Here is a 57,671-nt window from a genome sequence, read left to right on the forward strand (position 1 = left end):
CTCGGACCTCGGGCGGTCTCCGGGGCTCGGACACCGGAGGGCGGCGGGCGGTCTCCGAGGGCCCGGACGCCGGAGGGCCTCCGGGGGCTCAGACCTCCTTGGCCGGCCAGTCCAGCAGCCGGGCCCCGATCACCGCGGTCTGCAGGGTGTAGCGGTGCATCGGGTCGGACGGGTCGGAGCCGGTGAGCTGATGGATCCGCTCCAGCCGGTAGGTCAGCGCCCGCACGCTCAGCGCCAGCCGCCGGGCCGTCTCGGCCGCGACGCAGCCCGCGTCGAAGTACACGGAGAGCGTCTTCAGGAGCGGCTCCGCGCCGCCCCGCGCCTGCTGGAGCGGGCCGAGTTCGCTGCGCACCAGATCGGCCATCGCCTGCCGGTCGCGGGTCAGCACGGGATAGACCAGCAGATCCGCCGCGTAGAGCACGGGGTCGTCCAGACCCATCCGGTCCGCCAGGTCGAGCGCGTCGAGCGCCTCGTCGTACGACTGGACCACACCGCCGGGTCCCCGGTGAGGACGGCCGACGGCCACCCGGCCGCCGTCCGTCGCCGCGTGCGACTGCTTGGCGAAGTACCGCAGGACATCGGGCTGGCTGCCGGGGGCGATGCAGATCAGCCGGCCGTCCTTCGTCGTGAGGAGGATCTTGCGTCCGCCGAACCGGGCCAGCAGCGCCGACTCCACCTGCCGCGGCACGATGTCGGTCTCCGTGTACGCCTCCGGGCCCGCCGCCACCGCGACCGCGTGGGCGCGGGAGAGCCGCAGCCCGAACCGGGTGGCGCGCTCGGCGAGCCGCCCCAGATCGCTGCGTCCGTACAGAAGGTCGTCGATGAACTCCCGGCGGGCCGCCTCCTCCCGCCGGACGGTGAGGCGCTGGGCCCGCTCGAAACCCTCGGCGAACGCGTCGACCGTCTGCTCCACCGCGGCCAGCACGCTCTCCGCGGACGCGGCGGTGGCGGCAGCGGTCGCTCCGGGGACGGCGGCCGGCCAGGTGGTACGCGTCGCGGCCAGATGCATGCGGACCAGCGCACGGAGCTGGTGTCCGGCCTCGGCGGCCTCCCGGCCGAGGGTGCGGCGCGCGTCGAGCTCCTCCCGGGTGAGCCGACGGCCCGAGACGGCCACCTCGCCCAGTATCCGGGCGTAGCCCTGCAGAAAACTGTCGGGAATCTCCGGCTCCGCCACGCCCCCGCCTCCCCTCCTGATGCGTCATTGATATTTGCATAACGCCTCTGCGCGCATGCCGGTGCCCGGCATCGAGCGCGGAGAAAGACTGCCGGACTCCGGCAATGCGCCCGGCCGGCCGTGGATGACACGATCCTGTCAGCACCGACCGGGGGACCACGGGGGAAACACGGGGGTGCGGGGGGACGGGGGAAGGCCCGGCTGTCGCGGTGCCGTTGGGACGGCGCCGCGGCTCCGGGGCCACCGTCGGACCCCACGACACGCACCGGCACAACCGCCGGTACAGCGGGCAGGGGGTGGACCGATGCAGGAGTTTCTGACCGCAGCGCTGTCCTTCCCGGCCATGCTCTTCTCCGCGGCCCTGGTCGTCGTCATCGCCTTCTGGCTGCTCGTCCTGGCCGGCGCGGCCGACCACCACAGCTTCGACGCGGACCTCGACACCGATCTCGCCGGGATCGGCGGCGTGCCCGTCACCGTCTCGGTCTCCCTGGTGGTGGCCGTCGGCTGGTTCACCACCCTGACCGGTTCGGTCCTGCTGCACCGCAGCGACGCCACCGGAACCACCCGGGCCGCGCTCGCCTCCGGCATCCTCGCCGGCGCGCTGCTGGTCGCCTGGGCCGTGGTGCGGCTGCTGGTGCGCCACTTCCGCCGCTTCTTCGCCGACGAGCCTCCTCCATCGCGCCAGGACTTCCTGGGCCGGGTCTGCACGATCCGTACCGGCTCGGTCGGTACCGACTTCGGCCAGGCCGAGGTCGCCGCGGCCGACGGATCCACCGCGATCGTCCAGGTACGCCAACTGGCGACGGCCGAAACGGCGCTCACCGCGTTCACGGCGGGGAGTGCGGGGCTGCTGTACGCGTACGACGAGGCCGGCGAGTTCTTCTGGGTCTCCCCGTACGACCGTGCGCTCGACCCGGGACCGCCGCCGGCTCCGGAGCGTCCGCACCGGCGCACTCCGCCCGGCCGCCGCACCGCCTGATCCGGGCGCCCGCCCGAACCCGCACCGCCCACCCGTCGTGCCGTCCCGTGCTGCCCCACGCCGCCCGGCCGGTGCACCGCGCGCGCCCACGTCGTCTCTTCCTCTTCCTCCTCTCCCTTTCCGTACCACCAGCCGCCAAGGACTGTCATGGAAGCCATCTCCTTGGGCCTCGGCCTGCTCATCGCCGTGGTCCTGCTCGTCGCGATCGCCCTGATGCTGATCGTCACCCGGCTCTTCCGCAAGGTGGAGCAGGGCAAGGCCCTGATCATCTCCAAGACCAAGAAGGTCGACGTGACCTTCACCGGCGCGGTCGTCCTGCCGGTGCTGCACAAGGCCGAGTACATGGACATCTCGGTGAAGACGATCGAGATCCGGCGCACCGGGCGCGAGGGGCTGATCTGCCAGGACAACATCCGCGCCGACATCCACATCAACTTCTTCGTCCGGGTCAACAAGACCGTCGAGGACGTCATCAAGGTCGCCCAGGCCATCGGGACCGAGCGGGCCAGCGACAAGGTGGAGATCCAGGAGTTCTTCGCATCGAAGTTCTCCGAGGCCCTCAAGACCGTCGGCAAGCAGCTGGACTTCGTCGACCTCTACACGAAGCGCGAGGAGTTCCGGGACCGCATCATCCGGGTCATCGGCACCGACCTGAACGGGTACCACCTCGACGACGCGGCGATCGACTTCCTTGAGCAGACCCCGATGGCCCAGCTCGACAGCGCCAACATCCTCGACGCACAGGGCATTCGGAAGATCACCGAGCTGACCGCCATCGAGCACGTGCGGACCAACGAGTTCCAGCGCACCGAGCAGAAGGAGATCACCCGGCAGGACGTGGACGCCCGGGAGACCATCCTGGAGCTGGAGCGCCGGCAGGCCGAGGCCGAGATCAAGCAGCGCCGCGAGGTGGAGACGCTGCGCGCCCGCGAGGAGTCCGCGACCGCCCGGGTCCAGGAGGAGGAACGGCTGGGCGCCCAGACCGCGTTCATCCGGACCGAGGAGCAGCTCGGCATCCAGCGGGAGAACCAGGCCCGGGAGATCGCCGTCGCGCAGAAGAACCGCGAGCGGGTCATCGCCGTGGAGAACGAGCGCATCGAGAAGGACCGGCTGATCGAGGTCATCGGGCGCGAGCGGCAGACCGAACTCAACCGCATCGCCGCGACGAAGGAGGTCGAGGCGGAGCGCCGCGAGGTCGCCGACGTGATCCGCGAACGCATCGCGGTGGACCGTACGGTCGCCGAGCAGGAAGAGTCCATCAAGACCCTGCGGTCCGTCGAGGAGTCCGAGCGCACCCGCAAGTCCGTCATCATCGCCGCGGAGGCGGAGGCCCAGGAGCAGCTGGTCAAGGACATCAAGGCGGCGGAGGCCGCCGAGGCCGCGGCCACCCACCGGGCCGCCGAGCAGCTGACGCTCGCCGAGGCGCGGCTGAAGACCGCGGACCTCGACGCACGGGCGAAGCTGCGGCTGGCCGAGGGGGTCCAGGCGGAGGCGGCGGCGCCCGGACTGGCGGACGTGCGGGTGAGGGACGCGGCGGCCGAGGTCATCGAGAAGACCGGCCTGGCCGAGGCCGAGGCGACGTCCGCCCGGCTCAGGGCCGAGGCGGAGGGCTCCCGGCTCAAGGCGCTCGCGGCGGCCGAGGGCACCCAGGCCCAGGCGACGGCCGACGCGGCGATGATCGGCGAGAAGCTGAAGGCCGAGGCGGCGGGTCTCACGGACAAGGCGGCCGCGATGGCGGCGCTGGACGACGCGTCGCGCGGGCACGAGGAGTACCGGCTGCGGCTGGCCGCGGAGAAGGAGATCCGGCTCGCGGGTCTTGAGGTCCAGCGCCAGGTCGCCGAGGCGCAGGCGACGGTGCTGGCCACGGGTCTGGAGAACGCCGACATCGACATCGTCGGCGGGGAGTCGGTCTTCTTCGACCGGCTGGTGTCGTCCATCTCGATGGGCAAGAGCCTCGACGGGTTCGTCGAGAACTCCGACACCGCGAAGGCGCTGGGCGGGGCGTGGCTGAACGGCACGTCGTCGTTCACGGACGACCTGACGCGGGTGCTGGGCTCGGTGTCGTCGGGTGACGTGCAGAACCTGACGGTGTCGGCGCTGCTGATGCGGATGATGGCTGCGCCGGGGGCGGGCGGCGCGGATCAGGTACGCCAACTCCTGGACCACGCACGGTCCCTGGGCCTGGCGGACGTACCGATCGGCGGCGCGGTGCCGAACCCGGCTGCGGCCCCGGCCCCGTCCCCGGCCCTGTCCCGGAACGGTACGCCGGTGGGGTAGCGGGGTCCGTCCGTCCTCAAACGCCGGACGGGCTTGGTGTGCAGCCCGTCCGGCGCTTGAGGACAGACAGCCGGAACCACCACCCGCACACCCCGGAACCCGGCACCGCATCAAGCCCGTCCGGCGCTTGCGGACAAGAGCCGGCCGCAGGCCACACATCCGCCCCGTAAGGAGCCGCACCGCATGGACACCGCCACCCCGCCACCCCCGGACGGCCCCGAGGACGGGGTCTACGACGTGCTGCGGCGGCGGCTCCGCACCCAGGCCGCCGAGCTCGCCCGCCGTGCCGAGGCGCTCAACGAGCGCAGGACCGAGGAGTTCGGCTCCACCGGACTGCGCCTGCTCGGCAGCGAGCGGGTCCGTACCGAGCAGCCCTCCATCCCCCGCGACCTCGTCGCGATCGGCGGAGACCTCCTGTTCGGCTTCGAGCGCGGCCCCGGCCGGAGCGACGCGCCCGCAGTCACCGACGTCCTCGCGCTGTACGGCCCCGGCCTCGCCCCGGGCAGCGACCGGCTGCTCAACGACGAAGCACTCGTACGCGAGTTCACCGGCCTGCACCGCTACTACCGCGACGCCCGGCTGCTCCGCCTGCGCCGTACCGACGGCCGGCTCCTCGCCGTGTTCCGTACCGGCGACACCGCCGAGGACATCCGCGTCCTGCGTTGGGCGCTCGACGCCGACGGTTCACCCGGCGCCTTCCTCGACGCCCGCGGCGAGCGCGACCACGTGTTCCCGCCGTCGCACGACTTCACCTGGACCGTCGCGGGGCGCGAGGCACACGTCCCCGGCCGGCACCCGCACATCGCCATCGGCACCGGGGACCGGGACCGCGCCCCGCTCTTCGTCTCCACGCTCGGTGGTCATCTCACGCTCAAGACCGCCGACGACACGGAGACCCCCGACGGGATCTACCGGGAGCCGGTCACCGAACCCCTCCAGTCGCTCGCCGACGCCGAGGTCGCCTACGCACAGAGCGGTCCGCTCGTGCTGCTGCGCATCCGTCCGTACAAGGAGGAGTCCTGGCGCCATCTCGTCTTCAACCGGCTCCTCGGCACCGTCCAGCGGCTGGACGGGATCGGCCCCGCCTGCCACCGGCTCCCCGAGGACCAGGGGATCATCTTTCCCGGCGGCTACTACCTGACCGCCGGCACCGCCAAGACCTTCGACATCGCCCGGCCGCTCACCGACCCGGTCTTCGAGGGCGCCGTCCGGTCCCCCAACGGCGAGGACGTCCTGTACGCGTTCCGTTCGCGGGAGGACGGGCGCAGCCTGCTGCTCCCGTACAACGTGATCCGGCAGGAGGTCGCCACCCCGCTCCAGGGCCGCGGCCACGCACTGCTCGACGACGGCACGCTGGTGCTTCTGCGGGACCCCGTGGAGGGCCCCGACAGCGGTCCCGCCCGGGTTCACCCGGTGCAGCGCTGGCAGACGCCGTACGTCTCCGACACCTACGCCGCCTCCCGCCCCGTCGGGACGGGACCGCTCGCCCGGGTCGGCAACGCCGATCTCGTGCGCGGTATCTCCGACTGCCTCGCCCTCGCGCACAGCGCCGACGGGACCACGCCGACCGACGCCGTGTACGCGCAGCTGGTCGCCGACTGCTCCCGGACCGCCGACCGGTACCACTGGCTGGAGGAGAGCGAACTCGGCTCGCTCGCTGAGCCGTTGGCGTCGCTGCGCGACACCGCACAGCAGGTGCTCGCCGAGTTCGGCGCCGTACAGGAGCAGACCCGGCGGGCCGCCGACGCGCTCGCCGAGACTGCGGACCGGATCACGGCACTCGTGCGACGGGTCCGCGGCGAGGTCCCGCGGTCGGCCGTGGAGTGGGTCGACCGGCTGACCGAACTACGGGCGGCACAGGGCCATGTGGCGACGCTCGAAGAGATGCGGTACGCGGACACCGGGAAGATCGCCGAACTCGCCGCCGCCACCGCCGACGGCCTCACCGCGGCGGGCCGGCGCGCGGTCGCGTTCCTCTCCGGGGACGACGCGTTCGCCGGATACCACGAGGACGTCGCCCGGCTCACCGAGGAGGCCGCCTCCCTCGCCACCGTCGCTGACGCCACCGCGCTCGGCGAGCGGCTGGCGGGCCTGACGGACGGGCTGGGCACGGTGACGGACGTCGTCGCCGGGCTCGACATCGGTGACGGTGTGGTCCGCACCTCCATCCTGGAACGCATCGCGGAGGTGCTCGGCGGGGTGAACCGGGCCCGCGCCACCCTCGACGCCCGCCGGCGCGCGCTGCTCGACCAGGAGGGCCGGGCCGAGTTCGCCGCCGAGTTCGCCCTGCTCGGGCAGGCCGTCACGGCCGCGCTGGCCGCCGCGGACACCCCGGGCGCCTGCGACGACCAGCTCGCCCGGCTGCTGCTCCAGCTGGAGAACCTGGAAGGCCGGTTCGCCGAGTTCGACGACTTCCTGGCCGAGCTGGGCGAGCGGCGGACGGAGGTGTACGACGCGTTCTCGGCCCGTCGGCAGACCCTTCAGGACGCCCTCGCCCGCCGGACCGAACGCCTCGCGGCCTCGGCCGCCCGCGTGCTGGAGACCGTCGCGCGCCGCGGTTCCGCGCTGTCCGACACGGACGCCGTGCACACGTACTTCGCCTCCGACCCGATGGTCGCCAAGATCCGCCGCACCGCCGATGAGCTGCGCGGGCTCGGCGACACGGTCAGGGCCGAGGAGCTGGAGGGACAGCTGCTGGCCGCCCGCCAGGAGGCGGGCCGGGCCCTGCGCGACCGCAGCGAGCTGTACGCGGACGGCGGGGCGACGATCCGGCTGGGCCGGCACCGCTTCGCGGTGAACACCCAGCCGTTCGAGCTGACGCTGGTGCCGCAGGGGGACGGGCTCGCGTTCGCCGTCACCGGAACCGACTACCGGGCCCCGGTCACCGATCCCGACTTCATCGCCACCCGCCCCTACTGGGACCAGCTGCTGCCCTCCGAGTCCCCGTCCGTCTACCGGGGCGAGCACCTGGCCGCCCGGCTCCTGTCCGAACACGGCGCGGACCGGCTGGGCTCCCTGGACCACGGTGAACTGGGCGCTCTCGTAAGGGAGTCGGCCGCTGCCTCGTACGACGAGGGGTATCAGCGCGGTGTCCACGACGAGGACGCCACCGCGATCCTGGCCGCCCTGCTGCGGCTGCACGCGGCCGCGGGGCTGCGGCGCATCCCGCCCGCCGTGCGGGCCGCCGCCCAGCTGTTCTGGGCGTACGGGACGGACGACGCACGCCGGACGTCCTGGACGCGCCGGGCCCGCTCACTGGCGCGCGCCCGCGAGACCTTCGGCCTCACCCCGGCCATAGCCGCCCTCCAGGAGGAGTGGGCCGCCGTGATCCCCGGGGACGGCTCCCACACCGTCGCCGCCTATCTCTTCGAGGAGCTGACGAGCGGACCTGCGGGGTTCGTCACCGCCGTATCCGTCCGCACCTTCCTCGACAAATTCCGCCGTACGACCGGCACTTCGGCGTACGACGAGGATCTGTCCGCTCTCGTGGACGATCTGCCGGCCCGCCGCCAGCTCGTCGAGGGCTGGCTCACCTCGTACGCCCGGGCGAGCGGGACGGACCTGGACGCGGGCGATCTCGCGGAGGCCGTCGCCGTCGAGCTGTGCCCGGAACCGCTCCTGACCCGGTACGAGGGCGACGCGCCCCTCACCACGACCGTGGACGGCCTCCTCGGCGTCCACCCACGCATCGAACGGGGCCGGCTGACCCTACGGATCGATGAACTCCTGGCACGGACCGAGAAGTTCCGCACCCTCACCGTCCCCGGCTTCCGCTCCTACCAGCGACAGCGCACCGCGCTGGTCACCGCCGAGCGCGCCCGGCTGCGGATGGACGACCACCGGCCGCGGGTCATGTCCGCCTTCGTCCGCAACCGGCTGCTCGACGAGGTGTACCTCCCGCTGATCGGCGACAGCCTCGCCAAACAGCTCGGCACCGCCGACCCCGGCCGGCGCACCGACTCGCAGGGCCTGCTGCTGCTCGTCTCGCCGCCCGGCTACGGCAAGACGACGCTCATGGAGTACGTGGCCGACCGGCTCGGGCTGGTCCTCGTCAAGGTCAGCGGCCCCAACCTCGGCCACGACGTGACCTCACTGGACCCCGCGCAGGCCCGCAGCGCGACCGCGCGTCAGGAGATCGAGAAGATCAACTTCGCTCTGGAGGCGGGCAACAACACCCTGCTCCACATCGACGACATCCAGCACACCTCTCCCGAGCTGCTCCAGAAGTTCATCCCGCTCTGCGACGCCACCCGCAGCATCGAGGGTGTGCGGGACGGCGAGCCGCGCCGCCACGACCTGCGGGGCAAGCGGTTCGCGGTGTGCATGACGGGCAACCCGTACACCGAGTCCGGGGAACGGTTCCGGGTCCCCGACATGCTCGCCAACCGGGCCGACGTCTGGAATCTGGGTGAGGTGCTGAGCGGACGCGAGGACGTCTTCGCGCTGAGCTTCGTCGAGAACGCGCTGACCGCGAACCCCGTGCTGGCCCCGCTCGCCGGACGGTCCCGCGAGGACCTCGCACTGCTCCTGCGACTGGCCTCCGGCACCGACACCACGGCCCCCGCGGACCGGCTCCAACACCCCTGCACACCGGCCGAGGTGGACCGGATCACCGCCGTGCTCCGCCATCTGCTGCACGCCCGCGACACCGTCCTCGCGGTCAACGCCGCGTACATCGCCTCGGCCGCCCGGACGGACGCGACGCGCACCGAGCCGCCGTTCCGTCTCCAGGGCTCATACCGCAACATGAACCGCATCGCCGAGCGCATCGTGCCCGTGATGAACGACGCCGAGCTGTCCGCCGTCATCGACGACCACTACGCGGGCGAGGCCCAGACGCTCACCACGGGTGCCGAGGCCGCCCTGCTGAAACTCGCTTCTCTGCGCGGCACGCTGAGCGCCTCGCAGGCCGAGCGCTGGGCTGCCGTCACCGCTTCGTACGTACGCACCCAGGCGCTTGGCGGACCCGACGGCGACCCGCTGACCCGCGCGGTGGCCGCACTCGGCCTGCTCGCGGACCGGATCGCGGCCGTCGAGACGGCGATCAGCCGGGCGGCCGATCCGCGCCATATGCTCGCCCGGCCCCCGGCCGGGACACACGAGGACCAGTGACACCTGCCGGACTCCTGAAGGGAACAGGGCATGCTGGGTCATGTGTCTCCACTTCCGCAGCAGCCCCAACGTTCCCCGTTCTCCGGACACATGGTCGTCTGCGGCGACGACGCGCTCGCCCAGCGGCTCGCCGTGGAACTGCGGTACGTCTACGGGGAGCGCGTCACCCTGGTCCTTCCGCCGGAGCCCGGCGCGGCCGGACGCGAACTGCCGCTGAGCGGCCGCGGCCGGGCGGCCGCCCTCTTCGGCCGGATGTCGTCGGCGATGAGCCGCAACGGCGGGACCGGGGTGGGCAACGGCGGAACCGGCGGCGGGGACAGCGACACCAACGCCGGCGTGGAGGCGGTACGCATCCTCCAGGCGGCCGAACCCTCCTACGAGGCCTTCGAGGACGCCGGCGTCGGCACGGCCGCCGCCCTGGCCCTCGTCTACGACGACGACGAACGCAACATCCGTGCCGCGCTGACCGCCCGCAGGCTCAACCCCCGCCTCCGGCTGGTGATCCGGCTCTACAACCGCAAGCTCGGCCAGCATCTGGAGACCCTGCTGGACCAGGCGGCCGCCGTCGCCTCGCCCGGGCTGGACCACGCCGCGCTGGACGCCTCCACCACGGTCCTGTCCGACGCCGACACCGCGGCCCCCGCCCTCGCCGCGACCGCGCTCGCCGGGTCCAGCAAGGTGATCCAGGCGGAGGGCCTGCTCCTGCGGGCCGCCGAGCGCACCCCGCCCCGCGACGGCCAGGCCGTCCGGCCGGCCCTGTGCACGCTGGCCCTGCTCTCCTCCACCACTCATGACCCGGCCGGCACCGAGGGCTCCGACAGCAGCGGCGACGAAGGCCCCCGGCTCCTGCCCGACGAGGCTCAGGTGGCCGCCGCGACCGGGCGCGGGACCATCGTCCTGGAGGCCGTCAGCCAGTCGGGCCCCGCCGGCAGGGAACGAGGGATGGGCGGCCGGGGCGCACCCCTGAGCCAGGTCTTCTCACGACGGCTGCGCTGGTCCGCCCTGGGCGTCGGCCTGGCCGTCCTGGGCCTGGCGGTGGCGTCGTCCTTCACCACCGGGGACGATCCGCTGCACGCCACCTATCTGACCCTGCTCGACCTGTTCGCGATGGGCGACCCGGCGATCGGCGACCCGACCGCCCGCCAGATCATCCAGCTCCTCTCGGGCGTCGCCGGACTGATGCTGCTGCCCCTGCTCGTCGCCGGGGTGCTGGAGGCCTTCGGTTCGCTCCGCACGGCCTCGTCCCTGCGCCGGCCGCCACGCGGTCTGTCCGGGCACGTGGTGCTGCTCGGGCTCGGCAAGATCGGTACGCGTGTCCTCGTCCAGCTCCGCGAGCTCGGCATCCCCGTGGTGTGCGTGGAGGACGACCCGGACGCCCGCGGCATCCCGGTGGCGCGGCGGCTCCACGTGCCGGTGGTCATCGGGGACGTCACGCAGGAGGGCGTCCTGGAGGCCGCGAAGATCCGGCGCTCCCGCGCGCTGCTCGCCCTGACGAGCATCGACACCACGAATCTGGAGGCCGCGCTGTACGCCCGCTCGGTCAAGCCGGATCTGCGGGTGACGCTGCGGCTCTTCGACGACGAGTTCGCCACCGCCGTCTACCGCACCCTGCGCACCGCCCACCCGCAGGCGCTGACCCGCTCCCGGTCGGTCTCGCATCTGGCGGCGCCCTCGTTCGCCGTCGCCATGATGGGGCGGCAGATCCTCGGGGCGGTGCCGGTCGAACGGAAGGTGATGCTGTTCGCCGCGGTCGAGGTCGCCGGGCACCCGCAGTTGGAGGGCCGGACGGTGGAGCAGGCGTTCCGGGCCGGGGCCTGGCGGGTCCTCGCCCTGGACACGGCCCCGCCGGCCGACCGGCGGCCGGACCTGGCCGCGCCGGGAACGGGCGGCGGCACCGAGTCCCGTCCGGGCGGGCTGGTCTGGAACCTGCACCCGGGCTACGTCCTCCAGTCCACCGACCGGGTGGTCATCGCGGCGACCCGGCGGGGCCTGGCGGAACTCCTGCGCAGACGCGGTTCGTTGACCCGGTACTGACGTCGGGCGGGGCGCACCCTCGATATCCGGATGCCCGGTCCGCCCCGGCCTCCTACCCTGCCCCCCATGGACATCGGACCGGAGCCGCACCTCCTCAACGTCGTCGACATCGAGGCGACCTGCTGGGACGGGCAGCCGCCGCCGGGGGCGGTGAGCGAGATCATCGAGATCGGGCTGACGGTCGTCGACCTGCGCGCCCGCGAGCGCCTCGCCCGCCACCGCATCCTGGTCCGCCCGGCCCGCTCCTCGGTCAGCGCGTTCTGCACCGAGCTGACGGGCCTCACCCAGGCCGAGGTGGACACCGGGCTCGCCTTCGCCGACGCCTGCCGGCTGCTGGCGGCCGAGCACCGGGCCGGTGCCCGCCCCTGGGCGAGCTGGGGCGACTACGACCGCAACCAGTTCATCCGCCAGTGCCGGGCGACCGGCACCCCGTACCCCTTCGGCCGCCGCCACACGAACGCCAAGATCCCCTTCACCACCGCCCACGGTCTGCGCAGGCGCCCCGGCATGGCGCAGGCCCTCCGGATCGCGGGACTCCCGCTGGAGGGCCGGCACCACAGCGGCGCGGACGACGCGTGGAACATCGCGGCGCTGATCCTGGACGTGGTGGCCCGCGACGGCCGGCCGCCGGAGGACCACCGCTAGCGCAGGCCCCCCATCGCTTCCCGCACCTCTGCGAGCGTCGCGTCGGCGATGGCGTTGGCGCGCTCGTTGCCGGCCCGCAGCACGGACCGGACGTAGCCCATGTCCCGCGCGTACTCCGCCCGTCGGGCCCGCATCGGCGCCATCCGGCTGTTGACCGCGTCGGTCACGGTCCGCTTGAGAGCCGCCGCACCCCCGCCCCCGATCGCCTCGGCCACGTCGTGCGGGTCCCGGTCGAGACAGAGCGCGGCGAGCCGCACCAGTCCGGACACCCCGGGCCGCCCCTCGGGGTCGTACGTGATGTGCCGCTCGGCGTCCGTCGTCGCGCCCTTGATCAGGCGGGCGGTCGTGTCCTCGTCGGCGCTCAGCGCCACGGAGTTGGCGCGGCTCTTGCTCATCTTGGTGCCGTCGGTGCCGAGCAGCAGAGGCGCGGCGGAGAGCAGCGCCTCGGGTTCCGGGAACAGTGGTCCGTAGCGCTCGTTGAACCGCCGGGCGACGGTCCGGGTCAGTTCGAGATGGGGCACCTGGTCCTGCCCGACCGGCACCAGATTGCCCTTGCAGAACAGGATGTCGGCCGCCTGGTGGACCGGGTAGGTGAACATCAGACCGCTGACCGCGGCCTGCCGGGAGTGCGCGATCTCGTCCTTGACGGTGGGGTTGCGGCCCAGTTCGGCGACGGAGACCAGGCTCAGGAACGGCAGCATCAGCTGGTTGAGCGCGGGTACCGCGCTGTGGTTGAAGATCACCGAACGTTCCGGGTCGATGCCGACGGCCAGATAGTCCAGCAGCAGTCCCTCCATGACCGGGGTGAGCCGCTCGGCCACGTCGCGGTCGGTGAGCACCTGGTAGTCGGCGACGAGGACGAACACCTCCACCCCGAGGTCCTGGAGCCGCACCCGGTTGTGGAGGGTGCCGAAGTAGTGCCCGAGGTGGAGCGCCCCGGTGGGCCGGTCGCCGGTCAGGACGCGGAAGGCGGCGGGGTCCGCCCGGATCCGGTCGTCGAGCGTGACGGTGGGGGCGGGGTGCGTCGTGGTCATGGCTGGTCTCTCCTCGCGATGGTGGGTGCGTGGAGGACGGCCCCCGCCGGGCTCGGAGCCCGTACCGGAAGAGGCAGAGAAAAAGGGCCGTCCGTGACGAACGGCCCTGGTCCCGCGCTGAAGAGGTGGCCGCTCCTAGGAGGAGCGCCACCCGTTCCGGCACGGTACGGAGGTCATGGGCCGAGTTTAGCGGGGCGCCGGGGCGTGGGCGCGAGGACTTTCCGCCACCGCCAGGAGTTCGGCCATCCGCGCCGGAAGAGCACGAACAAGCACCCGTCCAGGTCCTCGACGGCGCGGGACCCGGCCCTCGGCGACTACGCCTGCGGGACGGGGCATGCCGTCCCGGCCAGCACCTCGTTGAACGCCGTGCTCCACCCTTCCTCCGGCCCCCGGTTGTCCTCCGCCCTCGACAGGAGCAGGACAGCGCACTGAGGAGGTGAGGGATCGCCGAACCTGGAAGTGGTCCGTACCCGGCCAGTCGTCGAGGCCCTTTCCGTCATACGGCCGGGGTCGTCCAGCAGTTCCAGGGCCACGATGTCCCGTGGTGCCGGGCAACCGCCTCGCGACGGGCACCGTCCACTCGCGCGCTCCGAGCCTTCCCAGCGCCAGAGCCGCGCGCCCTCCCAAGGCCTTGCTGTCGAGCAGGCCGCCGAGGAAGGGGCGACGCCGAGGTCACCGGACAGGCCCATCGCGTCCACGAGAGGTTCCGCTTCACCGAGAGCCCTGGCAAGCCGGTGCAACTCGGCGGCCGGGAGCCGAAGTTCGCGCTGCACCGCCGTGTACAGCAGATCCCGCCACTGTCGCCCTCGCTTGCACCCAGCAGCCGAATGAGCGCCGGGTCGCCCCGTTCACCGGTACGCAGGAGAAGCCACGACAGGTAACGCCGCTCCCCTGCGAAGCCCGGCCGTAGCGAGCCTCGACCGCGGCCGGCAGGTCGGGCGGCACGTCTTCGGCCAGCAAGAACAGCGCGCTCCCGGCCCCGGACTCCCGGTCCGCCGCACGGTCGAGGCCGGTTCCGCCACCGCTTCCCGCTCCGGTTCCGATGTCCGCCTCCGTCCGCCCGGGGCTCGGGTGGCCTCCGTACCGGTTCAGCGTACGCACCGGCCGACACCCCATTCATAGAAAATGGGATGAAATGCATAGATAACCCGATTGGGTTCTACTGAGTTGTCATGAGCGAACTTCCGTTCCATGACACGACCGATTTCGAGAACGCCGACCGCGGGTTCGTCGCCGCGCTCGAACCCGCTGTGGTGAAGGGCGGCGACGGCCGCGTCGTCTGGGACAACGACGCGTACGCGTTCCTGGACGGCGACTGCCCGGACACCGCGCACCCCAGCCTCTGGCGGCAGGCGCAGCTCTGTTCCCGGCAGGGGCTGTACGAGGTGGCCGAGGGCATCTACCAGGTGCGCGGGCTCGACCTCTCGAACATGACGCTGGTCGAGGGCGACGCGGGTGTGATCGTCATCGATCCGCTGCTGTCCGCCGAGACCGCCGCCGCGGCACTCGCCCTGTACCGGCGCGAACGCGGGGACCGGCGCGTCACCGGGATGATCTACACGCACTCGCACGCCGACCACTTCGGCGGCTCGCGCGGGGTGCTGGCCGAGGGCGAGGAGGACGGCCTTCCGATCCTGGCCCCCACCGGGTTCCTGGAGCACGCGGTCAGCGAGAACGTGTACGCCGGGAACGCCATGACCCGGCGCGCCGTGTACATGTACGGCGACCGGATCGACAAGGCGCCGGACGGGCAGCTCGGCGCCGGGCTCGGCATGACCACCTCCACCGGGACGATCACGCTCATCCCGCCGACCGTGGACATCACCCGTACGGGCCAGGAGGAGACGGTCGACGGCGTACGGATCGTCTTCCAGATCACGCCCGGCACCGAGGCCCCGGCCGAGATGAACTTCCTCTTCCCGGACCGCCGCGCGCTGTGCCTGGCCGAGAACGCCACCCACAACATGCACAACATCCTGACGCTGCGCGGCGCGGTCGTACGCGACTCGCGGATCTGGTCGCACTACCTGGACGAGGCGATCGAGCTCTTCGGCGACTCGATGGACGTCGCCTTCGCCTCACACCACTGGCCGACCTGGGGCGCCGGGAACGTGGTGGAGTTCCTGGCCGTCCAGCGCGATCTGTACGCGTACATGCACGACCAGACACTGCGGCTGCTCAACGCCGGCCTGACGGGTCCCGAGATCGCGGAGGAGATCGAGCTGCCGCCCGCACTGGAGAACTCCTGGCACGCGCGCGGCTACTACGGATCGCTCAGCCACAACGTGAAGGCGATCTACCAGCGCTACCTCGGCTGGTTCGACGGCAACCCGGCCCACCTCTGGGAGCACCCGCCGGTCGCGGCGGCGGTTCGGTACGTGGAGTGCATGGGCGGCGCGGACGAGGTGGTCGGCAAGGCCGCGAAGTACGTGGAGCAGGGCGATCTGCGGTTCGCCGCGACACTCCTGAACCACGTGGTCTTCGCCGACGGCTCCGACCGGCAGGCCCGCTCCGATCTGGCCGCCGTCTACCGCAGGCTCGGGCACGGCTCGGAGAACGGCACCTGGCGGAACTTCTACCTGATGGGCGCCATGGAGCTGGAGGAGGGCCCGGACACCAACCTCCTGGACCCCGCCAACCCCGAGGTGGCGATGGCCCTCACCGTCGAACAACTGGTCGACTCGATCGCGGTACGGGTCGACGGGCCGCGCTCCTGGGACAAGGACCTGGTCATCGACCTGGACCTGACCGACCAGCACACCCGCCACCGCCTCACCCTGCACAACGGGGCCCTGACCCAGCGCGCCACCACGGACACCTCCCCGGCCAGGACCCCGGCCGGCCTCACCCTCACACTGACCAAGCCACAGCTGCTCGGCGTGTTCGCCGGGCGCGGGCTCGAAGGTGTGCGGACGGAGGGGGACCCGGCGGTGCTGGACGAACTGTTCTCCGTGCTCGCCGAGGCCGACACGTCCTTCCCCATCGTGACTCCGTAGGCAAGACCCGTCCCGTACGGGACGCAGCCGCGGCCGGCCGGCACCCTTCGGGGTGCCGGCCGGCCGTGGAACAGGGTCCCTGTCCGGCCGCGGCACGGCCCGCGCCCGGCTGCGGAAACGGGGAGGCGGCCGACCGCGGAATAGGGAAGCGGGGTGCTCCGTTGTAGGGTGTGTTCAGTTAGTTCAACGTTCAACCACCTGAAGCGATCACCTGGAGGCGGGCGCCATGCAGTTCGGGATCTTCACCGTCGGGGACATCACCACCGACCCGACGACCGGCACGACGCCGACCGAGAACGAGCGGATCAAGGCCACCGTCGCCATCGCACGGAAGGCCGAGGAGGTCGGCCTCGACGTCTTCGCGACCGGCGAGCACCACAACCCGCCGTTCGTCCCGTCCTCCCCGACGACCACCCTCGGCTACATCGCGGCCCGCACCGAGCGCATCATCCTGTCCACCTCGACGACCCTGATCACCACCAACGACCCGGTGAAGATCGCCGAGGACTACGCCACGCTCCAGCACCTCGCCGACGGCCGCGTCGACCTGATGATGGGACGCGGCAACACCGGGCCGGTCTACCCCTGGTTCGGCAAGGACATCCGCCAGGGCATCCCGCTCGCCATCGAGAACTACGCCCTGCTGCACAAGCTGTGGCGCGAGGACGTCGTGGACTGGGAGGGGAAGTTCCGTACGCCGCTGCAGTCCTTCACCGCGACGCCGCGCCCGCTGGACGGCGTGCCGCCGTTCGTCTGGCACGGGTCCATCCGCTCCCCGGAGATCGCCGAGCAGGCCGCGTACTACGGCGACGGCTTCTTCCACAACAACATCTTCTGGCCCATCGAGCACACGAAGAAGATGGTGAACCTCTACCGGCAGCGCTACGCCCACTACGGCCACGGCACCGCCGAGCAGGCCATCGTGGGCCTGGGCGGCCAGGTGTTCATGCGCAAGAACTCGCAGGACGCGGTACGGGAGTTCCGCCCGTACTTCGACAACGCGCCGGTCTACGGACACGGGCCGTCGATGGAGGACTTCACCCAGCAGACGCCGCTGACCGTCGGCTCCCCGCAGGAGGTCATCGAGCGGACGCTGTCCTTCCGGGACGCCGTCGGCGACTACCAGCGCCAGCTGTTCCTGATGGACCACGCGGGACTGCCGCTCAAGACCGTCCTGGAGCAGCTCGACATCCTCGGCGAGGAGGTCGTGCCCGTGCTGCGCAAGGAGTTCGCCAACCTGCGGCCCGCCGGGGTGCCCGAGTCGGCGCCCCTGCACCCGGCCGTCGCCGCCGCCACCGACGCGAAGGAGAGCTGACACCGTGTTCGCCACCGAACCGCTGAGGATCGTCGCCGTCTCGGCCGGACTGAGCAGCCCCTCGTCGACCAGGCTGCTGGCCGACCGGCTGGTCGCGGCCACCCGGGAGCGGCTGGACGCCGAGCAGGACCGCCCGGTCGAGGTCCGGGTGATCGAACTGCGCGACCTGGCCGTCGACATCGCGGGCAACCTGGTGTCCGGGTTCCCGTCGGCCAGGCTGGAGGAAGCCATCGGCGCGGTGACGGGGGCCGACGGCCTGATCGCCGTCACCCCGGTCTTCACCGCCTCGTACAGCGGCCTGTTCAAGTCGTTCTTCGACCTCGTCGAGAACACCGCGCTGACCGGCAAGCCGGTCGTCGTCGCGGCGACCGGCGGCACCGCCCGGCACTCGCTGGTCCTGGAGCACGCCATGCGTCCGCTCTTCGCCTACCTGCGGGCCGTCACGCTGCCGACGTCGGTGTACGCGGCGTCGGAGGACTGGGGTTCGTCGGGCGACGAGTACACCGAGGGCCTGCCGGCCCGGATCCGGCGTGCGGGCGGCGAGCTCGCGCAGGCGATCACGGGCGGCCGGGCGGTCTCCGGGGCCTCCAGGTCCCTCGGCCTGGACGACGAGGTGGTCCCCTTCGAGCGGCAGCTGGCCGACCTCCGCTTCGACTGACCGCTTCGACTGACCACCCCGGAGACTTTCCTTTCGTCCGGTTTGACTACAGTTGCGGGAGAAGGTGCGTCGTGCGGGGATTCCGTACGACGCGTCCGCTTGACCAAACGGAACCGAGCTGGAGGCAGACATGGGCAGGATCGTGGTGGGCGTTGACGGCTCCGAAGCGTCGGTCAAGGCACTGCACTGGGCCGTACGCCAGGCGGAGCTGACCGGCGACACGGTGGAGGCCGTCAACAGCTGGGAGTACCCCGCGACCAGCTGGGCGTCCATGATGCCGGGCCTGCCGGAGGACTTCGACCCGCAGGCGCTGGCCACCGTGTCCCTCACCGAGACGCTGGAGGAGGCCCTCGGAGCCTCGGGTGCCGCGGCGGTCAGCAAGGTCGTGGTGATCGGCAACCCGGCGCAGGCCCTGCTCGACCGGGCCCAGGGCGCGAATCTGCTGGTCGTGGGCGCGCGCGGGTACAGCGGCTTCAAGGCCACCCTGCTCGGCTCGGTGAGCCTGCACGTCACCCAGCACGCCGCGTGCCCGGTGACCGTGGTCCGCGACTGACCACGACCACGGCGCAGACACGCCGGACGGGCCCGCGCCGCCGAGGCGCGGGCCCGTCCGGCGTGTGGGGAGCCCGTCCAGCGTGTGCCCAGCGGGACGCGCGTCCCGGCCGGGGCGCAGGGCTCCGTTGCGGAGAGCCTCGGCGCTCCATGCCGGGCGAGCGTCAGTTCTTCCGCGTGTAGAAGACGTAGAACGCGGCCAGCAGCATCGCGGCCCCGGTCAGCAGGCCCAGCACCGACGCGGCCAGCACGCTCTTGTCGGACAGGCTGTAGAGGAAGCCGATCGAACCGCCGAACAGCGCCCCGTAAGAGGCTGCCGCGAGCTCGGCAGGCAGGCGCTTCTGCACCCGGCCCAGACCGAAGCAGAGCGCCGCGAGCACGGCGCCGGAGACCAGTCCGAGCGCGAGCTGGGTGCCGGTCAGCACACCGCCGCCGCGGACGATGGATGTCGCGTACCAGCCGAGGATCACGCCGAGCGTGACGGGCACGGCCCAGCTGAGCGTGGAATGGCGCCGGGCACGCGCATGTGTTCCGCGTGCCTGCACCGAAGCGTGTGCGGCCATGGCAGCGAGCTCCTTCCGTCGCCCCCGCTTTCTCTTCAAGGGCACACCCGGCCGTCGTCCCCGGCAACTCGGATGGCCTACGGCCCGGGGCGCGGCGCCCGCATCCGCGGTTCCCTGGTGAGGTGCGGACCTACTTCTCTGCGGCTCTCTCGGTGGCATTCCTGGTGCTGCTCGCCGTCCTGGTGCCGTTGAGCGCGCTCTCCGCCTGGGTGGATCTGGAGATCGACGACACCGACCGCTATGTGGCCGCGGTCGCGCCGCTCGCCTCCGATCCCGATGTGCAGAACACCGTCGCCGACCTGATCACCGACGAGGCGATGAAGCAGATCGACGTCGGCCCGCTCCAGGACACCGTCCGCGACTTCCTCCACCAGGCCGTGCAGTCCTTCACCACCACCGAGGCGTTCCAGGCCGCCTGGAACGCCGCCAACCGCACCGCCCACGAGGCCGTCACCGCGGCACTGGACGGCGACAGCGGCGAGAGCGTCACCATCGATCTGGCGCCCGTGACGGAGAAGGTGAAGCAGAACCTGGTGGACAACGGGGTGCCGTTCGCCGACCAGATCCCCGTCCAGCACACCGACATCCGGATCATCTCCGCCGACCGCGCCGACCAGATGCGCCAGAGCTTCCGGTGGCTGCGGGCCGCCAGTGTGTGGCCGGCGGTCGGCACGCTCGTGTTCGCCCTGCTCGCCATCGTCCTGGCCTGGGTGCGCGGCGGGCCCGGCCGTCGCGGCTCGGTCCTGGCCGCGCTCGCCGCGACCGCCGTCGCCGGGGCCGGGTTCGCCCTCGGCGCGCTGGTGCTGCGCGGGGCGATCGCGCTGGCCCGCAACCGGGTGCTGGCCGAGGTGCCCGGCAGCGAGACCGACGGGGCGGCGGCGGTGTACGACGCGCTGACGGGTTCGTTGCGCACCACGGTGTGGATCGTCTTCGGTACCGGCCTCGCCGTGGCCGTGTGCGCGGTGGCGGCACGGATCTGGGCCCAGCGGGTGCTGCCGGTACCGTCCGGGGCATGAGGGGACCGCTGTCCCGGCGTCCGGGGCACGAGAGGGCCGCCGTCCCGAGAAACGTCCCGCTCGGCGCGGCCGCGCTCCTTCTCACCGGCGTGAGCCTCGTGATCGGTTTCCGGGCCGCCGACGCCGACGGCCCGACGCCCGTCCCGCAGGCCCTGGCCTTCCTGCCCTGGCTCCTGGTGCCCGGAGCCGCCGGTCTCGGCCTGGCCGCACTGGCCCGGTGGCGCGGCGGCCTGGTGTGGGCGGCGGTGGCGCTCGCGATGACCGTGTGGTTCGTGCGCCCGTACGGCCCCGGCAGCACGGGCGCCCACGGTCCGGTGGCGGCCCGGCTGGACGTCCTCACCTCCAACGTGGAGTTCGGTGGCGCGACGGACGCGCTGATCACGACGGTCCGCCGCGAACGGCCCGATGTGGTCTTCGTCCAGGAGTGCGACTTCGCGTGCGCGGACGCCCTCGCGGCCCGTGTCCCGGCCGCCTCGTACCCGTACCGCGACGTCGTACGGCTCGACGGTTCGCTCGGCTCGGCGATCCTCAGCAGGCTCCCGCTGCGGCCGGCGGGCCGGGTCGGGGGCACGATGGCGATGCCGGGCGCGGTCGCCGTCGTCGCGGGCCGGGAGGTGCGGCTCCAGCTCGCGCACCCCATGCCACCGGTCCCCGGCGGGGTGTCCGTCTGGCGCCGCGAACTCGGCCGGATCCGCGACCTCGCCGCCGCCGTCCGGGAACGGCCCGCCGTCGTGGCGGGCGACTTCAACGCCTCCCAGGACCATGCCGCCTTCCGGGCCGTCCTGGACGCGGGCGCCCTGCACGACAGCGCCCGCCTCGCCGGCTCCTCCCGCACGTACTCCTGGCCCGCCGACCGCGCCACGCCGCTGCGCACCCAGATCGACCATGTGCTGGTCAGCGAGGAGTTCTCGGTCCGCTCGGCCCGCTTCCTGCGCCTCGCCGCCACCGACCACCGGGCGCTCCTCGTCGCCCTGGAACTGCACGACGGGGGCTGAGATCCGGACGGGTCGGCGGCCGGAATCCCGGGCCCGCACACGCCGAGGTGCGGGCTCAGGCGGGCCGGGGAAGAGTGGAGGGGGTGACTGCCGGGGGCTACTGGGAGGTCTTCCGTATGCGCGCCATCGCCGTCAGCACGTTCCGGTCCGATCCCAGCCTGGTCGAGGTCCCCAAGCCGGAGCCGGGACCCGGCGAGGTAAGGATCAGGATCGAGTACGCCTCGGTCAACCCGCACGACTGGCAGCTCACGGACGGCACCCTGGACGGCCTCGCGCCCCAGACCTTCCCGCTGGTCGTCGGCGCGGACTACGCGGGCCGGGTGGACATGATCGGCAGCGGCGACAACCGCTTCCGGGTCGGCGACCACGTCTTCGGCCGGTCCGGCGGTCCGGCGGCCGGTGCGGGGACGTACTGCGACTACGTCTGCGTGCCGCAGGACTCCGCCATCGCCCTCGTCCCGCGCGGCCTCGACTCCCGCATCGCGGCCGCGCTGCCGTCCGCCGGGATGGCCGCCGCCCAGATCCTGGAGGCGGTGGAGCTGCGCGGCCACGAGAGCCTGCTGGTCGTCGGTGCGGCGGGCGGTGTCGGCAGCTGTCTGACCCAGCTCGCCAAGGCCCGGGACGTGCGCGTGATCGCGGCGGTGCGCGGCAACGAGCGGTCCAGGATGGGTTCCTTGGGCGCCGCCGCCACGATCGACGTCACGGAGGGTCCGGCTGCCGACGCGATACGGGCGGCCTGCCCGGACGGCATCGACGCGCTGGCGGACCTGGCCTCCGCGAGCCCCGAGGCGTTCGCCGCCCACGCGGAGGCGCTCCGGCCGGGCGCCATCGCGCTCTCCACCCGCGCCGTCGCGGCCGCGGCGCGGCTCCCCGGCAGGGTGCGGGGCATCGACTTCCGCCTCGATCCGAGCCCGGTCCTGCTCGACGTGCTGGCCGCGGGCGCCGCGGACGGCATCCTGCGCGTCCCCGTCGACATCGAGCTCCCCCTGGAGAAGGCCCCCCAGGCCCTGGACCGCAACCGCACCGGCGGCGCGCGCGGCAAGACCGTCATCGTGCTGCGGGACCACGGACACCGGTGAGAGGGCTCCGGTGAGAAGACACCGTTGAGAGGACCCTTGAGAGGGCTCCGGGAGGGACGAAGCCCGCCCGCTCGCGGACACCGCCGAGAGGGTCCCGTGAGCGGGCTCCGCCCGGTCCCGTGAGCGGGCTCCGCCGGAGACGGCCCCCGCCCGCTCACCGACCGCCGTCGAAAGGGGTCCGTCCGAGACGTCCGCTCGGCCGCGCCGCCCCGGAACCCGGCCTCGCCGCCGACGGGCGGGCACGACTGCGTACCGTGGAGACCGGGCTCGACCGGTGCCGACACCTGCCGCGGCAGCGCCGTGCGTTGAGCGGGTCCGGCGAGGACCCCTCACCGGAACGGGCCCGCCCGGCCGACGAGGCCGAGCGGTATCGAAGCTGACCGCCGAACGGTGAAGGGGGCGCGTTGAAAGGCACCGGAGCCGACGCGGGCGCGAAGGACGACGGCGCGGGCGGGGACGACGGCACCGAAGCCGGCGGCCCCGGTGGCCTCGGCAGCCGGCTCGGGGGCGTCGCGCCACCGGTGACGGCCGCCGGCTCCACCGTCCGCCCCACCCCGGCCCAGCGGCGGGCCATGCCGCCCGTCTGGCTCCGCTACGGCCTGCGTCCGCAGCCCACCCCCATCCCGTGGGCCGCCGTCGCCCGCGCCTCCGTGGCGCTCGCCGCGCCGCTCGCCGTCGGATTCGCCGTCGACCGGCCGGTGTACGGGGCGCTGGCCTCCATGGGCGCCCTGTCCGGCGTGATCGGCGACACCGCCGACGCGTACCGGATGCGCATCCTCAACATCGCCGTGCCGCAGCTGTTCGGCGCCCTCGGCATCATGATCGGCACGCTCGTGTACGGGACCGGCTGGGCCGCCGTCGCGGTGCTCACCCTCATCGGCCTGGCCTCCGGGATGATGTCGACGATCGGCGCCGTCGCCTCCGTGTCGGGTCTGCTGCTCCTGCTCAACTCCGTGGTGGGCGCCGGACTTCCGATGCCGGACCCGTGGTGGGTGGCGCCGCTCCTGCTGACGCTGGGCGGGCTGTTCGTCCTCGCCCTGACCCTGCTGGCCTGGCCGTTGCGGCGGAAGCTGCCGGAACGGGTCGCTGTCACGGGCACCTATCGCGCGGTCGCCGACCTGCTCGCCGCCGCGGGCACCGACGCCTACGAGGAGAAGCGACAGGCCGTCACGGAATCCCTCAACACCTCCTACGACCTGATCCTCGCGCGCCGCGCCCGCTACCACGGCCGCAGCGGCGCGATGGTGCGGATGCTGTCCCAGCTGAACGTCGTCATCCCACTGGTCGAGGCGGCTCCCGCCGTCCACGTGCGGCGGCTCCGGCTGCCCGAGGCGATCCCTGAAGCGGTGCGGGCCCTGGCCGCGGACGTGGCCCAGGGCCGCACCACCGGCGCCGAACCCGACCTGCCCGCCCCGGACTCGCCCGCCACCCGGGCGGTCGACAGCGCACTGCGCCACGCCTTCGCGGTCGTCCACAAGGCCGAACCCGATCCGTACAACGTCGACGACCGGCTGGGCCGGCCCGCCGCGCTCGGGGTACGCGTCCGCCGCGCCACCCGCAACGTCCTGCTGTCCGGACCCTCGTGGCGGTACGGACTGCGCCTCGCGCTCTGCATCGGGCTGGCCCAGGCGCTGACCTCGCTGGTCGACGTGCCGCGCTCCTACTGGGTGGCGCTGACCGTCACCTTCGTCCTCAAGCCCGACTTCGGCTCGGTGTTCTCCCGCGCCGTGCTGCGTTCCGTGGGCACGGCCGCGGGACTCGTCATCGCGGCGCCGGTGCTGGCGGAGGTGCCGATCGGCTGGTGGGACGTACCGGTGATGGCGCTGCTCGCCGCTCTGATCCCCGCGCTCACGGCGAAGGGGTACGCCTTCCAGACCGCGGCCGTCACCCCGGTCATCCTGCTGCTGTCCGATCTGCTGAACCACCAGGGCGTGCACCTGGTCTGGCCGCGTTTCCTGGACAGCCTGATCGGCTGCGCCATCGTGCTGGTGGCCGGATATCTGCTGTGGCCGGAGAGCTGGCACACCCGGATCGGCCACCGGCTGGCCGACGCGGTCACGGACATCGCGGACTACGTCGCGTACGCGTTCGAGCCGGGCGGTGACGGCGACCGGGCCGAGCGGGTCCGGGTCCGCCGCCGCATCTACCGCGATCTGTCCTCCGTACGCTCCGAGTTCCAGCGCGCCCTGACCGAGCCGCCCCCCACCGGCACCCGCGCCGCCGCCTGGTGGCCGCTCGTCGTCGCCGTGGAACGCATCGTGGACGCCACGACGGCAGCCCGCGTACGCGTCAACCACGGGGCCCCGGAACCGGAACCGGAGGAAGTGGCCGTGGTGCGGCGTCAGCTCGTCGAACTGGCGGACGGGATACGGGCGAGCGAGGTCCTCGTGGAGGTGCGCGCCGAACTCCCGGGCGACGACGACGGCGTACTCGCCCCGCTGCGCCAGGAGGTCGCGGCGGCCCGGGCCATCGCCTCACCCCGGCCGTAGGCCCACACGCCGCGCCCGCCACTCGGAGGGCCCGGGAACCGTCAACCGGAAGGCTCGACCACCGTCACTCCGAGGGCTCGGGACCCGCGCCCCGCAGCCGGTCCATCTCGCGCCGGTCCCGCTTCGTCGGCCTGCCCGCGCCCCGGTCCCGTACGGGAACCTGGATCGCCGCCTCGCGCGGCGGCGGGGGAGGGCTGTTGTCGACGAAGCACTCCGCGGCCACGGGTGCCCCGACCCGCTTCTTCACGATCTTCGACACGACGACGACCCGGTCCCGGCCGTCGTGCCGCAGCCTCACCTCGTCGCCGACGCGCAACGCCTGGGCGGGCTTGGCCCGCTCACCGGCGACCTTCACATGACCCGCGCGGCAGGCGGCCGCTGCCTGCGCACGGGTCTTCGTGAGCCGGACCGACCAGATCCAGACATCAACCCGAACGCTGCCTGCCGCCTGTGGCGCCTCACCGGAAACCATGGGTCCGACTCTAATGCGGTGGACACGCGCGGGACCGGCACAAGTCGTCACCCCCCAGGGACAGGTGACAGGTACAGGTGAAGGACCGGCACCGGTCCTTCACCACAGCCGCCCCGGCCCGGGCCGGACAGCCCGAGGACTCGGTCCGGGATCGGTTGCGGCTCAGTTGTCCCACAGGCGGGCCGTGCCACCGAAGGGCCGGATCCGGCCGCTAACCTTACGTATCCGCCCTGGCCAGGGATCAATTCCCGCAGTACGGACATTCATCGCACCCAACTCATGCGAAAGGCCTCGCCCATGGGCATTCGGAGCTTGCTGCGCAAGGTGTTCGGCCGTGACCGCACGGAGCAGGACGAGCCGACGACGGCCACGGTCCCGCCTCAGGGCGAGCGCACCCTGGCCCCGGAGCCGGTGGCGGTGGACGAGCCGGCGGCCGAACCCGCTCCGGCCGTCAAGGCGTCGGTGCCGGCCCCCGCGTCCCGGTCCACCGCGGACGACGGCGGAGCGGCGGCCGACCTCGTCGCCGCTGCCTTCGACAAGGCCGCCGCGCCCGCCCCCAAGACCGTTCCCACGGTTCCGTCGCAGGGGTCCGGGTCCCGGACGAAGGCCGCCGAGCCCGCCGAGGCCGCGAAGCCCGCGGAGGTCGCGGCGCCGGCCGAGACCGCTGAGCCCTCCGAGGCCGCTGAAGTCGTGGAGCCGCTTGCGCCGGAGGCCGCGGCGGAAGCCGAGGTCGTGGCCGAGGCCGAGGCAGCAACGGCCGGGGCGGAAGCAGAAGCCGAGGTCGTGGAGACCCCGGCGGAAGCCCCCGTCGCGGTGATCGAGGCGCCTGCCGAGGAGACCCCGGCCGAGGCCCCCGCCGCCGAACCCGAAGCCGTCACGGCACCCGGAACCGTCACCCCCGCCGCCGCGCCGGAGACCGTCGCGGCGGCAGCCGAGATCGAGACGGTCGCAGCCGCCGCCGAGCCCGAGCCGATCACCATCGACATGGACCCGGAACCCGAACCGGAGCCGCTCCCGGAGCCCGAGCCGGTCGCGGCCGAGGCCACCCCCGAGCCCGAGCCGGTCGTGGCCGCGCCGCTCCCGGAGCCCGAACCGGTTACCGCCGCGCCGCTCGCCGCACCCGAACCGGTCGCCGCGGAGGCCCCCGCCGGCAAGCCCGCGCTCACCCTCGCCAAGGTCAAGGCCCGCGCGCCCGAGCTCGTCGCCCCGTACAAGGCGGCGCAGGCCGGGCTGAAGGCGCACGGACTCACCGGACTGCGCGCCACCGTCTACCTGGTGCTCGACCGTTCCGGCTCCATGCGGCCGTTCTACAAGGACGGCAGCGCCCAGCACCTGGGCGACCGCACGCTCGCCCTCGCCGCGCACCTCGACGAGAGCGCCACCGTCCAGGTCGTCTTCTTCTCGACCGACATCGACGGCACCGGCACGGTGGAGCTGGAAGGTCACGAGGGCCGGATCGACGAGCTGAACGCGGGCCTCGGCCGCCTCGGCCGGACGAACTACCACCGCGCCGTCGAAGAGGTCGTCGCCCACTACGAGAAGTCCGGAGCCACCGGCCCGGCGCTGGTGATCTTCCAGACGGACGGTCCGCCGGACGTCAAGCAGGCCGCCCGCCAGGCGCTCAACGAGGCGGCTCGGCTGCCTCTGTTCTTCCAGTTCGTCGCGTTCGGTGACGAGGAGTCGAAGGGCTTCGACTTCCTGCGGAAGCTGGACGCCCCGAACGCCGGCTTCTTCCACGCCGGCCCCGCGCCCCGCGAGGTCGCGGACGCCGCGTTCTACCGCGAGGTGCTGGCCGCACTGCCCGCCTGGGTCGCCGCCACCACCTGATCCAGCGGCAGGCGTACGGTCACGGCGAGCCCGCCCTCCGGGCCCGGCACCGCCGTGACCGTACCGCCGTGCGCCACCGCTATGGAGCGCACGATCGAGAGCCCGAGCCCCGAGCCCCGCCCCATCCGGTCCTTGCCCTCACCCCGCCGGAACGGCTCGAACAGGCCGGGAATGTCCGCCGCGTCCACCACCGGACCGGTGTTGCGCACCTCCAGCAGCGCCCCGCCGCCGGCACGGGCCAAGGACACCGCCACGCTCCCGCCGGGGACGTTGTACGTCACCGCGTTGGCCAGCAGATTGGCCACCAGCTGAGCCAGCAGCAGCCGGTTCCCGCGCACCGCGCAGCGCTCGGTGTCGAGCGCCACCCCCGGATGCCGGCCCGACTCCTCGGCCACCACCCGGTCCAGGTCCACGGTCTCCCGCTCGCTCTGCGCCAGCCCCCGCTCGCTGCGCGCCAGCACCAGCAGCCCCTCGATGAGGCGCTCGCTGCGCCGGTTGTTGTCCAGCAGCGTCTGCCGGGTCCGTACGAGATCGTCGGGCGTCGGATCGTCCAGACCCACCTGGATCGCCGCCCGCTGCGTGGCCAGCGGGGTGCGCAGTTCGTGCGAGGCGTTGGCGATGAAACGGCGCTGGCTGTCGAAGGCCTTCTCCAGCCGGGCGAGCAGCGCGTCCAAGGTGTCGCCCAGCTCCTTGAGCTCGTCGTCGGGTCCGCTGGAGGCGATCCGCTCGTGCAGCGTGTGCTCGGAGAGCCGGCGCGCCTTGGCGGTCATGGCGTGCACGGGCCGCAGGACCCGCCCGGCCGTCCACCATCCGACACCCACCGCGCACGCCGTCATCACCAGCAGGGCGGCCGCGGACCAGACGAGCAGCTGGTGCCCGGCCGCGTCGCTGACGTGGTCGGTGAGGTCGTAGACGGTCGGCGGCCCGAGGCTGCGCCGGGTGACGAGGGGGCCGTTGACCGCGTAGCCGGGCTGGACGACCGCGGCGGTGCGGGCGATGGCGCGGGCCTGCGAGTCGGTACCGGCGCGGGAGGCGAGGTTGACCGTGGCGAGCAGGGCCGTACCGAGTACCAGGAAGACACCCCCGTACACGAGCGCGATCCGGGTCCTGATCGTGGCGTGCGGCACGCCGGCCCAGCGCTTCACAGGGCGTACCCCACGCCCTGCACGGTGCGGATGACGGCGGGCTCCCCGAGCTTTCCGCGCAGCTTGCTCATGCAGACGCGGACCGCACCGGTGAAGGGGTCGGCGTTGGCGTCCCAGGCACGCTCCAGCAGCTCCTCCGCGCTGACCGTCCCGCCGTCGGCCTCCAGCAGCAGCTGGAGCACGGTGAACTCCTTCGGCGAGAGGTCCAGCTCCCGGCCGTCCCGGCTCGCGGTGCGGCGGACGGTGTCGAGCCGGATGCCGTACCGCACCAGCTGCGGCGGTACGGGGCGGGCGCTGCGCCGCCGCAGGGCGCGGACCCGCGACACGAGCTCGGGGAACTCGAACGGCTTGCCCAGGTAGTCGTCGGCGCCCAGGTCGAGCCCGGAGACGCGGTCCTCCATGGACCCGGCGGCCGTCAGCATCAGGATCCGGGTCCGGGAGCCGGAGGCGACCAGTCCGCGGGCCACGTCGTCGCCGTGCACCCGGGGCAGATCGCGGTCCAGCACGACGACGTCGTAGTCGTGCAGGCCCAGATAGGCCTGGGCGGCATCACCGCTGTACACCGTGTCGACGGCGAATCCGGCCCGCCGCAGCCCGGTCGCGACCAGCTCCGCCAGGATCTCCTCGTCCTCGGCGACCAGTACCCGCATCGTGATGTCCCCTGCCTCGTGCATGCGTGTCCACTCCCTCCCAGGATGCGTCTTTGCTACCGGAAGAGATGTTTCGCAAAGCTCTCCGCATCCCCCGCCGGGTTTATGGGTGTGAGTGGATCTCCCCCGGACCGTTAGGATTTCGACCATGGCGGCCACTGGATCAGAGAAGCAGGGGGGCGACGACGTGAAGAGTTTCTACGTGTCGACCCCCATTTACTACGTCAACGACGCTCCTCACCTGGGCCACGCCTACACGACCGTCGCAGGCGACGTGCTCACCCGCTGGCACCGTCAGCGCGGCGAGAAGGTGTGGTACCTCACCGGCACGGACGAGCACGGTCAGAAGATCATGCGCACGGCCGAGGCGAACAACGTCACGCCCCAGGCGTGGTGCGACAAGCTCGTCGAGGAGGCGTGGAAGCCCCTCTGGGAGCACCTGAACATCGCGAACGACGACTTCATCCGTACGACGGAGAAGCGGCACACCGACCGTGTGCAGGAGTTCGTGCAGGACCTGTACGACAAGGACCAGATCTACAAGGGCGGGTACGAAGGCCCGTACTGCGTCGGCTGCGAGGAGTACAAGCTCCCCGGCGACCTGATCGAGGCCGAGGACGGCACGAAGCTGTGCCCGATCCACAAGAAGCCGGTGGAGCTCCTCAAGGAGGAGAACTACTTCTTCAAGCTCAGCGAGTACGGCCCGAAGCTGATGGAGTTCTACGCGGCCAACCCCGGCTTCATCCAGCCGGAGTCCGCGCGCAACGAGATCGTGAACTTCGTCAAGCAGGGCCTGCAGGACCTGTCGATCTCCCGCTCGACGTTCGACTGGGGCGTCCCGGTCCCGTGGGACGACAAGCACGTCATCTACGTGTGGGTCGACGCGCTGCTCAACTACGCGACGGCGGTCGGCTACGGCGCCAACCAGGAGAAGTTCGACGGTACGTTCCCGGCGAACGTGCACCTGATCGGCAAGGACATCCTGCGCTTCCACTCGGTCATCTGGCCGGCGATGCTGATGGCGCAGGGTCTGCCGCTGCCCGGCAAGGTCGTCGCCAACGGCTGGCTGATGGTCGGCGGCGAGAAGATGTCGAAGTCGAATCTGACGGGCATCAAGCCGCAGGACCTGACCTCGCACTTCGGCGTGGACGCCTACCGCTGGTACTTCCTGCGGGCCATCGCGTACGGCAGTGACGGCTCGTTCTCCTGGGAGGACTTCACCGCCCGCTACACCTCCGAGCTCGCCAACGACTACGGCAACCTGGCCTCGCGCCTCGCGGCCATGGTCGGCAAGTACTACGGCGGCGTGCTCCCCGAGGCCACGGCCGCGGGCGAGGCCGAGCAGGCGGTCCAGGAGGGCCTGGTCAAGGCCGTCACCACGGCCGACCGGAAGATCGGCGAGGAGCTGGACTTCCAGGGCGGCATCCTGGCGGTCTTCGACTTCGTGAAGCAGGTCAACGGCTACATCACGGAGCAGGAGCCGTGGAAGGTCGCCAAGGACGAGTCGCCGGAGGGCAAGGCCCGCCTCGCGACCATCCTGTACACGGCCTCCGAGGCACTGCGCGGTGTCGCGGTCCTGCTGAACCCGGTCATGCCGGACACCTCGCAGAAGCTGTGGGAGTCGCTGGGCGCCGAGGAGTCCCTGGGCGCGCTGTCCGACCAGCACGTGCAGGACGCGGGCACGTGGGGTCTGCTGCGTCCGGGTGCCACGGTGACGAAGGGCGCGGTGCTGTTCCCGCGTCTGGAGGAGAAGCCGTAGGCCCCTTGCGGGGCCTGGTCCTTGGTTGTCGCCTGTCCCGTCCGGGGCTTGGGTCTTTGTCCTCAAGCGCCGGACGGGCTTGGCTGTGGGCGCCGAGCCCCGTGGGGGTGCGCCTGCGCCTGTGGGTGGGGGCGGGGCCCCTCCGGGGCGTCTCCTCAGAAACCGGCGTGGCACCCGGACACGTTGCGGGGGCCGGGTAGTACGCCAATTTCCTGCGGGGACGCCCCTGCACGGCCCCACCCGAGCCCGTCGTGCGCCCGCACCCACGCGACACCACCGGTGAAAGAACCGAGGGTTCCGGCGCACGACGGGCTCGGGTTCGGAGGCGTGCAGGGGCGTCCCCGCAGAACGACGAACACATACCGGGGTCCTCTGCGTGAGACCGGAAACGTTCGTCGTTTGAGGAGACGCCCCGGAGGGACCCCGGACCCACAAGCGCAGGCGCACCCCACGGGCTCGGCGCCCACACCAAGCCCGTCCGGCGCTTGAGGACGAAGACCCGCGCCCCGGACCGGGGGCAACCGACAGGCGAAGGGGCCTCAGCGGCTCAGCGACGCCGCGTCCCCCATCACGATGACCGGCTCCTTCGCCGGGTCGAGGACGCCCAGCAGCTCCTTCATCCGGTCCTCGGTGACCGAGACGCAGCCCTGGGTGGGGCCGCCGTGGTCGACGTGGATCCAGATGCCGCCGCCTCGTTCCTCACCCAGGGGGCGGGTGTGGTCCAGGGGCGAGGTGCCGGGGACGCGGTTGTAGTCGATGGCGATCACATAGTCGAAGGAGCCCTCCAGCGGCTCCCCGTGGAAGCCCTCGCCCTCCGCCTTGAAGTCCGGGCTCAGGTCGTACGGGAAGGCGGTCTCCGGGGGATCGAGGCGGCCTCCCGCCGCGGTCAGGGTGAAGACGCCCACGGGCGAGCGCAGGTCGCCCTCCCAGTGCTCGGCCGTCCAGCCGTTCAGGGCGTTGTGCGCGGGCCAGGGAGCCAGGGCCGCACGCCAGCCGACGGCCGGGTCGTCCCGGGTGTAGAGCACGGCCGTGGAACGGTTGGAGTCCGGCGACTGGCCGGTGACGACGAACGCCTGGTGGGCCCCGGCCGGGATCTGCGCGCGGGTCTGCGGCCCCAGCCCCGGGATCTCCCGCGGCGGGGCCGGCGGTGGTGACGGTGTGGGCGCCACGCCGGCCGCCCGGGTCCGCCCGGGTGCACCGGCCGCACCGGGCGGACCCGGTACGCCGGTGGCGCCCTCCGCCTTCGTCGTGGCACCGCTCCCGTCCGTACCGGCCAGGGTGCCCGCCCCGCACCCGGCCAGCAGCAGCAGGAGCGCGGCACAGACGACGAAGGGCAGGCGCAGCGGAACACGGGGCTCGGGCACGGAGGGCTCCTCAGCGGTCGGTGGGGCGACCGCGGAGGCCCTGCGGACGCGGTCCTCGCCATCCGCCGTACCGGGGTCGGCCCAGGCAGTCTTTGCCGCAGCGGAAGCCCGCCAATCCGGTACCGGGGCCATCCGGGTCTCACCGTTCGGGTGATTCCTGTACTTGTATGCGCGCAGCCATGTGTCGCCGGGCAGCGCGAAGAGCCCGGGACCGGGGTGGATATCCGGTGCCGGGCCCTTCGTCTCCGCGGGGGAACGGAGGCCTGAGGAGGCTGCGGTGATACGTGCGGATCAGCGCGAGGAGGAGGGGTGCGGGGTGATCAGCGCGGGGTGCACCGGAGAGGGGTGCACAGGAGAGGGGTGCGTCGGGGCGTGATCACATCCCGGTTCCGTCGTGCGTCTCGTCCGGGTCCACGCCCATCGTGATCGAGCCGACGACGCCGCGCGCCATGTGGTTCTTCCGGTACGAGAGCTTCAGCAGCCCGCCCGTGACACCGCTCTGGTCGTAGATGGTGTCCTCGGTCAGGGTCGTACGGGTGGTGGTGCTGGCGGAGTACGGTGCGACCTTCGCCGAGTCGAGGACCGCGGACTCCGCGAAGAAGAACTGGCCGGTGTGGCAGGTGTGCCCGCCCTCGTACCCGGCGTCCGTCATCTTCCCGCCGACGTGCACCTTGGTGTGGATGTGCACGGCGCGGCCCTGGTACCAGCCCGGGAAGATCGTCTTGAACTCCACGTAGCCGTGCTTGTCGGTGAGCCGGGTGCCGCGCAGGTAGCGCTCGTCGTCGGTCGGTTCGCTGTGTCCGCCGCCACCGCCCGGGCCTCCGGACGGGGGCGTGCCGGTCGGGGGCGTACCGGTGGGGGCGTCCGTCGGGGTGCCGGTCGGGGCGTCCGTGGGGGCACCGCTCGGCGGGGTGCCCCCACCGCCGGGGCCGCCCTGGCTCATGCTCTCGTAGCCGGAGTAGACGCCCAGGGCGTCGCAGTGCCAGATGTCTACGGCCGCCTGCTTGACGGGCTTGCAGGTGTCGGTGTCGATCACCTTGAGCCGGAGGGTCATCGGGATGCCCTCCTTGTCCTCGGTGATGTCCTTACGGATCTTGTCGGCATCGATGTAGTACGGGCCCTCGGTGGTCTCCGAGGTGAGCCGGTAACACACCTCTCCCTGACCGGAGCCGCCCTTCTTCCCCGTGCCGCCGCTCTCCCCCGGCGAGGCGTTCGCTACGGCCCCGGCCCCGATCCCGGCCGCGGCGACGATGGCTCCGCCGCCGATCATCATGCGGCGCCGGGTCAAGTCCTTCTTGTGTGCGGGTCCTTGAGTCTCTGTCATGCGGAGGAGGCTAGGCAGCCCAGCTGGCAGGGACATGGGCACGGGCTGTGCGTTCCTGTGCGTCCACCATGCACACGAAAGCAGTCCCCGGCCGGGCGGCCGGGGACTGTTTCACGTGGAACCGAAGCGGAACCGCTGACGCCTACTTCGCGCCGGTGTCCCTCGCCACGGAGTCCTTGGCCTCCGCCTTCTCCTTGGCCTGCGCGACCGGCTTGCGGAGCTGGATGTTCAGCTCGCGCAGGCGGGTCTCGTCCAGCTCGCTCGGGGCGCCCATCATCAGGTCCTGGGCGTTGCCGTTGAGCGGGAAGGCGATGGTCTCGCGGATGTTGGGCTCGTCGGCCAGCAGCATCACGATGCGGTCGACTCCCGGGGCGATGCCACCGTGCGGCGGGGCGCCGAGGCGGAACGCGCGCAGCATGCCCGCGAACTCCCGCTCGACGGTCTCCGCCTCGTAGCCGGCGATCTCGAAGGCCTTCAGCATGACCTCGGGCTCGTGGTTACGGATGGCGCCGGAGGACAGCTCGATGCCGTTGCAGACGATGTCGTACTGCCACGCCAGGATGTCGAGCGGGTCCTTCTCCTCCAGGTCCTTCATGCCGCCCTGGGGCATGGAGAACGGGTTGTGCGAGAAGTCGATCTTGCCGGTGTCCTCGTCCTTCTCGTACATCGGGAAGTCGACGATCCAGCAGAAGCGGAAGACGCCCTCCTCGAAGTGACCGGCGCGCTTGGCGGCCTCGACGCGGACGACGGACATGATCTTGGAGACCTCGTCGAACTCGCCCGCGCCGAAGAAGACGGCGTGGCCGGGAACGAGGGACAGCCGCTCGGTGAGGGTCTTGATGTCCGTCTCGGTGAGGAACTTGGCGATCGGTCCCGCCAGCGTGCCGTCCTCGCCGACGCGGACCCAGGCGAGGCCCTTGGCGCCGTGCTCGACCGCGTACGCGCCGAGGCCGTCGAAGAACTTCCGGGACTGGCCCGCGGTGTCCGGCACCGGAAGAGCGCGGACGTGCTTGCCGGCGAAGGCCTTGAACTCCGAGTCCGCGAAGATGTCGGAGATGTCGACGAGCTCCAGCTTGGCCCGCAGGTCCGGCTTGTCGTTGCCGTACTTCAGCATCGACTCGCGGAACGGGATGCGCGGGAACGGCGAGGTCACGTGGCGGCCGTTGCCGTACTCCTCGAAGAGCTCGGTCATGAGCTTCTCGATCGGCTGGAAGACGTCCTCCTGCTCGACGAACGACATCTCGACGTCGAGCTGGTAGAACTCGCCGGGCGAACGGTCGGCGCGGGCGTCCTCGTCGCGGAAGCACGGTGCGATCTGGAAGTAGCGGTCGAAGCCGGAGATCATCAGCAGCTGCTTGAACTGCTGCGGCGCCTGCGGGAGGGCGTAGAACTTGCCCGGGTTCAGACGGGACGGGACCACGAAGTCACGGGCGCCCTCGGGGGACGTCGCGGCGAGGATCGGGGTCGCCATCTCGTTGAAGCCGAGGGCCACCATCTTGGAGCGGATGGAGGCGATGACGGACGAGCGCAGCATGATGTTGCGGTGCATGCGCTCGCGGCGCAGGTCGAGGAAGCGGTACTCCAGGCGCCGCTCCTCGTTGACCCCGTCCTCGGCGTTGATCGTGAAGGGCAGCGGGGCGGCCTCGCCCAGCACCTCGACCTCGGTGACCTCGATCTCGATCTCACCGGTCGAGAGCTCCGGGTTGACGTTGTCGGCGCCGCGGGCGGAGACCTTGCCGTCGATCCGTACGACGGTCTCCTTGGTCAGCTTCGCCAGGGCGTCGTTGCCGGGGGTGCCGGGGCGGGCGACGAGCTGCACCAGACCGTAGTGGTCGCGCAGATCGATGAAGAGGATGCCACCCAGGTCTCGGCGATTGTGCAGCCAGCCGCTCAGCCGGACGTCGGTGCCGACGTCAGAGGCGCGGAGCTCGCCGCAGGTGTGGGACCTGTACCGATGCATCGTCGTTCATCCAGTCTTCGCGGTTGGGGGCGGATTCAGCCACCCCAGGCTACCGCCCGCGACCGGACCGTTTCATTGTCATTGTCCGTATCAAGATCGCCGACCGGCCCTCGGCGCTGCCCCGCAGGCACAGGCCGGTTTAAAGTGGGGCAATGCGCACCGAGGAAGTCCTGGCCGCCACCGCGACCGGTCTGTGGCGCTGGGACAACCGGGCCGGGACGGTCACGCTGGACGCGGAAGCGGCCCGGATGCTCGCGCTGCCCGCCGAGGCCGGGGTCTACCGCGAGTCGGAAGTACGTTCCCGCTTCCATCCCGTCGACTGGAACGAGATCTACGGGGTGGTGAACCTCGCGGTCGCCGAGGGCACGCTCGCCGAGTCCCGGGTGCGGATCGTGGACGAGCACGGCCGGGTGCTGCGTACCGTACGCAGCCGCTCCAAACCGCTCCCGTCCGATGCGGGCGACGGGGCGGCCGACGAGGCGGACTACATCCTGGTCGGCACTCTTCAGGAGGTCGCCGAACCGCAGCCCGGCGCCACGGGGGTGCACACCCCGATCACCGGCGACTGGCGGCGCTCGCGCGAGGCGTTCCTGCTCGACGCGGGACGGGCGCTGGCCGAGGCCCGCTCGACGGCCGAGGTACTGCGCGTGGCCTACTCGCTCTCCATGCCCGGCTTCTCACCGGACGGGCTGGCGGTCTTCGGAGTCGAGGGCGAACGGCTGACGATCATCGGGCACCACGGGCACAACATGGGCGACGAGGGACCCTTCAGCGACATGCCGCTGGAGACGGACTACCCGGCCGCCGAGGTCGTACGGACCGGGCGGGCGGTCTATCTGCCGTCCCCCGCCGACTACCGCGACCGCTACCCGGCCACGTGGCCGCTCGCCCGGCGGTTCGGACGCCGCTCCTGGGCCTTTCTCCCCCTGGTCACGGCGGGCCGCACCATGGGCACCTGGATGGCCGGGTTCCGGCATCCGGTGTCCTTCTCGCCGGACGAGCGGTCGGTGCTGACGACCGTGGCCCGGATGCTCGCCCAGGCGCTCACCAGGGCCGGGGTCGCGGAGACGGAGCGGGAACTCTCGCTGGGGCTCCAGCGCTCGATGATGCCCTCCCTGGGGCCCGACATCCCGGGGATGACGGTGGCCGCCCGGTACGTCCCGACCGGGGGCGGCCTCCAGGTGGGCGGCGACTGGTACGACATGATCCCGCTCCCCAGCGGCCGCATCGCGCTCGTCATCGGTGACGTCCAGGGGCATGACGTGCGCGCCGCGGGGCTGATGGGCCAGCTGCGGATCGCCCTGCGCGCGTACGCCTCCGAGGGGCACCGCCCGGACGCGGTGCTCTCGCGCGCCTCACGCTTCCTGTCCGGGCTCACCGACGCCTACGAGGAGGACGAGCAGTCGGGGGCGCGCTTCGCGACCTGCCTGTACGCGGAGGCGGACCCGGACACCGGCACGCTCGACATCGCGCGGGCCGGCCACCCCGATCCCGTGGTCATGACCGGCGACGGCACGGCCGTCATCCGGCAGACCCAGGGCGGGCTGCCGCTCGGCATCGAGGCCGACGCGGACTACCCCATGACCCGGATCACGCTGGAGGCCGGAGAAACGATCATGCTGTGCACGGACGGGCTGATCGAGACCGGCGGGCACGACCTGGCCACCGGCTGGGTCCGGCTCCGGCCGGTCCTGGAGCGGCACACCGACGATCTGGAGAAGCTCGCGGACGAGCTGGTGCAGGCCGTGCACGGACCGGCCTCGCACTACACGACGGGACCGCTCGCCGACCGCCGCGAGGACGACATAGCGGTCCTGCTGCTGCGCCGCGAGGTCTCCACGGCGCACCCGGCCGCGCCCCGGCGGACCGCGTTGACCATCGCCCAGGCCGAACCGGAGCGGATCGCCGCGGCCCGCACGCTGATGCGCGAGCTGCTGCACGACTGGGCGGACCCGGAGCAGGTCGACTCGGCCGTGCTGATGGTCTCCGAGATGGCCACGAACGTGCTGGTCCACACGGACGGCGACGCGCTGATGGTCGCGCAGGCGAGCGGGGAGCACGGCAGGCGGCGGCTGCGGGTCGAGGTGTCGGACGGCAGTGACGAGCTGCCGCACAAGCGGCGGCCCGGCGAGATGGCGTCCAGCGGCCGGGGCCTGGTGCTGATGGAGATGCTCGCCGATGCCTGGGGGGTGGATCCCCGGGGCGCGGGGAAGTCGATCTGGTTCGAGCTGTACGAGTCGGTGGAGGCGGAGCCGCAGCCGTAGCCGGGGCGTGGCGGGCCGTTGGCCGGGGCGCCCGCGCCCTACGACCCTGCGGGCGGTGGCACGGTCCCACCGGGCGGCTCGGCGGGCGGGTGCGGGTCCTCGGCGCGGTTCCCGCGCAGTTCACCGATGATGCCGAAGACCGCGGCGCACACCGGCACCGCCAGCAGCATCCCCAGCAGACCCGCCACGCTCGCCCCGGCGGTCAGCGCGATGAGGATCATGGCGGGATGCATCTGCACGGTCCGGCTCTGGATCATCGGCTGCAGCACATGCCCCTCCAGCACCTGGACGGCGAGGACGACTCCGAGCGCCCAGAGCGCGATCGTGAACCCCCGGTCCGCCAGCGCCACCAGAACCGCGACGGCCCCCGAGAGGAAGGCGCCCAGGTAGGGGATGTACGCCCCGACGAAGACCAGTGCCCCCAGCCCCACCGCACCGGGCACGCGCAGGATCAGCAGACCGATGGTGATGCAGACCGCGTCGATGAGCGCGATGAACGTCGTCCCGCGCATGAATCCTTCGACGGCCTCGAACGCCCGCCGCCCCATCGCCTCGACCAGGTCCCCGGTGCCGCGCGGGGCGATGGTGTGGGCGAGGTTCACGGCCCGGTCCGAGTCGCGCAGGAAGAAGAAGGTCAGCAGGAGGGAGAGCACGGCGGTGGCGAGGAACGAGCCGACGAGGCTGATACCGGAGAGGATCCCGCCCGCGGCGCTCGCCCCGAACTTCTCGACGAGCTTCTTGGCGTTGTCCGCGAGGGCGTCGACGTTCGCGCCGTCCTCCAGCCCGAAGTGGTCGATGACCCACTGTCCGGCGTCCTTGAGCGAGTCGACGATCTGGTCGCCGGTCTCGATGAGCGCCGCCACGACGATGTAACCCGCACCACCGCCCACCGCCACGAGCAGGGCACAGGTGACCCCGGCTGCCACGGACCGGTTCACCCCGTGGGCGGTCATCCGGCGGTGGACCGGGCCGAGCAGCGCCGTACCGAGCAGCGCGAGCAGGACCGGGGTGACGGCGGTCTTGAGGATGATGCACAGGAAGATGGCGACGGCCGCGACACCGGCGACCAGGAGGACGACACCGCACCAGGCAGCCGTGCGCCGGGCGACATCGGGCAGGAGGGGCTTCTGGGTCTGCACCCTCTCACCCGATCACGCCACGGGAGCGATGTCCCGCCCGTGCCGCCGTACGAGTGATGGACCGTCATACGGCGGCGGCGGGGCTCACATTCCGTGGACGGCGGGCACCGAGCCGAGACGGCCGGCCTGGAAGTCCTCGAAAGCCTGCTTCAGTTCGGCCTGGCTGTTCATCACGAACGGCCCGTAGTGCGCCATCGGCTCCCGGATGGGACGGCCGCCGAGCAGCACGACCTCCAGGTCCGGGGTGTTGCCGTCCTGCTGCTCGTCCGCGCGGACGGTCAGCGAGGAGCCGGTGCCGAAGACCGCGGTCTGGCCCACGTGGACGGGACGGCGCTCCGCACCGACGCTGCCGCGGCCGGCGAGCACGTACGCGAGGCCGTTGAAGTCCTCGCGCCACGGCAGCGTCACCTCGGCGCCGGGGCGCACGGTGGCGTGGATCATCGTGATGGGGGTGTGGGTGACGCCCGGGCCCTCGTGGCCGTCGAGCTCGCCCGCGATCACCCGGAGCAGCGCGCCGCCGTCCGGGGAGGCGAGCAGCTGGACCTGGCCGCCGCGGATGTCCTGGTAGCGCGGGGCCATCATCTTGTCGGCCTTGGGCAGGTTCACCCAGAGCTGGAGGCCGTGGAAGAGGCCGCCCGACATGACGAGGGACTCCGGCGGCGCCTCGATGTGGAGCAGCCCGGATCCGGCCGTCATCCACTGGGTGTCGCCGTTCTGGATGGTGCCGCCGCCCCCGTTGGAGTCCTGGTGCACGAAGGTGCCGTCGATCAGGTACGTCACGGTCTCGAAGCCGCGGTGGGGGTGCCACGGGGTGCCCTTCGGCTCTCCGGCGGCGTACTCCACCTCACCCATCTGGTCCATCATGATGAACGGGTCGAGGTACTTGTAGTTGATCCCCGCGAAGGCGCGGCGGACCGGGAAGCCCTCGCCCTCGAACCCGCTCGGAGCCGTGGTCACGGCGAGCACGGGGCGGGCCACGGCGTCGCCGGCGGCGGCGACCTTGGGCAGGGTCAGCGGGTTTTCGACGGTCACTGCGGGCATGAGAGCCACCTCCGGGGGACTGTTCTGGAACCAATTTAGTTGAATGGTGAACATCCTGCAAGGCGTCATCCATTCCCGGCCCGTTCCCGCGCCCATCCGGAGCGGCGGACGGGGGCGACGGAGGGACCGGCGGAAGGGCAGCGGGAGGGGCAGCAGAAGGGGCCCGTACCGCCGAGCGGTACGGGCCCCTTCCCGAAGGACGGCGATCAGCCGTCTGCGCAGCAATGGCGTCTAGGTCCTAGCCATACATGCGGCGCATCGCGAAGTCGACCATCTGCTCCACGGCCTTGGCGTCGAAGACCATGCGGTGCTCACCCTCCATGTCCAGGACGAAGCCGTAGCCGGTGGGCAGCAGGTCGATCACCTCGGCCCCGGTGATCACGAAGTACTTGGACTCCTTGCCCGCGTACAGCCTCAGCTCCTTGAGCGTGGTGAACATCGGGATCACGGGCTGCTGGGTGTTGTGCAGCGCGAGAAAGCCCGGATTGTCGCCCCGCGGACAGTAGACCTTCGACGTCGCGAAGATCTGCTGGAAGTCCTCGGCGGCCAGCGAGCCGGTCGTGAAGGCCCGTACCGCGTCGCCCAGCGAGGGCGGCGAGGGTTCGGGATACAGCGGCTGCTCGCCGTAGCCGCCACCCATCGGCTGCTGTGCGCCCTGGTTCTGGTCGTAGCCGTACATGAGGCAAAGAGTAATCGGACACATCTGGCCGTTGAGGGGTTGCGTCTTATTACTGACGGGTAGCATCATCGTAAAGGTCAGCTGATACGTCTGGGGCCCGCCAGGTTCCCGGCGGTGCGGCAGACCCGGTCATCCGCCGGCCCGTCGCCCGATCCTCACTCCTCCACGGGGCGCTGCGCGCCACTGCTATTGATTACGGAGCCTTCCCATGGGGCACTACAAGTCGAATCTCCGCGACATCGAGTTCAACCTCTTCGAGGTCCTCGGGCGCGACAAGCTGTACGGCACCGGTCCGTTCGCGGAGATGGACGTCGAGACCGCGAAGAGCATCCTCGACGAGGTCGCCCGCCTCGCGGAGAACGAGCTCGCCGACTCCTTCGCCGACGCCGACCGCAACCCGCCGGTCTTCGACCCGGAGACCAACACCGCACCGGTCCCGGCCTCCTTCAAGAAGTCGTACCAGGCCTTCATGGACTCCGAGTACTGGCGCCTGGGCCTGCCCGAGGAGATCGGCGGCACCACCTCGCCGCGCTCCCTGATCTGGGGTTACGCGGAGCTGCTGCTCGGCGCCAACCCGGCCGTGTGGATGTACTCCTCCGGCCCGGCGTTCGCCGGCATCCTCTTCGACGAGGGCAACGAGGCGCAGAAGAAGATCGCCGAGATCGCCGTCGAGAAGCAGTGGGGCTCGACGATGGTGCTGACCGAGCCGGACGCCGGCTCCGACGTCGGCGCGGGCCGCACGAAGGCCGTCGAGCAGGAGGACGGCTCCTGGCACATCGAGGGTGTGAAGCGCTTCATCACCTCGGGCGAGCACGACATGTCCGAGAACATCATCCACTACGTGCTGGCCCGTCCCGAGGGCGCAGGACCCGGCACCAAGGGCCTCTCGCTCTTCATGGTCCCGAAGTTCCACTTCGACTGGACCACCGGCGAACTGGCCGAGCGCAACGGCGTGTACGCGACCAACGTCGAGCACAAGATGGGCCTCAAGGCGTCCAACACCTGCGAGATGACCTTCGGCGACCAGCACCCCGCCAAGGGCTGGCTGATCGGCGACAAGCACGACGGCATCCGCCAGATGTTCCGCATCATCGAGTTCGCCCGCATGATGGTCGGCACGAAGGCCATCGCGACGCTCTCCACGGGGTACCTCAACGCCCTGGAGTACGCCAAGGAGCGCGTCCAGGGCACCGACCTGTCGCAGTTCATGGACAAGACGGCCCCCAAGGTCACCATCACGCACCACCCCGACGTGCGCCGCTCGCTCATGACGCAGAAGGCGTACGCCGAGGGCATGCGCTCCCTCGTCCTGTACACCGCCTCCGTCCAGGACGCGATCCAGGAGAAGGAGGCCGCGGGCGAGGACGCGAAGGCGCTGCACGGTCTCAACGACCTGCTGCTCCCGATCGTGAAGGGCTACGGCTCCGAGAAGTCGTACGAGCAGCTGGCGCAGTCGCTCCAGACCTTCGGCGGCTCGGGGTACCTCCAGGAGTACCCGATCGAGCAGTACATCCGTGACGCCAAGATCGACACGCTGTACGAGGGCACGACGGCCATCCAGGGCCAGGACTTCTTCTTCCGGAAGATCGTCCGCGACCAGGGTGCCTCGCTCAACACGCTCTCCGAGGAGATCAAGAAGTTCCTCGCGGGCGCGCAGGGCAACGAGGAGCTGTCCGGCGCGCTGGACCACCTCGCGAAGGCGGCCGTGGACCTGGAGGCGATCGTCGGCACGATGATCACCGACCTCACCGCGACCGGCGAGGACGTCAAGAACATCTACAAGGTCGGCCTCAACTCGACCCGTCTGCTGCTGGCTTCCGGCGACGTCGTCGTCGGTTACCTGCTGCTCAAGGGCGCGGCCGTGGCCGCCGAGAAGCTGCCGACCGCCTCCCCGAAGGACGTCGCCTTCTACCAGGGCAAGATCGCCGCCGCGAAGTTCTTCGCCGCGAACATCCTGCCGGGCGTCGGCGCCGAGCGCGCGCTGGCCGAGGCCGTGGACAACTCCCTGATGGAGCTGGACGAGGCCGCGTTCTAGGCCCTTCCGCCGCAGGACCTTCGGCACGCACCGCCACTCGGAGACGCTTCCGGGTGGCGGTGCTGTCGTAGGGGCCGGGTGCGCCGGACGCGGGTGCCGGCTCAGCTCTCCGCGCCGTACGGCAGCGGTATCGGTCCGACGGCGATCGGCAGGCTCCGGCAGCCTCCGCCCGCGCCTTCCCTATGATCGAACCCGATTCCGAGGGGGAGGCCGGCGCATGAGGCGTATGGGCAAGCGGTGGTACATACGGGGCGCGGCGGCCGGGGCGGCCGCGCTGCTGCTCGCGGGCTGCGGCAGCGGGGACGACGAGGGCGGCGCCACGAAGGCGCTCGGCAAGGCGGAGGTCTCCTCGGTCCTGCCGGACGCGAAGGCGGTGCCGGGCTGGCGGAGCGTGCTGGTGCCGGACGCCCAGGAGCCGAACCCGGAGTTCCCCCCGTCGGTATGCCTGTCGGTGAACAAGAAGAAGCGCGCGACGGCGTGCGACCACATCACCTTCTGGGGCGCCTCGGCCTACGCACGCAAGCCCGACGGCACCTCGCTCAACTTCTGGACGCTCGCCTACGAGGACGAGAAGACCGCCGACGCCGCCTATGACGCTCTGGCCGAGTACTACGGCGGGGACCGGGTCGGTGTGGGCGCGGTGCCGGTCGACATCGGCGATCCGGGCAGCGAACACGTGGCCAACCGCGCCGAGATGGGCACGATGGGCGGACCGGCCACCATCACCCAGCTCCGGGTCGGCACGACGGTGCTCGGCGTCAGCACCGGCACCCAGGGCAAGAAGGCCGTCTCCGACCAGGAGGTGAAGGACTTCGCCGCCATGTTCGCCGAGCGTGCCCAGCAGGCGCAGAACGGCGAGAAGCCGTCCTCGGCGCTGACCGGACAATAGCTGCGGGGTGCCGGGGGGCGACGGTGAATCCTCCCGGCCGGGTCTGGTTACAGTGAAGAACATGAGTTCCTCCCCCCGGTTCGACCGCGGCCACACCGACGATCTGATGGCCTTCCTGATGTCCGCCCCCTCCCCGTACCACGCCGTGGCGAGTGCCGCGGCGAGGCTGGAGAAGGCCGGTTTCCGGCAGGTCGAGGAGACTGCGGCCTGGGACGGCACCACCGGCGGGAAGTACGTCCTGCGCGGTGGCGCGATCGTGGCCTGGTACGTGCCGGAGGGCGCCGGAGCGCACACCCCGTTCCGGATCGTGGGCGCGCACACCGACTCGCCGAACCTGCGGGTGAAGCCGCTGCCCGACACCGGTGCGTACGGCTGGCGGCAGATCGCCGTGGAGATCTACGGCGGCACGCTCCTCAACACCTGGCTGGACCGCGACCTCGGTCTCGCCGGGCGGATCTCCCTGCGCGACGGCACGCACCGGCTGGTCGACATCGACCGGCCGCTGCTGCGCGTCCCGCAGCTGGCCGTGCACCTGGACCGGTCGGCCAACACCGAAGGACTCAAGCTCGACCGTCAGAAGCACATGCAGCCCATCTGGGGACTCGGTGACGTCGAGGAGGGTGACCTCATCCGCTTCGTCGCCGAGGAGGCGGGCGTCGACGCCGAGGACATCACCGGCTGGGACCTGATGCCGCACCCCGTCGAGGCACCGTCCTACCTGGGCCGCGACCGCGAGCTGGTGGCCGGTCCGCGCATGGACAACCTGCTCTCCGTGCACGCGGCGACCGCGGCGCTCGCCGCCGTCGCCGGGCAGCCCGACGCCGAGATCCCGTACATCCCGGTGCTGGCCGCCTTCGACCACGAGGAGAACGGCTCCCAGTCCGACACCGGCGCGGACGGACCGCTGCTCGGCACGGTCCTGGAGCGCTCGGTGTTCGCCCGCGGCGGTACGTACGAGGACCGGGCCCGCGCCTTCGCCGGCACCGTCTGCCTCTCCTCGGACACCGGCCACGCGATCCACCCCAACTACGGTGAGCGCCACGACCCGACGCACCACCCGGTCGTCAACGGCGGACCGATCCTCAAGGTCAACGTCAACATGCGGTACGCCACCGACGGCGGCGGCCGGGCCGTGTTCGCCGAGGCGTGCGAGCGGGCGGGCGTGCCGTGGCAGACGTTCGTCTCCAACAACGCGATGCCGTGCGGCACGACGATCGGCCCGATCACCGCCGCCCGGCACGGCATCCAGACGATCGACATCGGTGTGGCCATCCTGTCCATGCACAGCGCCCGTGAACTGTGCGGCGCCGACGACCCGTACCACCTGGCGAACGCGCTGGTGTCGTTCCTGGCCGGCTGACGGCGCACACCCCGGGGTTCCCCTGCCGACGCGAGACGGACGGGGGAACCTCCGTCATCGCGGGCCGGTCCTGAACCGGCGCCGGTACTCGGTCGGTGTCGTGTCGAGCCTGCGGCGGAACGCCCTGACCAGGGTGTCGACGGTGCCGAATCCGCAGGCGGACGCGATCCGTTCGAGGGTGGCGTCGGTGGTTTCGAGCCTGCTGCGCGCCCTTTCGACGCGGACCGACTCGATGTAGGCGTGGGGCGTCGTACCGAGTTCGGACTTGAAGATCCGGGTGAGCTGGCGTTCGCCGATGTGCCCGTACGCGGCGAGGTCCGCGACGGTGAGCGGTTCGCCGATGCGGCGCATGATGTAGTGCCGCAGATCCTCGATGCGCCGGGTCGTGGCGACCTGTTCCAGCGGAACGCTGAACTGGCTCTGCCCGCTCGGCCGCTTCAGGTACATCACGAGCTGTCTGGCCACCCGCAGCGCGACGGCCTCGCCCAGATCGTCGGCGATGAGGGCGAGCGACAGATCCAGGCAGGCGCTGATCCCCGCGCCGGTCCACACGTCCCCCTCGCGGATGAAGATCGGATCGGCGTCGACCTCGACCAGGGGGTGGTCGGCGGCGAGCCGCTGTGCGGTCGACCAGTGCGTGGTGGCCCGCTTGCCGTCCAGCAGCCCGGCGGCGGCGAGGAGGTGCGCGCCGACGCACACGGACGTGACCCTGCGCGTGCGCCCGGCGAGCTCCGCCACCCGGCGCACCACGGCGGGGTCGGTGAGCGGATGCACCCGGCCCCGGCCGTCGACCTCCACCGCTCCGGGCACGAGCAGGGTGTCGATGCTCCTCGCCGCCAGATCGTCGAAGGTGAGGTCGGGGAGGATCCGGACCCCGGCCGCGGTGGTGACCGGGTCCGTGGTCTCGGCGGCGAGGACCACGTCGTAACCCGCCGCCTCCTCCGTCTCGCGGCGCGCGAGGGAGAACACCTCGGGTGGTCCGGTGACATCGAGCAGGTCGACGCCCGTGAAGAGAACGATGACGACCAGTCGTTCGACGGTGTTCACGGTCTCCCGGGCTCCCTGTCCTTGCGGTCCATGCGCGGCTGTGGTGTCGGTTTCTGCATGTTAGACGACATTGCCGACACACCCCGTGGGTCCTAGCGTCGTGGGTGCGGCCCGCCGAACCGGTGGGCCCGGCCTCCCCGACCCGAAACCCAGGTGCCACAGCCATGCCTCGAACGACACTGCGCCGGCTCAACGGCCTCGACGACACCCCCGCGAAGCTCGCCGACTCGACCCTCGTCCTCATCGACTACCAGAACACCTACACGACCGGTGTGATGGAACTGGACGGCTGGCAGCCCGCGCTCGCCGCCGCCGCCCGGCTCCTGGCCGACGCCCGCCGGGCGGGCACCCCGGTCATCCACGTCATCAACGACGGCGGTGAAGGCACCCCGTACGACATCCGGGCCGAGATCGGCCGGATCCACCCGGACGTCGCACCGGCCGACGGCGAGACCGTCGTCGTCAAGCAGGCACCGGACGCGTTCCACGGCACCGACCTCGGCGAGCACGTCGAAGCGGCGGGCCGGACCGACCTCGTCATCGCCGGGTTCATGACCCACATGTGCGTCGCGTTCACCGCCCAGGGAGCGTTCCTGCGCGGCAACCGGCCCACCGTCGTGGCCGATGCCTGCGCCACCCGTTCCCTGCCGGTCACCGGCACCGAGCTGGACGCCGGCCAGGTGCACCACAGCGCCCTCGCCACCATCGCCGACCTGTACGGGGTCGTCGTCCCGACACGGACGTCCCTCGCCTGACATCCGGCGCGGAGGGCTGCCGTCGGGCACCGGCACCCGACGGCAGCGCCCGCCCCTCCACGCCCGGGAGCATGGGCGCGGGCGGACCGGGTACCCGGTGCGTACACGGCCCGGATCTTCCGGCCGTCGAGGAGGCAGAACTCATGGGACTCGGAGGATGCATCATCCTCATCGGTGCAGGGGCGATACTCACCTTCGCGACCGACTGGGAAATGGACACCGTCAACGTCGACATGGTCGGCTGGATCATGATGATCGTCGGCATCATCGGCGTCTTCGTCTACGCGAGCGTGATGCGCCGGCGCCGCATGGTCGTGCCGCCCACCACCACGGTCGTGTCCGAGGACGAACGCCGCCTGTGACCTGGCAGGGTGCGCCTCGCCGGACGGGCGCACCCCTTCGCCGGCTCCGCGCCATTCCCGATATTCTGGGCGCTTGTCCGTGACCCGGCACCGGGCGCGTCACCCCCGGAAGGGAAGCCGCTCGTGGAGTTCCGGCTGCTCGGCACAGTCTGCGTCGACACGCTGACCGGGCCGCTGCCACTCGGCCCCGCCAAGCGCCGCAGTCTGCTCGCCGCGCTGCTGTTGCGCGCCAACACTCCCGTATCGATGGCGCGGTTGACCGACTGCCTGTGGGACGACGCCCCGCCACTGCACGCCCGCACCGTCATCCAGGGCCATGTCTCGCGGCTGCGCGCCCTGCTGATGGGTGCGGACGCGGAGGCGTACGGGGTCGAGCTGGCCACGCTCGGGGACGCGTACGTACTGCGGGCGCCGGAGACACTGCTGGATTCGCAGCGGTTCGAGGAACTGCTGATGCTGGCCCGGGAGCAGCGCAGCCCGGCCGACGCCGTGCTCATGCTGAAGGAGGCCCTGTCGCTGTGGCAGGGCCCCGCACTCACCGGTACGTACGCCAGCGCGCCGCTCCAGGCCGCCGCGCAGGCGCTGGAGGAGTCCCGGCTGGCGACGGTCGAGCAACTGGCGTGTGCCTACGCCGTGCTGGGGGAGCACCACCGGGCGGCCGCGGTGCTGCGGGCCGAGGCCGTCGCCCATCCCATGCGGGAATCCCTCGCCGCGGCCCTGATGACGGCCCTGTACCGGTCGGGGCGTCAGTCCGAGGCGCTGGACTGGTTCCACCGCACCCGACGGCTGCTCGCCGACGAGCTGGGCATCGACCCGGGGCGCGAGCTGGCCGACGCGTACGCGCAGATCCTGCGTGGCGACCCGGACCCGGCGGCCGACCCGTCCCCGGGTGTACCCGGGCAGGCGGGCGCCGGACGTGAGGGTGGGCCCCGGGCCGGGGAAAGGGCTGACCCGGACCGGGCTCCCGCGGCCCACCGCGCACCCGGGAGCCACGACGGTGCCGCAACCGCCCCGGTACTCACGGAAGCGGCCGCCGCGCCGCCCCGCTCCGCGCACGTCCCGGCCCCGCCGCGCTCCGCCACCGCGCCTCACCCGCACCCCACCGATCTGCTGCCCCGCGCTCCCCGCGGCTTCCACGGACGGAGCGCCGAACTCACCGCGATCTCGCGGGCCGCGGCAGGCGAGGCGCCCGTCTGTCTGGTCACCGGGCCGGCCGGGGTGGGCAAGACCGCGCTGGCGCTGCACTGGGCGCGCCGCTCCCCCGCGGCCTTCCCGGACGGGCGGCTCTACGCCGACCTGCGCGGGTTCAGCGACACAGGTGAGCCGGCCCCCCTCGAAGTCCTGCGCGAGTTCCTGCTCGCGCTCGGCGTCGCACCCCGCCGGATCCCGGAGTCCGTCACCGGTGCGGCGGCCCTGTTCCGCTCGCTGACCGACCGGCTCAGCCTGCTCGTCGTCCTCGACAACGTCCGCGACTCCGCCCAGGTCGGCCAGCTGCTGCCGGGCGGCAGCGACTGCGTCACGCTGATCACCAGCAGGCACCGGCTGGAGGGCCTCATCGCCTCGGACGCCGCCGTCCCGGTGCCGCTGGACGTCCTGGAACCGCCGGACGGCACCGCGCTCCTGGCCGGGGTGCTGGGCGAGGAGCGGGTCGCCGCCGAACCGGTGGCTGCGCGCCGCCTCGCCGAGCTCTGCGGCGGCCTGCCGCTCGCCCTGCGGGTCACCGCGGCCCGGCTGGCGGGCCGCCCGCAGTGGACGCTCGCGGGCATGGCCGACGAGCTGGCCGACGAGCGCAGCCGGCTGACGTATCTGGCCGTGGAGGACACCGGGGTCTCCGCCGCGCTGCGGCTGACCGTGCAGCAGCTGCCGCCGGACGCCGTCCACCACTTCACCCGGCTCGGCCACCACCCGGGCAGCCACTTCGACCCGTACACGGCCGCGGCCCTCGCCGGGAGCGACCCGGTCGTCGCGGCTGCCGCGCTGGAGCGGCTCGCCGCCGCCCATCTGGTCACCGAGGCCGGACCCGGGCGCTGGATACTCCACGACCTGGTGCGGCTCTATGCCCGCGGGCTCGTCCCCGAGGCCGGAGCCGGCGCGCTGACCGGTGTGCTCGACCACTACATCGCCACCGCGCTCGCCGCCGCGGACACGGCCGAACCCGGCGGTGAGCCCTGCTTCGTGCTGCCGGAGGACTTCCACCGGCCGGCCGCCGTACGGGACTTCACGGACCGGGAGGCGGCGATGGACTGGCTCGCGGCCGAGCGCGAGGACCTCGCCCTGGCCGCCGCCGCGGCCCGTGCCGCAGGTCTGGAGGACCGGGCCTGGCGGATCATCCTGCTCCAGTGGCCGCACGTGGTGTGGCGCTCGCGGGACGGCTGGGTCCCGATGCTGGAACTGGCCCTGGCCGCGGCGGTCGCGCGCAGCGATCCGTACGCCCAGTCCCGGGTGCGCAATCTGCTGGGCTGGGTGCTGTCGGAGGAGGGCAGGACCGCCGAGGCCGTGGCCCTGCTGGAGCCTTCGCCCGGACTCGCCCGGCAGGCCGGGGACCGGCTCGGAGAGGCGACGGCCATGATCAACCTCGCGATCGTCCAGGCCGAACAGGGCGGTCTCGACGTGGCGATGGAGGGCTGCGGCCGAGCCCTGGAGCTGGCCAGGAAGGAACCCGACGCGCACACCGAGATGCTCGCGCTCCAGCACCTCGCCCGCATGCAGCTCACCGCGGGACGCCCGCAGGACGCCCTGGACTCCGCCCGCGCCGCCTTCGAGCTGGGTCCCGAGCACGAGGAAGCGGCCCGCCGGGTGCTGCTGACGACCGTGAGCGGCGAGGCGCAGGTCGCCCTGGGCGCGGAGGACGAGGGGATCCTGCTGCTCGACCTGGCGGCCACGGAGGCCGAGCGGGCGGGCTACGACGTGGGTGCGGTGCGGGCCCTGGAAGCGCTGCTGCGGGTGGCCGCGGCCCCGGAGTACGTGCGGCGGTACGAGGAAGCGGTCAGGCGCCTCGCCGACGACGGGTGAGCCGGGCGGGCGGGGCAGGCCGTGACGCCCCCCGCTCCTCCGCCCGGCTTCCCCTCATCGGCTCCTCAGCCCTGTTCGTCCATGCCGGCCAGCACCAGCGCCAGCCGCGACGTCCCCTCGGCGGTCACGCTGACGGGGACGCCCCAGTCCTGCTGGTGCACGTGGCAGGCCGGGTACTCGTTCGCCGGGTCGTCGTCGCAGGACGCGGCCATCGCCGAGACGTGCAGGACGCCCTCGGTGACACCGTCGGCGAGAACCAGATCGCGGAAGAGATCGGTGCCCGCCCCTTCGCCGCCGGCCAGCAGCTCCGGCGGGGTCGAGGAGACCAGCAGCCGGGTCGAGGGCCCGTAGCGGGTGTCCAGCTTCTGGCCGGCCGGCGCCTGGAAGACCACGTCGAGCCGGAGGGTGCCCGGGGCGATCCCGGTCGCCGCGCGCTGGGTCCGGTGTGCCTGGTCCGCGACGCGTACCGCTTCCTCGGGCAGCCGCAGCCGGGTCAGCCGGTGCCGGGCGGACTCGACGACCACGAGGTCCCCGTCGACCAGCACGGCGTCGCTGGGCTCGCGCAGATCCGTGGCCAGCGTGGTGACCTCGTCGCTCGCCGGGTCGTAGCGGCGCAGGGCGTGGTTGTACGTGTCGCAGACGGCGACGGACCCGTCCGGCAGCGCGGTGACGCCCAGCGGGTGCTGGAGCAGGGCCTGCGCCGCGGCTCCGTCACGGTGGCCGAAGTCGAAGAGCCCGGTGCCGACGGCCGTGTGCACGGCGCCCTCCCGGTCGACGTAGCGCAGGGCGGACGTCTCCGAGTCGGCGACCCACAGCCGGTCCTCGGTCGCCGCGAGCCCGGACGGCTGGGCGAACCAGGCCTCCGCACCCGGACCGTCGACCAGCCCTTCGTTCGTCGTGCCGGCCGCGACCCGTACGGTGCCGGCCTCCGGGTCGTACGTCCACAGCTGGTGCACGCCCGCCATGGCGATCCACAGCCGGCCATCGAACCAGGCGACGTCCCACGGCGAGGAGAGGTCGACCTCGCGCGCCGCACCATGGGTGGGCGCACCCTGCCACCACTGGCGGCCGGTGCCGGCGAGGGTGGTCGTCGTGCCGGTCGTGAGGTCGAGCGCACGGATCGCGTGGTTGACCGTGTCGGCGACGGCGATCCGCCCGTCGGGCAGCAGAGCCAGCCCCTGCGGCTCACTGAACCTGACGTCGTCGGGCGCGCCGTCCACGAGCCCGCGCTCGCCCGTACCGAAGTACCGGCGGACGGTCTCGCCGTCCGCGTCCAGCTCGACCAGCCGGTGGCGGGTGGTGTCGGAGACCAGGAAGCCGCCGTCGGCGAGCAGCAGCGCCTTGCCGGGGAACCGCAGATGCGTGGCCACCGGCTCGGGTGCCACATAGGGGCCGTCGCCGCGTCGCAGGGTGCCCTTCGCCCCGTGCTCGGCCTCCAGCTCCTCCACCAGCCTCTCGATGGCGTGGGCATGGCCCTCACCGGCGTGCTGGGCGACGACATAGCCCTCGGGGTCCACGACGACGAGCGTCGGCCAGGCGCGTACCGCGTACTGCTTCCAGGTGGCGAGCTCGGGGTCGTCGAGCACCGGGTGGTGGACCTCGTACCGCTCGACGGCGTCGACGACGGCCTGGTGCTCCGCCTCGTGGACGAACTTCGGCGAGTGGACGCCGATGATCACCACGGTGTCGCGGTGCTTCTCCTCCAGCTCGCGCAGCTCATCGAGGACATGCAGACAGTTCACACAGCAGAACGTCCAAAAGTCCAAGATCACAATGCGTCCTCGCAGATCAGCGAGGGTGTACTGCCGGTCGCCTGTATTGAGCCAGCCGCCCTTGCCGATCAGTTCGGGGGCCCTGACGCGCGCTCGTGTTGCCATGTGAACAGTCAACATCACCGTGGCGTCCACGCATTCCATGGAGGGCTCGGGGAACCTGTGAGCCATGAGACTTCTCGTACGTGAGCGACTGTTCGCCATCGGCGACGACTACTGGATCGAGGACGCGGACGGCCGCAAGGTCTTCCTCGTCGACGGCAAGGCCATGCGGCTGCGCGACACCTTCGAGCTGAAGGACGCGCAGGGCCGGATCGTCGTCGAGATCAGGCAGAAGCTGCTCAGCCTGCGCGACACGATGCTCATCGAGCGCGACGGCGAGCAGCTCGCGAAGGTCAAACGGAAGCGGCTTTCGCTGCTGCGCAACCACTACCGGGTGACGCTGACGGACGGGACCGAGCTCGACGTCAGCGGCAAGATCCTCGACCGCGAGTTCGCGGTGGACTACGACGGGGAGCTGCTGGCCCAGATCTCTCGCCGCTGGCTGTCCGTCCGGGACACCTACGGGATCGACATCGTGCGCGAGGACGCCGACGCGGGGCTGCTGATCGCGGTGGCGGTGTGCGTGATCGTCCTCGCGGAGAAGGAGCACGTGGGGTGAACCCCGGGTGGTGCCTGTTTCACGTGAAACAGGCACCGATGCCCCTCTGACCAGGACCTGTTCTCCGTCAGACCCGGCCCGTCGGCGGCGCGAGCCCCAGACGGCGGTCCTTGAGCGCGGGGAACTGCTCCCGCGTGGTGGCGACCCTGGCCGGGTCGAACTCGACGGTCAGCACCTCTTCGTCCGCACCCGCCTCGGCGAGCACCTCGCCCCACGGGTCGACGGCGATGCTGTGCCCCGCCTGCGGAACCCCGGCATGGGTGCCGGCGCAGCCGACGGCCAGGACGTAGGACTGGTTCTCGACGGCACGGGCCTGCGCGAGCAGCGTCCAGTGCGCGCGGCGGCGCTCGGGCCAGCCGGCCGCGACGACGAGGGTCTCGGCTCCGGCGTCCACCAGCCCCCGGAACATCTCGGGGAAGCGCAGGTCGTAGCAGGTGGCGAGGCCGAGCGTGGTCTGCGGCAGGGCGAGCGTCACCAGCTCGTCGCCCGCGCCCATCATGACCGCCTCGCCCTTGTCGAAACCGAAGCGATGGATCTTGCGGTACGCGGCGGCCCGCTCACCCTCGGGCGTGAAGACGAGCGTGGTGTTGTAGAGCGTGCCGTCGTCGGCCCGCTCGACGAAGGAGCCCGCGTGCAGCCAGACGCCGGCGTCGGCGGCGGCCTTGGCCATCACCTCGTGCGTGGGGCCGTGCAGCGGTTCCGACTCGTCCTCGAACACCGTGTAGGCGAAGGCTCCGACCGGCCAGAGCTCGGGCAGGACCACCAGATCCGCGCCCTGCTGGGCCGCGACGAGTGAAGCCGCGCGTTCCCTGCGGGAATTGACGGATTCGTCCGGGTCTACTGCGATCTGGATGAGGGAGGCGCGCACACTACCACCGTCCTGGCATTCGAGCCGTCAACACGGGCCTACGATCGTCACACGAAAGCACTGCCGGGGTGCCTGCTCGCAGCGTAGCTTGGACCGACCGGGAATCGGGGGGTGGGGGAAGGAGCGGCGCTGGGTGCGTGCAGCTGCAAGGCGGAGGGTTGAGGCATGGCGGAGCCATGGTGATTGACGACGACGCCGCAGATGTGCGCACCCAGCACCGCGACGCCGCCCCCCGATTCCCGGCCGGTCCAAACGACCGAACCTCACCGCCCGGCAGCCCGCCGTCCGAGCCCAGTTCTCCAGCCCATGCACCGCAGAACCGCACGAGGGGTCCCGTGACCGTCCATCCCAGCCTCCAGACCTACGCCGACGCCTGGACCCACTCCATCGAGTCGATAGCCGAGCTGGTGAGCCCGCTCACCGAGGGGGAGTGGAACGGCCGTACGCCATGCCCCAACTGGTCGGTGCGCGACATCATTTCGCACATCATCGGCATGGAGTGCGAGCAGCTCGGCGACCCGCGCCCGATCCACACACTTCCGCGCGATCTCTTCCATGTGCAGAGCGACTTCGCCCGCTACATGGAGATGCAGGTCGACGTACGGCGCCACCACACCGCTCCGGAGATGACCTCCGAGCTGGAGTACACGATCATCCGCCGGTCCCGTCAGCTGCGCAACGAGACGCGTGACCCGGAGACCATGACGCGCGCGCCGCTCGGCACCGAGCAGACCCTCGAAGTCGCGCTGCGGATGCGCGCCTTCGACGTATGGGTGCACGAGCAGGACCTGCGGACGACGCTGGGCAAGCCCGGCAACCTGGATTCCCCCGGCGCCGCGATCGTCCGGGACACGCTGCTCATGGCGCTGCCGAAGGTCGTGGCCAAGGACGCCGGCGCACCGCCCAATTCGGCGGTCGTGCTGGATGTGCACGGGCCGGTGGAGTTCCTGCGCACGGTCAGGGTCGACGCGGAGGGCCGCGGTTCGGTGGACGGTGCGCCGTCACTGGGCCCCGCGGTGACGCTGGCGATGGACTGGGAGACGTACGTGCGCCTCGCCTGCGGGCGGGTGAGGGCGAGTGCGGTGGCGGACCGGATCAAGTCCGAGGGCGATCAGGACCTGGCCACCGCCATCCTGCAGAACTTCGCGGTCACCCCGTAGTCACGGCACCCGGTGCGCCCGCCCCGCAGGGGGACGGGCGCACCGCCGTATCCGGGGTCGGGCGCCCCGCCGTATCCGGGGCCGGGCGGGCACGCGCAGGCGTTTACCGGTGCACGCGGTCACCCCTGCCACGCGCAGGCGGTCACGCGGGCACGTGCACGGCCTCCACGCGGCTGATCACATGGTGCTCCCGCTCCCGGTGCGCCGCCTTCAGCCGCAGCCGCAGGATCTGTACGACGCCGAGCGCCTCCAGGAGGAAGACCGAGGAGAACGCGATGCGGTAGTTGTCGCCGGTCGCGTCCAGCAGCACACCGACGGCGAACAGCGTGGTCATGGAGGCGACGAAGCCGCCCATGTTGACGATGCCCGACGCCGTGCCCTGGCGCTCCGGCGGGTTGGCCGGGCGGGCGAAGTCGAAGCCGATCATCGAGGCGGGGCCGCACGCGCCGAGCACCAGGCACAGGGTCACGAGCAGCCACATGGGTGCGTGGGCACCGGGGTGGAGGATGGCCGACGCCCACAGCAGGGCCGTCATCGCGACCGTACCCAGCGCGAGCGGGATCCGGGCCGCGTGGTGGCGGGCGATGACCTGCCCGTAGACGAGGCCGACGGCCATGTTGGAGAGCACCACCAGGGTGAGGAGCTCCCCCGCGGTGCCCCGGCCGAGTCCCTGGTCCTCCACCAGGAACGGCATGCCCCACAGCAGCAGGAACACCATGGCCGGGAACTGCGTCGTGAAGTGCACCCACATACCGAGCCGGGTGCCGGGCTCCCGCCAGGCGGCGGCGATCTGCCTGCGCACGTACGTCGCTCCGGCGTGCTCCGCGGGCGGCGGCTCGAACCCCTCGGGGTGGTCCTTCAGGAAGAGCAGGAGCAGCACCAGCACCAGGACCCCGGCCAGTGAACTGCCGACGAACGTGGTGGTCCAGCCGAGGCCGTGCAGGGAGCGGGCGATGACCAGCGTGGAAACGAGGTTGCCCGCCATCCCGAAGAGGGCGGCCACCTGCCCGATCAGCGGGCCGCGCCGGGCCGGGAACCAACGCGCTCCCAGCCGCAGCACGCTGATGAACGTCATCGCGTCGCCGCAGCCCAGCAGGGCGCGGGAGGCCAGGGCGGTGCCGTACGAGGGGGAGAGCGCGAAGCCGAGCTGCCCGAGGGTGAACAGGACGGCCCCGAGGGCGAGGACCTTCTTGGTCCCGAGCCGGTCGACCATCAGGCCGACGGGTATCTGCATGCCGGCGTAGACGAGCAGCTGGAGGATGGAGAAGGTGGAGAGTGCCGAGGCGTTGACGTCGAAGCGGTCGGCCGCGTCGAGTCCGGCGACGCCCAGGCTGGTGCGGAAGATGATCGCGACGAAGTAGACGGCGACGCCGATGCCCCAGACCCAGGCGGCACGCCGGCCGCCGGGCGGGTCACCGGGCAGGGACAGGGTGGGGGCGGCGGCGGAACTCACCGGTCCTCACCCCGGACCAGCACCTTGACCCGGCTGACGTGGCGGCGCACGACCTGCGCGGCACCGTCCGCGTCACCGGCCCTGATCGCCTCCAGCAGCTCGCCGTGCTCGGCGATGTTGGCGGCGATCCTGCCCGGGTGGGCCTCCATGACGGCGACGCCCATCCGCAGTTGCCGGTCGCGCAGCTGGTCGTAGAGGCGGGACAGGATCTCGTTGCCCGCGTGGCGGACGATCTCGGCGTGGAAGCAGCGGTCCTTCACGGAGACGGCCGCCAGGTCACCGGCCTCGGACAACGACCGCTGCTCCTCCAGGAGTTCCTCCAGGCGGGCGATCAGCTTCGCCGACGCGGGCACCGCCTTGCGCACCGCGAACTCCTCGACGAGCAGCCGGGTCTCCACCACGTCCGCGATCTCCTGGGCGGAGACGGCGAGCACCAGGGCGCCCTTCTTCGGGTAGAGCTTGATCAGACCCTCGACCTCCAGCCGCAGCAGCGCCTCGCGCACCGGCGTGCGGGAGACCCCCACGGCTTCGGCGAGATCACCCTCGGTCAGAAGGGTCCCGCCCTCGTAGCGGCGGTCCAGGACCGCGTCCTTGATGTGGGTGTAGACGCGTTCGGCGGCGGGTGGCTGCTTCACGGGCGGGCGGACGGGCGACGAGGCTGGGGCAGGCATGCGCACAGCATAGATACAACATGCACGCAACGAGGAATCCTTCCACGATGCGGACGGCGCGGACGCCCACGCCATGGGGGCGATCCGGAATCCAAGCCCCCGGAAGTCATGAGAAATCACCCCTCGCACGCCACAACCATTTGTCGGCCCCATCGGTCTCATCAGCGCGCGGCACCCTTATGTGGCCGCATTCCAGGGGCATTTGGAGCATTCAACTTGAAACTCGGCATTCAGCGCATAAGGCGCGTATCCGCCACCGCCACGGTGGCCCTCACCGCCGGTGCCGTCATCGCGGGCGGCACGTTCGCCTCCACGGCACAGGCCGCCACGCCGCCGGCTCCCACGCTCGTCGCCAAGGGCGGCTACGTGATGAACAACAGCACCGGGAAGTCCCTGTTCAGCAAGGCCGCGGACACCCGTCGCTCCACCGGCTCCACGACGAAGATCATGACCGCCCGGGTGGTGCTGGCCACGAAGGGCCTCAACCTGGACTCCAAGGTCACGATCCAGAAGGCTTACAGCGACTACATCGTCTCCAAGGGCGCGTCCTCGGCCCGCCTCATCGTGGGCGACAAGGTCACGGTCCGCCAGCTGCTGTACGGCCTGATGCTGCCGTCCGGCTGCGACGCCGCGTACGCCCTGGCCGACAAGTTCGGCTCGGGCACCACGCGCGCGGCCCGGGTGAAGTCGTTCATCGGCAAGATGAACAGCACGGCCAAGACCCTCGGCCTGAAGAACACGCACTTCGACTCCTTCGACGGCATAGGGAACGGGTCCAACTACTCGACCCCCAAGGACCTGACGAAGATCGCAAGCAGCGCGATGAAGTACTCCACGTTCCGTACGGTCGTGAAGACGAAGTCGACGAAGCAGAAGGTCACGACCAAGAGCGGTGGCTACCGCTACATGTCGTGGACCAACACGAACAAGCTGCTGGGCACCTACAGCGGCGCGATCGGCGTGAAGACGGGCTCCGGCGCGGTGGCCAAGTACTGCCTGGTCTTCGCTGCGACCCGCAACGGGAAGACCGTCATCGGTACGGTCCTGACCTCCACCTCGGAGGCGACCCGCACGGCGGACGCGA

At 71.9% G+C, this 57,671-nt stretch carries 43 protein-coding genes (1 of these 43 cut by a window edge); 26 read left to right on the forward strand and 17 right to left on the reverse strand.

The window, feature by feature from the left end; genetic code table 11:
- Positions 1-88 precede the first annotated feature (88 nt).
- Positions 89-1,174 carry a PucR family transcriptional regulator gene (locus tag ACGFZA_RS23070; protein WP_385277962.1) on the reverse strand — a complete coding sequence of 362 codons (1,086 nt, stop codon included), beginning with the start codon at positions 1,172-1,174 and terminating at the stop codon, positions 89-91.
- A gap of 304 nt (positions 1,175-1,478) precedes the next feature.
- On the opposite strand from ACGFZA_RS23070, the gene ACGFZA_RS23075 reads away from it, so the two are divergent.
- The 5 genes from ACGFZA_RS23075 to ACGFZA_RS23095 all read left to right on the forward strand — a co-directional run bounded on the left by ACGFZA_RS23075 (position 1,479) and on the right by ACGFZA_RS23095 (position 12,221).
- Complete coding sequence (locus tag ACGFZA_RS23075) at positions 1,479-2,153, forward strand: hypothetical protein (protein ID WP_393681569.1); 675 nt, start codon at positions 1,479-1,481, stop codon at positions 2,151-2,153.
- Between the two features lie 147 nt (positions 2,154-2,300).
- Complete coding sequence (locus tag ACGFZA_RS23080; RefSeq protein ID WP_393681571.1) at positions 2,301-4,430, forward strand: flotillin family protein; 2,130 nt, start codon at positions 2,301-2,303, stop codon at positions 4,428-4,430.
- Positions 4,431-4,613: 183 nt separating this feature from the next.
- Positions 4,614-9,542, forward strand: a complete 4,929-nt coding sequence (locus ACGFZA_RS23085; RefSeq protein WP_393681573.1) for a DNA repair ATPase — start codon at positions 4,614-4,616, stop codon at positions 9,540-9,542.
- Between the two features lie 30 nt (positions 9,543-9,572).
- A complete protein-coding gene (locus ACGFZA_RS23090; protein ID WP_393681575.1) occupies positions 9,573-11,576 on the forward strand; it encodes an NAD-binding protein in 2,004 nt (667 codons plus the stop codon).
- Positions 11,577-11,642: 66 nt separating this feature from the next.
- Positions 11,643-12,221: an exonuclease domain-containing protein gene (locus tag ACGFZA_RS23095; RefSeq protein WP_393681577.1), complete on the forward strand. Its 579-nt coding sequence runs from the start codon at positions 11,643-11,645 to the stop codon at positions 12,219-12,221.
- Here the strand turns inward: ACGFZA_RS23095 and trpS are convergent.
- A complete protein-coding gene (gene trpS, locus ACGFZA_RS23100; protein ID WP_385277950.1) occupies positions 12,218-13,255 on the reverse strand; it encodes a tryptophan--tRNA ligase in 1,038 nt (345 codons plus the stop codon). The genes ACGFZA_RS23095 and trpS overlap by 4 nt on opposite strands.
- A 1,172-nt stretch (positions 13,256-14,427) precedes the next feature.
- Between trpS and ACGFZA_RS23105 the strand changes: the two genes are divergently transcribed.
- From ACGFZA_RS23105 to ACGFZA_RS23120, 4 genes are all read left to right on the forward strand, one after another.
- On the forward strand, positions 14,428-16,251 hold the full coding sequence (locus tag ACGFZA_RS23105) for an alkyl/aryl-sulfatase (protein ID WP_393681579.1): 1,824 nt from the start codon (positions 14,428-14,430) through the stop codon (positions 16,249-16,251).
- 226 nt (positions 16,252-16,477) lie between these two features.
- Entirely contained in the window at positions 16,478-17,566 is a 1,089-nt protein-coding gene (locus ACGFZA_RS23110; protein ID WP_385277946.1) for an LLM class flavin-dependent oxidoreductase, read from the forward strand.
- Positions 17,567-17,570: 4 nt separating this feature from the next.
- Positions 17,571-18,224 carry an FMN reductase gene (locus ACGFZA_RS23115; RefSeq protein WP_385277944.1) on the forward strand — a complete coding sequence of 218 codons (654 nt, stop codon included), beginning with the start codon at positions 17,571-17,573 and terminating at the stop codon, positions 18,222-18,224.
- Positions 18,225-18,354: 130 nt separating this feature from the next.
- Positions 18,355-18,777 carry a universal stress protein gene (locus ACGFZA_RS23120; protein WP_385277942.1) on the forward strand — a complete coding sequence of 141 codons (423 nt, stop codon included), beginning with the start codon at positions 18,355-18,357 and terminating at the stop codon, positions 18,775-18,777.
- A 163-nt stretch (positions 18,778-18,940) separates the two neighbouring features.
- On the opposite strand, the gene ACGFZA_RS23125 is transcribed toward ACGFZA_RS23120, so the two are convergent.
- Entirely contained in the window at positions 18,941-19,339 is a 399-nt protein-coding gene (locus ACGFZA_RS23125; RefSeq protein ID WP_385277940.1) for a hypothetical protein, read from the reverse strand.
- 122 nt (positions 19,340-19,461) lie between these two features.
- Here ACGFZA_RS23125 and ACGFZA_RS23130 point away from each other — a divergent pair, with 122 nt between their 5' ends.
- The 5 genes from ACGFZA_RS23130 (at position 19,462) to ACGFZA_RS23150 (ending at position 24,918) form a co-directional block, all read left to right on the forward strand.
- The gene (locus ACGFZA_RS23130; protein ID WP_385277938.1) at positions 19,462-20,355 is read left to right on the forward strand and encodes a hypothetical protein; all 894 of its coding nucleotides are present in this window, start codon (positions 19,462-19,464) and stop codon (positions 20,353-20,355) included.
- Complete coding sequence (locus tag ACGFZA_RS23135) at positions 20,352-21,350, forward strand: endonuclease/exonuclease/phosphatase family protein (protein ID WP_393681583.1); 999 nt, start codon at positions 20,352-20,354, stop codon at positions 21,348-21,350. The genes ACGFZA_RS23130 and ACGFZA_RS23135 overlap by 4 nt, the downstream gene beginning before the upstream one ends.
- A gap of 116 nt (positions 21,351-21,466) precedes the next feature.
- Entirely contained in the window at positions 21,467-22,429 is a 963-nt protein-coding gene (locus tag ACGFZA_RS23140) for an NADP-dependent oxidoreductase (RefSeq protein WP_393681909.1), read from the forward strand.
- Positions 22,430-22,548: 119 nt separating this feature from the next.
- Positions 22,549-22,809, forward strand: coding sequence for a DUF2630 family protein (locus ACGFZA_RS23145; RefSeq protein ID WP_385277934.1), 261 nt, complete (start codon positions 22,549-22,551; stop codon positions 22,807-22,809).
- 192 nt (positions 22,810-23,001) lie between these two features.
- Positions 23,002-24,918, forward strand: a complete 1,917-nt coding sequence (locus ACGFZA_RS23150; RefSeq protein ID WP_385278021.1) for an FUSC family protein — start codon at positions 23,002-23,004, stop codon at positions 24,916-24,918.
- A 64-nt stretch (positions 24,919-24,982) separates the two neighbouring features.
- On the opposite strand, the gene ACGFZA_RS23155 is transcribed toward ACGFZA_RS23150, so the two are convergent.
- Entirely contained in the window at positions 24,983-25,390 is a 408-nt protein-coding gene (locus ACGFZA_RS23155; RefSeq protein WP_385277932.1) for an RNA-binding S4 domain-containing protein, read from the reverse strand.
- A 297-nt stretch (positions 25,391-25,687) separates the two neighbouring features.
- Here ACGFZA_RS23155 and ACGFZA_RS23160 point away from each other — a divergent pair, with 297 nt between their 5' ends.
- Positions 25,688-27,217, forward strand: coding sequence for a VWA domain-containing protein (locus tag ACGFZA_RS23160; protein WP_393681586.1), 1,530 nt, complete (start codon positions 25,688-25,690; stop codon positions 27,215-27,217).
- Here the strand turns inward: ACGFZA_RS23160 and ACGFZA_RS23165 are convergent.
- Both ACGFZA_RS23165 and ACGFZA_RS23170 read right to left on the reverse strand, forming a co-directional pair.
- Positions 27,166-28,362, reverse strand: a complete 1,197-nt coding sequence (locus ACGFZA_RS23165; RefSeq protein ID WP_385277928.1) for a sensor histidine kinase — start codon at positions 28,360-28,362, stop codon at positions 27,166-27,168. The two genes, ACGFZA_RS23160 and ACGFZA_RS23165, sit on opposite strands and share 52 nt — an antisense overlap.
- Positions 28,359-29,012: a response regulator transcription factor gene (locus tag ACGFZA_RS23170; protein WP_385278019.1), complete on the reverse strand. Its 654-nt coding sequence runs from the start codon at positions 29,010-29,012 to the stop codon at positions 28,359-28,361. The genes ACGFZA_RS23165 and ACGFZA_RS23170 overlap by 4 nt, the downstream gene beginning before the upstream one ends.
- A 148-nt stretch (positions 29,013-29,160) precedes the next feature.
- Between ACGFZA_RS23170 and metG the strand changes: the two genes are divergently transcribed.
- Positions 29,161-30,771 (forward strand): methionine--tRNA ligase, encoded by a 1,611-nt coding sequence (gene metG / locus ACGFZA_RS23175; protein WP_393681589.1) that lies wholly within the window; start codon positions 29,161-29,163, stop codon positions 30,769-30,771.
- 539 nt (positions 30,772-31,310) lie between these two features.
- On the opposite strand, the gene ACGFZA_RS23180 is transcribed toward metG, so the two are convergent.
- The 3 genes from ACGFZA_RS23180 to aspS all read right to left on the reverse strand — a co-directional run bounded on the left by ACGFZA_RS23180 (position 31,311) and on the right by aspS (position 35,419).
- On the reverse strand, positions 31,311-32,135 hold the full coding sequence (locus tag ACGFZA_RS23180; protein WP_393681591.1) for a L,D-transpeptidase family protein: 825 nt from the start codon (positions 32,133-32,135) through the stop codon (positions 31,311-31,313).
- A 376-nt stretch (positions 32,136-32,511) separates the two neighbouring features.
- Positions 32,512-33,459: an intradiol ring-cleavage dioxygenase gene (locus ACGFZA_RS23185; protein WP_385277921.1), complete on the reverse strand. Its 948-nt coding sequence runs from the start codon at positions 33,457-33,459 to the stop codon at positions 32,512-32,514.
- Between the two features lie 142 nt (positions 33,460-33,601).
- Complete coding sequence (gene aspS / locus ACGFZA_RS23190; protein ID WP_385277919.1) at positions 33,602-35,419, reverse strand: aspartate--tRNA ligase; 1,818 nt, start codon at positions 35,417-35,419, stop codon at positions 33,602-33,604.
- A gap of 152 nt (positions 35,420-35,571) precedes the next feature.
- Between aspS and ACGFZA_RS23195 the strand changes: the two genes are divergently transcribed.
- On the forward strand, positions 35,572-37,683 hold the full coding sequence (locus ACGFZA_RS23195; RefSeq protein ID WP_385277917.1) for a SpoIIE family protein phosphatase: 2,112 nt from the start codon (positions 35,572-35,574) through the stop codon (positions 37,681-37,683).
- 38 nt (positions 37,684-37,721) lie between these two features.
- Here ACGFZA_RS23195 and ACGFZA_RS23200 read toward each other — a convergent pair whose 3' ends face one another.
- From ACGFZA_RS23200 to ACGFZA_RS23210, 3 genes are all read right to left on the reverse strand, one after another.
- On the reverse strand, positions 37,722-38,822 hold the full coding sequence (locus ACGFZA_RS23200; protein WP_385277915.1) for an AI-2E family transporter: 1,101 nt from the start codon (positions 38,820-38,822) through the stop codon (positions 37,722-37,724).
- A gap of 84 nt (positions 38,823-38,906) precedes the next feature.
- Entirely contained in the window at positions 38,907-39,863 is a 957-nt protein-coding gene (locus tag ACGFZA_RS23205) for a pirin family protein (RefSeq protein WP_393681595.1), read from the reverse strand.
- Between the two features lie 238 nt (positions 39,864-40,101).
- A complete protein-coding gene (locus tag ACGFZA_RS23210; protein ID WP_018522179.1) occupies positions 40,102-40,542 on the reverse strand; it encodes an SseB family protein in 441 nt (146 codons plus the stop codon).
- A gap of 208 nt (positions 40,543-40,750) precedes the next feature.
- Between ACGFZA_RS23210 and ACGFZA_RS23215 the strand changes: the two genes are divergently transcribed.
- The 3 genes from ACGFZA_RS23215 to ACGFZA_RS23225 all read left to right on the forward strand — a co-directional run bounded on the left by ACGFZA_RS23215 (position 40,751) and on the right by ACGFZA_RS23225 (position 44,826).
- A complete protein-coding gene (locus tag ACGFZA_RS23215) occupies positions 40,751-42,577 on the forward strand; it encodes an acyl-CoA dehydrogenase (protein ID WP_385277911.1) in 1,827 nt (608 codons plus the stop codon).
- A 217-nt stretch (positions 42,578-42,794) separates the two neighbouring features.
- Positions 42,795-43,466 (forward strand): hypothetical protein, encoded by a 672-nt coding sequence (locus ACGFZA_RS23220; protein ID WP_385277909.1) that lies wholly within the window; start codon positions 42,795-42,797, stop codon positions 43,464-43,466.
- 61 nt (positions 43,467-43,527) lie between these two features.
- Positions 43,528-44,826 (forward strand): M18 family aminopeptidase, encoded by a 1,299-nt coding sequence (locus ACGFZA_RS23225; protein WP_385277907.1) that lies wholly within the window; start codon positions 43,528-43,530, stop codon positions 44,824-44,826.
- Between the two features lie 54 nt (positions 44,827-44,880).
- Here ACGFZA_RS23225 and ACGFZA_RS23230 read toward each other — a convergent pair whose 3' ends face one another.
- Positions 44,881-45,873, reverse strand: coding sequence for a GlxA family transcriptional regulator (locus ACGFZA_RS23230; protein WP_393681599.1), 993 nt, complete (start codon positions 45,871-45,873; stop codon positions 44,881-44,883).
- A gap of 164 nt (positions 45,874-46,037) precedes the next feature.
- On the opposite strand from ACGFZA_RS23230, the gene ACGFZA_RS23235 reads away from it, so the two are divergent.
- From ACGFZA_RS23235 to ACGFZA_RS23245, 3 genes are all read left to right on the forward strand, one after another.
- Positions 46,038-46,628 carry a cysteine hydrolase family protein gene (locus ACGFZA_RS23235; RefSeq protein ID WP_385277903.1) on the forward strand — a complete coding sequence of 197 codons (591 nt, stop codon included), beginning with the start codon at positions 46,038-46,040 and terminating at the stop codon, positions 46,626-46,628.
- Positions 46,629-46,771: 143 nt separating this feature from the next.
- Positions 46,772-46,990 carry a DUF6458 family protein gene (locus tag ACGFZA_RS23240; RefSeq protein ID WP_385277901.1) on the forward strand — a complete coding sequence of 73 codons (219 nt, stop codon included), beginning with the start codon at positions 46,772-46,774 and terminating at the stop codon, positions 46,988-46,990.
- 123 nt (positions 46,991-47,113) lie between these two features.
- Positions 47,114-50,002, forward strand: a complete 2,889-nt coding sequence (locus tag ACGFZA_RS23245; protein WP_393681602.1) for a BTAD domain-containing putative transcriptional regulator — start codon at positions 47,114-47,116, stop codon at positions 50,000-50,002.
- A gap of 65 nt (positions 50,003-50,067) precedes the next feature.
- Here the strand turns inward: ACGFZA_RS23245 and ACGFZA_RS23250 are convergent, their stop codons facing one another.
- Positions 50,068-51,879, reverse strand: coding sequence for an NHL domain-containing thioredoxin family protein (locus tag ACGFZA_RS23250; RefSeq protein WP_385277897.1), 1,812 nt, complete (start codon positions 51,877-51,879; stop codon positions 50,068-50,070).
- Positions 51,880-51,943: 64 nt separating this feature from the next.
- Between ACGFZA_RS23250 and ACGFZA_RS23255 the strand changes: the two genes are divergently transcribed.
- Complete coding sequence (locus tag ACGFZA_RS23255) at positions 51,944-52,435, forward strand: LURP-one-related/scramblase family protein (RefSeq protein WP_393681604.1); 492 nt, start codon at positions 51,944-51,946, stop codon at positions 52,433-52,435.
- Between the two features lie 67 nt (positions 52,436-52,502).
- Here the strand turns inward: ACGFZA_RS23255 and ACGFZA_RS23260 are convergent, their stop codons facing one another.
- A complete protein-coding gene (locus ACGFZA_RS23260) occupies positions 52,503-53,303 on the reverse strand; it encodes a carbon-nitrogen family hydrolase (RefSeq protein WP_393681606.1) in 801 nt (266 codons plus the stop codon).
- A gap of 335 nt (positions 53,304-53,638) precedes the next feature.
- On the opposite strand from ACGFZA_RS23260, the gene ACGFZA_RS23265 reads away from it, so the two are divergent.
- Entirely contained in the window at positions 53,639-54,463 is an 825-nt protein-coding gene (locus tag ACGFZA_RS23265; protein WP_385277891.1) for a maleylpyruvate isomerase family mycothiol-dependent enzyme, read from the forward strand.
- Positions 54,464-54,605: 142 nt separating this feature from the next.
- Here ACGFZA_RS23265 and ACGFZA_RS23270 read toward each other — a convergent pair whose 3' ends face one another.
- The gene (locus ACGFZA_RS23270; RefSeq protein ID WP_393681608.1) at positions 54,606-55,916 is read right to left on the reverse strand and encodes a nitrate/nitrite transporter; all 1,311 of its coding nucleotides are present in this window, start codon (positions 55,914-55,916) and stop codon (positions 54,606-54,608) included.
- Positions 55,913-56,587 (reverse strand): GntR family transcriptional regulator, encoded by a 675-nt coding sequence (locus tag ACGFZA_RS23275; RefSeq protein WP_385277887.1) that lies wholly within the window; start codon positions 56,585-56,587, stop codon positions 55,913-55,915. The genes ACGFZA_RS23270 and ACGFZA_RS23275 overlap by 4 nt, the downstream gene beginning before the upstream one ends.
- Positions 56,588-56,803: 216 nt before the next feature.
- On the opposite strand from ACGFZA_RS23275, the gene ACGFZA_RS23280 reads away from it, so the two are divergent.
- Positions 56,804-57,671, forward strand: the 5' portion of a protein-coding gene (locus ACGFZA_RS23280; protein WP_393681611.1) for a D-alanyl-D-alanine carboxypeptidase family protein. The gene runs 32 nt beyond the window's last position; only the first 868 of its 900 coding nucleotides appear in the window; its start codon is at positions 56,804-56,806; its stop codon lies beyond the right edge, outside the window.

Origin of the sequence: Streptomyces sp. NPDC048211 (assembly GCF_043202315.1) — a bacterium.
Classification (GTDB): domain Bacteria; phylum Actinomycetota; class Actinomycetes; order Streptomycetales; family Streptomycetaceae; genus Streptomyces.

Excerpts from the sequence above, each read along its gene's own strand:
- ACGFZA_RS23075 (WP_393681569.1), top strand. The coding sequence starts at position 1,479 with ATGCAGGAGTTTCTGACCGCAGCGCTGTCCTTCCCGGCCATGCTCTTC.
- ACGFZA_RS23080 (WP_393681571.1), top strand. The coding sequence starts at position 2,301 with ATGGAAGCCATCTCCTTGGGCCTCGGCCTGCTCATCGCCGTGGTCCTG.
- ACGFZA_RS23085 (WP_393681573.1), top strand. The coding sequence starts at position 4,614 with ATGGACACCGCCACCCCGCCACCCCCGGACGGCCCCGAGGACGGGGTC.
- ACGFZA_RS23090 (WP_393681575.1), top strand. The coding sequence starts at position 9,573 with ATGCTGGGTCATGTGTCTCCACTTCCGCAGCAGCCCCAACGTTCCCCG.
- ACGFZA_RS23095 (WP_393681577.1), top strand. The coding sequence starts at position 11,643 with ATGGACATCGGACCGGAGCCGCACCTCCTCAACGTCGTCGACATCGAG.
- trpS (WP_385277950.1), bottom strand. The coding sequence starts at position 13,255 with ATGACCACGACGCACCCCGCCCCCACCGTCACGCTCGACGACCGGATC.
- ACGFZA_RS23105 (WP_393681579.1), top strand. The coding sequence starts at position 14,428 with ATGAGCGAACTTCCGTTCCATGACACGACCGATTTCGAGAACGCCGAC.
- ACGFZA_RS23110 (WP_385277946.1), top strand. The coding sequence starts at position 16,478 with ATGCAGTTCGGGATCTTCACCGTCGGGGACATCACCACCGACCCGACG.
- ACGFZA_RS23120 (WP_385277942.1), top strand. The coding sequence starts at position 18,355 with ATGGGCAGGATCGTGGTGGGCGTTGACGGCTCCGAAGCGTCGGTCAAG.
- ACGFZA_RS23125 (WP_385277940.1), bottom strand. The coding sequence starts at position 19,339 with ATGGCCGCACACGCTTCGGTGCAGGCACGCGGAACACATGCGCGTGCC.
- ACGFZA_RS23135 (WP_393681583.1), top strand. The coding sequence starts at position 20,352 with ATGAGGGGACCGCTGTCCCGGCGTCCGGGGCACGAGAGGGCCGCCGTC.
- ACGFZA_RS23140 (WP_393681909.1), top strand. The coding sequence starts at position 21,467 with ATGCGCGCCATCGCCGTCAGCACGTTCCGGTCCGATCCCAGCCTGGTC.
- ACGFZA_RS23150 (WP_385278021.1), top strand. The coding sequence starts at position 23,002 with ATGCCGCCCGTCTGGCTCCGCTACGGCCTGCGTCCGCAGCCCACCCCC.
- ACGFZA_RS23155 (WP_385277932.1), bottom strand. The coding sequence starts at position 25,390 with ATGGTTTCCGGTGAGGCGCCACAGGCGGCAGGCAGCGTTCGGGTTGAT.
- ACGFZA_RS23160 (WP_393681586.1), top strand. The coding sequence starts at position 25,688 with ATGGGCATTCGGAGCTTGCTGCGCAAGGTGTTCGGCCGTGACCGCACG.
- ACGFZA_RS23170 (WP_385278019.1), bottom strand. The coding sequence starts at position 29,012 with ATGCGGGTACTGGTCGCCGAGGACGAGGAGATCCTGGCGGAGCTGGTC.
- metG (WP_393681589.1), top strand. The coding sequence starts at position 29,161 with ATGGCGGCCACTGGATCAGAGAAGCAGGGGGGCGACGACGTGAAGAGT.
- ACGFZA_RS23185 (WP_385277921.1), bottom strand. The coding sequence starts at position 33,459 with ATGACAGAGACTCAAGGACCCGCACACAAGAAGGACTTGACCCGGCGC.
- aspS (WP_385277919.1), bottom strand. The coding sequence starts at position 35,419 with ATGCATCGGTACAGGTCCCACACCTGCGGCGAGCTCCGCGCCTCTGAC.
- ACGFZA_RS23195 (WP_385277917.1), top strand. The coding sequence starts at position 35,572 with ATGCGCACCGAGGAAGTCCTGGCCGCCACCGCGACCGGTCTGTGGCGC.
- ACGFZA_RS23205 (WP_393681595.1), bottom strand. The coding sequence starts at position 39,863 with ATGCCCGCAGTGACCGTCGAAAACCCGCTGACCCTGCCCAAGGTCGCC.
- ACGFZA_RS23210 (WP_018522179.1), bottom strand. The coding sequence starts at position 40,542 with ATGTACGGCTACGACCAGAACCAGGGCGCACAGCAGCCGATGGGTGGC.
- ACGFZA_RS23215 (WP_385277911.1), top strand. The coding sequence starts at position 40,751 with ATGGGGCACTACAAGTCGAATCTCCGCGACATCGAGTTCAACCTCTTC.
- ACGFZA_RS23220 (WP_385277909.1), top strand. The coding sequence starts at position 42,795 with ATGAGGCGTATGGGCAAGCGGTGGTACATACGGGGCGCGGCGGCCGGG.
- ACGFZA_RS23225 (WP_385277907.1), top strand. The coding sequence starts at position 43,528 with ATGAGTTCCTCCCCCCGGTTCGACCGCGGCCACACCGACGATCTGATG.
- ACGFZA_RS23235 (WP_385277903.1), top strand. The coding sequence starts at position 46,038 with ATGCCTCGAACGACACTGCGCCGGCTCAACGGCCTCGACGACACCCCC.
- ACGFZA_RS23240 (WP_385277901.1), top strand. The coding sequence starts at position 46,772 with ATGGGACTCGGAGGATGCATCATCCTCATCGGTGCAGGGGCGATACTC.
- ACGFZA_RS23250 (WP_385277897.1), bottom strand. The coding sequence starts at position 51,879 with ATGGCAACACGAGCGCGCGTCAGGGCCCCCGAACTGATCGGCAAGGGC.
- ACGFZA_RS23255 (WP_393681604.1), top strand. The coding sequence starts at position 51,944 with ATGAGACTTCTCGTACGTGAGCGACTGTTCGCCATCGGCGACGACTAC.
- ACGFZA_RS23275 (WP_385277887.1), bottom strand. The coding sequence starts at position 56,587 with ATGCCTGCCCCAGCCTCGTCGCCCGTCCGCCCGCCCGTGAAGCAGCCA.